At 38.0% G+C, this 57,671-nt stretch carries 49 protein-coding genes, 1 pseudogene and 2 riboswitches (1 of these 52 running past the window's edge); of the genes and pseudogenes, 18 read left to right on the forward strand and 32 right to left on the reverse strand.

Features of this window, described 5'->3' with window-relative positions:
* Nucleotides 1-53: 53 nt before the first annotated feature.
* The 14 genes from fabG to QGM71_RS19095 all read right to left on the reverse strand — a co-directional run bounded on the left by fabG (nt 54) and on the right by QGM71_RS19095 (nt 15,859).
* Nucleotides 54-797: a 3-oxoacyl-ACP reductase FabG gene (fabG, locus tag QGM71_RS19030; protein WP_327609153.1), complete on the reverse strand. Its 744-nt coding sequence runs from the start codon at nt 795-797 to the stop codon at nt 54-56.
* Nucleotides 798-1,712, reverse strand: a complete 915-nt coding sequence (gene phaZ / locus QGM71_RS19035) for an intracellular short-chain-length polyhydroxyalkanoate depolymerase (protein ID WP_327609154.1) — start codon at nt 1,710-1,712, stop codon at nt 798-800.
* A 1-nt stretch (nt 1,713) separates the two neighbouring features.
* Entirely contained in the window at nt 1,714-2,739 is a 1,026-nt protein-coding gene (locus tag QGM71_RS19040) for a 3-oxoacyl-ACP synthase (RefSeq protein WP_327609155.1), read from the reverse strand.
* A gap of 15 nt (nt 2,740-2,754) precedes the next feature.
* Complete coding sequence (locus tag QGM71_RS19045; protein ID WP_327609156.1) at nt 2,755-3,756, reverse strand: branched-chain amino acid ABC transporter permease; 1,002 nt, start codon at nt 3,754-3,756, stop codon at nt 2,755-2,757.
* A gap of 8 nt (nt 3,757-3,764) precedes the next feature.
* Nucleotides 3,765-4,625, reverse strand: coding sequence for a branched-chain amino acid ABC transporter permease (locus tag QGM71_RS19050; protein WP_327609157.1), 861 nt, complete (start codon nt 4,623-4,625; stop codon nt 3,765-3,767).
* 15 nt (nt 4,626-4,640) lie between these two features.
* A complete protein-coding gene (locus QGM71_RS19055; RefSeq protein ID WP_327609158.1) occupies nt 4,641-5,348 on the reverse strand; it encodes an ABC transporter ATP-binding protein in 708 nt (235 codons plus the stop codon).
* Nucleotides 5,332-6,099 carry an ABC transporter ATP-binding protein gene (locus QGM71_RS19060; protein ID WP_327609159.1) on the reverse strand — a complete coding sequence of 256 codons (768 nt, stop codon included), beginning with the start codon at nt 6,097-6,099 and terminating at the stop codon, nt 5,332-5,334. The genes QGM71_RS19055 and QGM71_RS19060 overlap by 17 nt, the downstream gene beginning before the upstream one ends.
* Before the next feature lie 231 nt (nt 6,100-6,330).
* A complete protein-coding gene (locus tag QGM71_RS19065; RefSeq protein WP_327609160.1) occupies nt 6,331-7,560 on the reverse strand; it encodes a substrate-binding domain-containing protein in 1,230 nt (409 codons plus the stop codon).
* Between the two features lie 78 nt (nt 7,561-7,638).
* Nucleotides 7,639-8,637: a 3-oxoacyl-ACP synthase gene (locus tag QGM71_RS19070; protein WP_327609161.1), complete on the reverse strand. Its 999-nt coding sequence runs from the start codon at nt 8,635-8,637 to the stop codon at nt 7,639-7,641.
* Nucleotides 8,634-9,047: a MaoC family dehydratase gene (locus QGM71_RS19075; protein WP_327609162.1), complete on the reverse strand. Its 414-nt coding sequence runs from the start codon at nt 9,045-9,047 to the stop codon at nt 8,634-8,636. Before QGM71_RS19075 ends, QGM71_RS19070 begins: the two co-directional genes overlap by 4 nt.
* A gap of 1 nt (nt 9,048) precedes the next feature.
* Entirely contained in the window at nt 9,049-10,536 is a 1,488-nt protein-coding gene (menE, locus tag QGM71_RS19080) for an o-succinylbenzoate--CoA ligase (RefSeq protein ID WP_327609163.1), read from the reverse strand.
* Nucleotides 10,537-11,103 carry a TetR/AcrR family transcriptional regulator gene (locus QGM71_RS19085; RefSeq protein ID WP_327609203.1) on the reverse strand — a complete coding sequence of 189 codons (567 nt, stop codon included), beginning with the start codon at nt 11,101-11,103 and terminating at the stop codon, nt 10,537-10,539. It abuts the gene before it with no gap.
* Nucleotides 11,104-11,709: 606 nt separating this feature from the next.
* The gene (locus QGM71_RS19090) at nt 11,710-14,961 is read right to left on the reverse strand and encodes a BTAD domain-containing putative transcriptional regulator (RefSeq protein ID WP_327609164.1); all 3,252 of its coding nucleotides are present in this window, start codon (nt 14,959-14,961) and stop codon (nt 11,710-11,712) included.
* A gap of 268 nt (nt 14,962-15,229) precedes the next feature.
* Entirely contained in the window at nt 15,230-15,859 is a 630-nt protein-coding gene (locus tag QGM71_RS19095; RefSeq protein ID WP_327609204.1) for a DUF2179 domain-containing protein, read from the reverse strand.
* A 220-nt stretch (nt 15,860-16,079) separates the two neighbouring features.
* Here QGM71_RS19095 and QGM71_RS19100 point away from each other — a divergent pair, with 220 nt between their 5' ends.
* The gene (locus QGM71_RS19100; RefSeq protein WP_327609165.1) at nt 16,080-16,514 is read left to right on the forward strand and encodes an Hsp20/alpha crystallin family protein; all 435 of its coding nucleotides are present in this window, start codon (nt 16,080-16,082) and stop codon (nt 16,512-16,514) included.
* A gap of 67 nt (nt 16,515-16,581) precedes the next feature.
* Here the strand turns inward: QGM71_RS19100 and QGM71_RS19105 are convergent, their stop codons facing one another.
* Nucleotides 16,582-17,289 (reverse strand): MOSC domain-containing protein, encoded by a 708-nt coding sequence (locus QGM71_RS19105; RefSeq protein WP_327609166.1) that lies wholly within the window; start codon nt 17,287-17,289, stop codon nt 16,582-16,584.
* A 106-nt stretch (nt 17,290-17,395) separates the two neighbouring features.
* Here QGM71_RS19105 and msrA point away from each other — a divergent pair, with 106 nt between their 5' ends.
* From msrA to QGM71_RS19120, 3 genes are all read left to right on the forward strand, one after another.
* On the forward strand, nt 17,396-17,920 hold the full coding sequence (gene msrA / locus QGM71_RS19110; RefSeq protein ID WP_327609167.1) for a peptide-methionine (S)-S-oxide reductase MsrA: 525 nt from the start codon (nt 17,396-17,398) through the stop codon (nt 17,918-17,920).
* Nucleotides 17,921-18,834: 914 nt separating this feature from the next.
* On the forward strand, nt 18,835-20,022 hold the full coding sequence (locus QGM71_RS19115; protein WP_327609168.1) for an MFS transporter: 1,188 nt from the start codon (nt 18,835-18,837) through the stop codon (nt 20,020-20,022).
* Between the two features lie 365 nt (nt 20,023-20,387).
* Nucleotides 20,388-20,825, forward strand: coding sequence for a CHRD domain-containing protein (locus QGM71_RS19120; protein WP_327609169.1), 438 nt, complete (start codon nt 20,388-20,390; stop codon nt 20,823-20,825).
* A gap of 282 nt (nt 20,826-21,107) precedes the next feature.
* On the opposite strand, the gene QGM71_RS19125 is transcribed toward QGM71_RS19120, so the two are convergent.
* Nucleotides 21,108-21,647, reverse strand: coding sequence for a dihydrofolate reductase family protein (locus tag QGM71_RS19125; protein ID WP_327609170.1), 540 nt, complete (start codon nt 21,645-21,647; stop codon nt 21,108-21,110).
* Nucleotides 21,648-21,830: 183 nt separating this feature from the next.
* Here QGM71_RS19125 and QGM71_RS19130 point away from each other — a divergent pair, with 183 nt between their 5' ends.
* Together QGM71_RS19130 and QGM71_RS19135 are read left to right on the forward strand one after the other, a co-directional pair.
* On the forward strand, nt 21,831-22,181 hold the full coding sequence (locus QGM71_RS19130) for an IS110 family transposase (RefSeq protein WP_327609205.1): 351 nt from the start codon (nt 21,831-21,833) through the stop codon (nt 22,179-22,181).
* 101 nt (nt 22,182-22,282) lie between these two features.
* Nucleotides 22,283-22,477, forward strand: coding sequence for a hypothetical protein (locus QGM71_RS19135; RefSeq protein ID WP_327609171.1), 195 nt, complete (start codon nt 22,283-22,285; stop codon nt 22,475-22,477).
* Nucleotides 22,478-22,572: 95 nt separating this feature from the next.
* Here the strand turns inward: QGM71_RS19135 and QGM71_RS19140 are convergent, their stop codons facing one another.
* Nucleotides 22,573-23,640: a serine hydrolase domain-containing protein gene (locus tag QGM71_RS19140; RefSeq protein ID WP_327609172.1), complete on the reverse strand. Its 1,068-nt coding sequence runs from the start codon at nt 23,638-23,640 to the stop codon at nt 22,573-22,575.
* Nucleotides 23,641-23,854: 214 nt separating this feature from the next.
* On the opposite strand from QGM71_RS19140, the pseudogene QGM71_RS19145 reads away from it, so the two are divergent.
* Nucleotides 23,855-23,941, forward strand: a pseudogene (locus QGM71_RS19145) (MerR family DNA-binding transcriptional regulator); the annotation flags it as partial.
* A gap of 227 nt (nt 23,942-24,168) precedes the next feature.
* On the opposite strand, the gene QGM71_RS19150 reads toward QGM71_RS19145, so the two are convergent.
* Complete coding sequence (locus QGM71_RS19150; protein WP_327609173.1) at nt 24,169-24,891, reverse strand: gamma-glutamyl-gamma-aminobutyrate hydrolase family protein; 723 nt, start codon at nt 24,889-24,891, stop codon at nt 24,169-24,171.
* A gap of 175 nt (nt 24,892-25,066) precedes the next feature.
* Here QGM71_RS19150 and QGM71_RS19155 point away from each other — a divergent pair, with 175 nt between their 5' ends.
* Nucleotides 25,067-26,242, forward strand: coding sequence for an MFS transporter (locus QGM71_RS19155; protein WP_327609174.1), 1,176 nt, complete (start codon nt 25,067-25,069; stop codon nt 26,240-26,242).
* Nucleotides 26,243-26,303: 61 nt separating this feature from the next.
* Here the strand turns inward: QGM71_RS19155 and QGM71_RS19160 are convergent, their stop codons facing one another.
* The 10 genes from QGM71_RS19160 to QGM71_RS19205 form a co-directional block, all read right to left on the reverse strand.
* Nucleotides 26,304-27,608, reverse strand: coding sequence for an NCS2 family permease (locus QGM71_RS19160; RefSeq protein WP_327609175.1), 1,305 nt, complete (start codon nt 27,606-27,608; stop codon nt 26,304-26,306).
* Between the two features lie 859 nt (nt 27,609-28,467).
* A riboswitch (purine riboswitch) is annotated at nt 28,468-28,568 on the reverse strand.
* Nucleotides 28,569-29,131: 563 nt separating this feature from the next.
* Nucleotides 29,132-30,073 carry a hypothetical protein gene (locus tag QGM71_RS19165; RefSeq protein WP_327609176.1) on the reverse strand — a complete coding sequence of 314 codons (942 nt, stop codon included), beginning with the start codon at nt 30,071-30,073 and terminating at the stop codon, nt 29,132-29,134.
* 11 nt (nt 30,074-30,084) lie between these two features.
* Complete coding sequence (locus QGM71_RS19170) at nt 30,085-30,825, reverse strand: hypothetical protein (protein ID WP_327609177.1); 741 nt, start codon at nt 30,823-30,825, stop codon at nt 30,085-30,087.
* Nucleotides 30,826-30,844: 19 nt separating this feature from the next.
* Nucleotides 30,845-31,102 (reverse strand): helix-turn-helix domain-containing protein, encoded by a 258-nt coding sequence (locus tag QGM71_RS19175; protein WP_327609178.1) that lies wholly within the window; start codon nt 31,100-31,102, stop codon nt 30,845-30,847.
* A gap of 1,105 nt (nt 31,103-32,207) precedes the next feature.
* The gene (guaA, locus tag QGM71_RS19180) at nt 32,208-33,743 is read right to left on the reverse strand and encodes a glutamine-hydrolyzing GMP synthase (protein WP_327609179.1); all 1,536 of its coding nucleotides are present in this window, start codon (nt 33,741-33,743) and stop codon (nt 32,208-32,210) included.
* Nucleotides 33,744-33,969: 226 nt separating this feature from the next.
* Nucleotides 33,970-34,071: riboswitch (purine riboswitch) on the reverse strand.
* A gap of 38 nt (nt 34,072-34,109) precedes the next feature.
* On the reverse strand, nt 34,110-36,326 hold the full coding sequence (locus QGM71_RS19185; RefSeq protein WP_327609180.1) for a transglutaminase TgpA family protein: 2,217 nt from the start codon (nt 36,324-36,326) through the stop codon (nt 34,110-34,112).
* Nucleotides 36,323-37,591, reverse strand: coding sequence for a DUF58 domain-containing protein (locus QGM71_RS19190; protein WP_327609181.1), 1,269 nt, complete (start codon nt 37,589-37,591; stop codon nt 36,323-36,325). Before QGM71_RS19190 ends, QGM71_RS19185 begins: the two co-directional genes overlap by 4 nt.
* Complete coding sequence (locus tag QGM71_RS19195) at nt 37,591-38,553, reverse strand: AAA family ATPase (RefSeq protein ID WP_327609182.1); 963 nt, start codon at nt 38,551-38,553, stop codon at nt 37,591-37,593. Before QGM71_RS19195 ends, QGM71_RS19190 begins: the two co-directional genes overlap by 1 nt.
* Nucleotides 38,554-38,965: 412 nt before the next feature.
* The gene (locus tag QGM71_RS19200; RefSeq protein ID WP_327609183.1) at nt 38,966-40,495 is read right to left on the reverse strand and encodes an AbgT family transporter; all 1,530 of its coding nucleotides are present in this window, start codon (nt 40,493-40,495) and stop codon (nt 38,966-38,968) included.
* Nucleotides 40,496-40,668: 173 nt separating this feature from the next.
* Nucleotides 40,669-42,189: an amidase gene (locus QGM71_RS19205; protein ID WP_327609184.1), complete on the reverse strand. Its 1,521-nt coding sequence runs from the start codon at nt 42,187-42,189 to the stop codon at nt 40,669-40,671.
* A 97-nt stretch (nt 42,190-42,286) separates the two neighbouring features.
* Between QGM71_RS19205 and QGM71_RS19210 the strand changes: the two genes are divergently transcribed.
* A complete protein-coding gene (locus tag QGM71_RS19210) occupies nt 42,287-42,616 on the forward strand; it encodes a hypothetical protein (protein ID WP_327609185.1) in 330 nt (109 codons plus the stop codon).
* 101 nt (nt 42,617-42,717) lie between these two features.
* Here QGM71_RS19210 and QGM71_RS19215 read toward each other — a convergent pair whose 3' ends face one another.
* From QGM71_RS19215 to QGM71_RS19225, 3 genes are read right to left on the reverse strand one after another with little or no spacing between them, the layout of a single operon-like run.
* Nucleotides 42,718-43,911: a Ger(x)C family spore germination protein gene (locus QGM71_RS19215; RefSeq protein ID WP_327609186.1), complete on the reverse strand. Its 1,194-nt coding sequence runs from the start codon at nt 43,909-43,911 to the stop codon at nt 42,718-42,720.
* Nucleotides 43,898-45,007 (reverse strand): GerAB/ArcD/ProY family transporter, encoded by a 1,110-nt coding sequence (locus QGM71_RS19220; protein WP_327609187.1) that lies wholly within the window; start codon nt 45,005-45,007, stop codon nt 43,898-43,900. Before QGM71_RS19220 ends, QGM71_RS19215 begins: the two co-directional genes overlap by 14 nt.
* On the reverse strand, nt 45,004-46,554 hold the full coding sequence (locus QGM71_RS19225; protein WP_327609188.1) for a spore germination protein: 1,551 nt from the start codon (nt 46,552-46,554) through the stop codon (nt 45,004-45,006). The genes QGM71_RS19220 and QGM71_RS19225 overlap by 4 nt, the downstream gene beginning before the upstream one ends.
* A 152-nt stretch (nt 46,555-46,706) precedes the next feature.
* Between QGM71_RS19225 and QGM71_RS19230 the strand changes: the two genes are divergently transcribed.
* From QGM71_RS19230 to opp4C, 8 genes are all read left to right on the forward strand, one after another.
* A complete protein-coding gene (locus QGM71_RS19230; RefSeq protein ID WP_327609189.1) occupies nt 46,707-47,729 on the forward strand; it encodes a DUF3231 family protein in 1,023 nt (340 codons plus the stop codon).
* Nucleotides 47,730-47,735: 6 nt separating this feature from the next.
* A complete protein-coding gene (locus QGM71_RS19235) occupies nt 47,736-48,740 on the forward strand; it encodes a DUF3231 family protein (RefSeq protein ID WP_327609190.1) in 1,005 nt (334 codons plus the stop codon).
* A gap of 7 nt (nt 48,741-48,747) precedes the next feature.
* A complete protein-coding gene (locus tag QGM71_RS19240; RefSeq protein ID WP_327609191.1) occupies nt 48,748-49,245 on the forward strand; it encodes a hypothetical protein in 498 nt (165 codons plus the stop codon).
* A 249-nt stretch (nt 49,246-49,494) separates the two neighbouring features.
* On the forward strand, nt 49,495-50,484 hold the full coding sequence (locus QGM71_RS19245) for an ABC transporter ATP-binding protein (RefSeq protein WP_327609192.1): 990 nt from the start codon (nt 49,495-49,497) through the stop codon (nt 50,482-50,484).
* Nucleotides 50,481-51,500, forward strand: a complete 1,020-nt coding sequence (locus QGM71_RS19250; RefSeq protein ID WP_327609193.1) for an ABC transporter ATP-binding protein — start codon at nt 50,481-50,483, stop codon at nt 51,498-51,500. The genes QGM71_RS19245 and QGM71_RS19250 overlap by 4 nt, the downstream gene beginning before the upstream one ends.
* Nucleotides 51,501-51,629: 129 nt before the next feature.
* Nucleotides 51,630-53,450, forward strand: coding sequence for a peptide-binding protein (locus tag QGM71_RS19255; RefSeq protein WP_327609194.1), 1,821 nt, complete (start codon nt 51,630-51,632; stop codon nt 53,448-53,450).
* 180 nt (nt 53,451-53,630) lie between these two features.
* Nucleotides 53,631-54,596 carry an ABC transporter permease gene (locus QGM71_RS19260; protein WP_327609195.1) on the forward strand — a complete coding sequence of 322 codons (966 nt, stop codon included), beginning with the start codon at nt 53,631-53,633 and terminating at the stop codon, nt 54,594-54,596.
* An 11-nt stretch (nt 54,597-54,607) separates the two neighbouring features.
* Nucleotides 54,608-55,513 carry an oligopeptide ABC transporter permease gene (opp4C, locus tag QGM71_RS19265; RefSeq protein WP_327609196.1) on the forward strand — a complete coding sequence of 302 codons (906 nt, stop codon included), beginning with the start codon at nt 54,608-54,610 and terminating at the stop codon, nt 55,511-55,513.
* A 36-nt stretch (nt 55,514-55,549) separates the two neighbouring features.
* On the opposite strand, the gene QGM71_RS19270 is transcribed toward opp4C, so the two are convergent.
* Nucleotides 55,550-56,974 (reverse strand): YfcC family protein, encoded by a 1,425-nt coding sequence (locus tag QGM71_RS19270; protein WP_327609197.1) that lies wholly within the window; start codon nt 56,972-56,974, stop codon nt 55,550-55,552.
* Nucleotides 56,975-57,279: 305 nt separating this feature from the next.
* Between QGM71_RS19270 and QGM71_RS19275 the strand changes: the two genes are divergently transcribed.
* Nucleotides 57,280-57,671, forward strand: partial view of an HAD family hydrolase gene (locus QGM71_RS19275; RefSeq protein ID WP_327609198.1) — the 5' portion only. It continues 397 nt past the right edge of the window; only the first 392 of its 789 coding nucleotides appear in the window; its start codon is at nt 57,280-57,282; its stop codon lies off the right edge, out of view.

The following is a 57,671-nucleotide window of genomic DNA, read 5'->3' on the forward strand; positions in this document are numbered from 1 at the left end:
CTTACCTTTCAAAAAATCCTCACCCAACGATGAATAGTTGGGTAAGGATCTGGTTACATCATTATTCCGCCATCAACGTGCAGCACATGACCATTTACATAATCTGCTTCATCTGAAGATAGAAATAAATAAGCGTTCGCTATATCCTCAGGTTTACCAAGTCGCTGCATTGGAATTTGTGCTTTCATTTTTTCCAGAACATTTTCTGGAACACCTTCTACCATATTTGTTTCTGTAAATCCAGGTACAACTGCATTCACATTAATTCCTTTACGTGCAAGCTCCTTAGCCCACGTCTTTGTCATACCGATTATCCCGGCTTTTGCTGCTGCATAGTTTGTTTGGCCAACATTGCCATATACCCCTGTAACAGACGAAGTACTAATAATCTTCCCTTTCCCTTGGCTAATCATTGAAGGAAGGACTGCTTGCGTACAATTAAACACGCCAGTTAAATTGACATCAATCACTTGTTTAAATTGCTCAGGCTTCATTTTGGATAGCATGGCATCCCTGGTAATTCCTGCATTATTAATTAAAATATCTACATTACCATACTCAGCTACTACCTTGCCTACCATTTCGTCTACGCTTTGGCGATCAGCAACATCCACTTGAATAAATTTACAATTCATACCTTCAGCAGTTAATTGTTCTTCGCTCTCTGCACCTTTTTCCTGATCAAAATCAGCAATAACAACAGTTGCACCTTCTCTTGCAAACGTTCGAGCAGCTTGAAATCCAATTCCATTCGCTGCACCTGTAATAACAGCTACTTTATCTTTTAATCTATTCATCTATACAACCTCCTTACCTATCTCGTTTGAGAAAAATTGTTCCATTACGTTAAGGAGTTGCTCAGGGTCATCAATAAAAGGTGAGTGACCGCAACCATCTAACTCTTTATAGACTGCTTTTTCACCATAATCTTCTATGAGTTCATCAGTCATTTGCCTAGTAACCACCATATCATTTTCTCCCCAAGCAATCATGACAGGTACATTGATATTTTTAATTTTACCTTCACCCTCAACCAGGCCATTATGAACGTCACTTAAATTAAAATAATTCAATGCATGATAACATTCGGCCAGATTCCTTTGGCTAGTCATGTCAGCCAAATACTTTTGGTACTTTTCTTCTTCCGGCTTGTTATTGTTATAAATCACCATATCCCACATTTGTCTAAGAAAATCATAATTCAATGTATCATAGGCTGTTTGAACATTTTTCCTTTTGCCATCTTCAAATATTTCAGCTAATGTTTCGATACGATTATTTATATCTGGAAGTCCATCTTCACCTGTACGGTAATAAGCATATCCCCTTGAAGAAGCTGAGACCAGTAAGAATAATCGATTACAATAGCCTGGATAATCTGCACAGAACTGCTGACCTACCGCTCCACCAAGAGACCACCCCGCAAGAGAAAAGTCCCTCAGCCCAATTGCATCTACTACTAGTTTCAAATCATCAGCAAAATCTTTAATAGATGAAATCGGATGATGGTAACTGGACTCACCGAAACCACGTAAGTCAACAGCATATACTTTATAGTTTGGTGATAACCTTTCTATTGCTACATCCCAGTGCACCGATGATGTCATATTTCCATGCACCAATAAAATAGCATCTTTTCCTCCTTCGCGTTCCCGGTAGGCTATCTCTTCCCCATTAGACAAAGATACTTTTTTCAAATTAATACTTGGCATTTTATAAACCCTCCCTATTCTCGCCCCACTGAATAACATTAGCTCCCCACGCATAACCAATGCCCGCAGAAACAAATACAATAATATCTCCTGCTTTAAGTTTCCCCTGCTGTTCAGCGAGTTCCAATGATAACAGCTGATCTATTTGCCCAATATGTCCATAGTTTTCCAGATATATAGACTTATCATGATCCACGCCCAGCTCATCCAAAATATATAAATGTGCAGATCGCTTCATGTGAAGCATAGCAACATAATCTATATCATCTTTCGTATACCCGCTTTTCTCCAACGCTTTTTCAATACAGGTAATAAAGTTATCCATAGACTTTTGCTCTAAACGCTGTTTCATCCCTGAGGGGTCCAGGACATCTAACTGGTATAGGCCTGCATTTAAGGACTCTGTGGTAATTGGATTTTTTGTACCACCTGTCGTTACAACCACATCCTCAGAAAAAGCACCATCAGTTATTAAATGGGATCCAAGCAGGGCATTTTTCTTATAGTCCTTTTGAAGAATGACCGCCCCCCCACCTGCTCCAAGATTAAACATAAAGCGTGTGCGCGGATTTTGATAATTAATAAAATCAACATTCCGATAGCCACCTGCAAGCAAAACCGTTTTAATCTCTTCATCAGCTGTCATCATATCTTTAGCTATCTTCAAGGCCATAATCGTCGTCCCACAGCGCAAAGCAGTATCAAAAGCCCAGGCGTTTACTGCACCGACCTCGTGTTGAAGTTTTATTCCTGCTGTCCATAACGGATACTCTTTGTGCTCTTCTCCGATATAGATAACCAGATCAATAGCTTTGGGATCTATATTCGCCTTTTCTAAAGCCTTTCTTGCAGCCCGAACACCCATTTCTCCTGTATGATCATCATTAGTTGGTATTCTTTTTTCTTTTATACCCATCTTTTGTTCAACAACTTCTACCGGAATTCCTGCCTGTTCAGCTATTTCATGAGATAACATTCTTTTTTCCGGCAAATATATTCCTGTACTTACGATTCCAACTGATTGCACTATTGATCCCCTCTTTTAACCAGTCTTTTTTAGTTTATTATTAACTTTCATTTTTTTTGGAGTGCGTTTAGTAAACTTAGACTGTATTGTACCTACAATCCCTAAAGGAAAAAATATTACTACCAATATATAAACGATTCCATATAGAATGATCCAACGTTCAAATATCCAATGCACGTTAGATAAATTCGATAGCCAATGATGGGCAACCTCTATTAGTCCAGCACCTATAATTGGTCCTATCAATGTTCCAACCCCGCCAATAATTGTCATTAAGAGTACGTCGATCGTCACATCTGTCGCGAATACACTTGTGTTAACAAATCGAAGGGATAATGCATATAACACACCAGCGAAGCTAGCTACCACGCCTGAGACTATACTAGCAATCACCTTATAGTGTAAGACGTTGTAGCCTAATGATTCGGTCCGACCTTCGTTTTCCCGAATAGATGTTAAAACCTTGCCAAAAGGGGACTGTGTAAAACGCCTAAGGCCAAAGAATATAACAATCAAGGACAACGCACAAAGCATGTATAAGTTTTGTGAATCACGAAGAACTTCTGGTAATGAGAAGGTAAATCCATCATTACCTTTTGTAAGAGATCGCCATTTTTCTGCCGCTACAAGAAACAAACCTGCGAGTGCCAAGGTAAGCATGGCATAAAAGTGACTCTTGAGCCTCAGAGTTAGAACACCTATAATGAAGCTCACTATTGCAGCTATAATAGTCGCAATGACTACTGCAATTAATAAAGAACCTATCGTTGGTTCAAGACGATCCATACTAATGGCCGTTGAATATGCCCCAATCCCAAAAAACATCACATGACCAAATGAGATGATTCCTGTATAGCCAAGTATAATGTCATAACTCATCGCGAAAATGCCGAATATAAATATCTGTATAATAATGAACTGCATACTTCGCCCCGTTACAATAAATGGAACAATAAATAATAGTAAGGAAATGGCTAAATAGATCCAGGTGCTTGTATTCACGTTACGTAAATTCATTGTTCATCTCACTCCTTTACCCTAAACAAGCCTTGTGGTCTGAAAATAAGAACGACGAGCATTAATAACATATTTACTGCAAGCGATAATGCCGGTACATAATATGCCATAAACGCTTGTGCCAATCCAACCAATAATGCTGCAAGCAAGGATCCTGAAAAACTACCCATTCCTCCAATAACGACCACAATGAAAGCTAATATGGAAAATTCCAAGCCCATCTCTGCATAAATCACCCCAGAGTACGGTGCAAATAGTATACCGCTAAGTGATGCTAATGCAGAACCAACCATAAATACAAGCATAAACACAAGCTTGATGTTAATACCAAGTGATTGAACCATCTCATTGTCCATGACACCTGCACGAACAATTAATCCAATTCGGGTACGCTTTAAAATAAATGTTGCAACAAGAAATACGAGTAGCCCTACTGCAATAATAAACAGCCTGTATTTGATTAGAACGATATCTCCTAACAGAAAGCTTCCCTGTAAATACTCAGGTGGGAAAACTGCCTTTTGATCAGGTCCAAAAGCAACCTTTACCATTTCCTGGAGAACAAGCATAAATCCTAAGGTGATTAAAATTTGTTGTATGGTATTTCCATATACAGGTCGGATAATTAACCGTTCTGTAACAAGTCCAAGTAGTAATCCCATAATAATGGCTAAGACAATACCAAGTAAAAAGCTATTAGTCATTTGAAAAATCCAAACACCCGTGTATGCTCCCCATATAAATAACCCACCATGTGCAAAGTTCAATACATGCATTAAGCCGAATATGAGTGTTAATCCTGCAGCAAGGAGGAATATTAACATACCTGTAGCAAGACCATTTATTACTAAACTAAAAATTAATTCCATACAGGATCCCCCCTCCTACGATATACCAAGGTATTTTTTCATTATTGCTTTGTCTTCCTTCAACTCTTCCATTTGACCACTATGAACCATCTGCCCATCATCAATAATATAGAACTGATCACCGATTTTACTTGCCATCATAAAGTTCTGTTCAACAAGCAAAATCGTTGTTTGCTCCTTCATTTGTTGAATAGATTCCGTAACCTTTTCGACTACAATTGGTGCTAGTCCTTTACTTGGCTCATCGATTAGTAATAAATCATTGTCATTTACATAGGCTCTTGCTATAGCAAGCATTTGCTTTTGTCCACCGCTTAATTGTCCACTAGCCTTTTTCCAAAATTTCTTTAAATCCGGAAATAGCTCTAGTACCCATTCCATCCGTTTTGTCGTTTCTTCATCTTCTTTTTTCATTGCAACTCTCATATTCTCCTCAATGGTTAAACCACCGAAAATCCCTTGGTCTTCAGGTACAAATCCAATTCCCTTATTTGCTATTTGGTACGGGTTCATATTACCAATGTCTTCTCCCTTGTAGGTGATAGAGCCTTTAGAAACCTGATTTAGCCCCATAATAGTACGTAATGTAGTCGTTTTACCCGCTCCATTTCTTCCAAGCAGTACGGTAGCCTCCCCCTTCGGAACTTCAAAAGAAATGTCATGTAAAATATGGAACTTTTGTATAAATGCTTCTACCTGATTTAATTTAAGTAAGCTCTGCATCATACTCACCTCCTAAATATGCAGTTTGAACGGCTTCATTATTAACGATTTCCTCTGGTGTTCCTTTTGCCAGCAGTTCACCATGATATAAGACCAATACTTCATCTGACATGTCCATAATCATATTCATTTTGTGCTCAATTAAAATAATGGTTCGATTCTTTTCCTGTTTTATTTTCTTAATAACGTCAATGATTGCAGGAACTTCCTCCAACGACATCCCAGCAGTGGGCTCATCCAACAATAATAACTCCGTATTAAGTGCCAAAAGCATAGCTATTTCCAGCTTTCTTTTTTCTCCATGCGCCAAATTTACCGCTAATTGACTTGCTTTACCCTCAAGGAATACCGTTTTTAATAATTCATGGGCTTTATCCACGAACTCCTTATAGTGAAGAAAATGAGCGAACAGTTGATAACGAACTTTAGCCTCCGATTGTACGGCCAATCGAACATTTTCCAGAACGGTCAAATTAGGAAAAACATTGGTGATTTGAAATGATCTCCCAATTCCCATGCGCGTACGTTCCGTCGTCGAAAGCTTTGTGATCTCATTTCCTTTAAAAAATATGGATCCTTTAGTAGGAGATAACTGACCACTGAGAAGATTGAAAAAAGTTGTTTTACCTGCACCATTCGGCCCGATAATCGAGGTGAATTTTTTCTCTGGTATCTCTATAGATACTCTATCAACAGCTAAATGCCCCCCAAAGGCGATAGTTAAATCCCTTGTTTCTAAAATAGCTTTCATCTTTATCCCCCTTCCTTACAATAGGTAAAGCCCTCACCTTACATAAAGGGCAAGGGCATTTTCTAGATATTTAAAAGTTTTTGTAGTTTTTAGGTCAGACCCCTGGTGTTATTGATTCAAGCAGCGCTGTTTCATTTGTGGGAGTATTCCTCCCGGATTCCGGTTGGAAGCACCGTGAACACCTATTGGATCCCTTTCAACCACTGTTTTTGCGTTATCCACTATCCTAAACTACTGATTCATAATTGGTGGTGCTGTTTCTTCTGGTGTTAATACACGCTCCAGAACTGGAACAGGGTATTCATCCCCTTCTTCTAAGGTAACGGAATACATTTCCTGTAATGCCTGGTGATCCTCTGCACGGAATGTCATCGTACCTTTTGGTGTTTCAAAGCTCATTCCTTCCATCGTTTCGATTAAAAGATCTGTATCTGTATCACCTTCTGTTAATTCAAGCGCATGAATAATGGAGATTGCTGAACTCATTCCACCTGCTGTGAAGAGATCTGGAACTGCACCATCAAATCTTTTTTGGTGTTCTTCTACTAACCAGTCATTTACTTCATTGTCAGGTAAGGTATGGTAATAAAGGGTGAATCCCTTCATGCCAACAAGTGGAGCCATGGAAGGAAGTGTTGCAATATCAGCCACCCCTGTTGTAACCATAATGCCTTGCTCCTGTACTCTCATGTCCACAATTTGGTTCCATGGCGTATTTGCCCCTGCCCAAACAACATACAAGAAATCAGGGTCTGATTCGATAACCTTTTGAATATTAGCTGTGAAGTCTGTAGCAGCTTGATCTGCATATTCCTCAAGAACTAGTTCTGCACCCAATGCCTCTGCTGCTTCGATAAAAGCTTTAGCACCATCATGTCCAAATGAATAGTCTGGTGCAAGAGTTGCAATGGTGACACCTTCACCGGCAACGGCTGCAGCTGCTGCAGCGGCATCCTGAGATGAGTTTCTTGCTGTTCTAAAGACATAATCATTGTACTCAGAACCAGTAATACTATCTGCTGCTGCTGGTTCAACAACCATAATCTTTTCATATTCCTCTGCTAAAGGAGTTACAGCCAATGTATCCCCCGAACTAGATGAACCTACCAGGAAATCCACTTCTTCATCTTCAAGCAGACTTATTGCAGCTTGACGAGCAACGGTAGGATCTGTCTCGGTATCTTTCACAATAAATTCAATCTTCTTACCTGCGACTTCCATTGTGCCATCTGTTGCATAGTCCAATCCCAATTCAAATCCTCGTTGGGTCTGTGCACCATAGCTTTCCAATGCCCCAGTTACTGAAGCAAGCACACCAATTTTAATGGTATCCTTGGTATCCTCGGTATCCTTAGTATCCTCTGAACCACCTGAAGCTTCTTCACTGCCTCCACAAGCTGCTACAATAAGTAAGGTGAACATCATCACAACGATCAAACCAACTTTACTTTTCCATCTCATTATTTTTACCCCCTATAGTTTTCTTCTAACTTAAATACAATAATAAATAGTAACGGTTACAAGGAAGTTACAAATCTATTATGCTAACCAGCGAATTGCTGTAGCTGCCCATGTATAGCCTGTTCCCGCTGAAACAACAACAGCGATGTCACCACTGTTAAGCAAGCCTCTCTCTTCGGCCAAATAAAGGCCATAACAAGGATCTAATGCCGACATATGCCCGTGTTCATTTAAATATATAGCCTGTTTATCTGATAGTCCGAGATTCCCGAGAATTTCAGTAAACATAGATCTCTTAGTATGAAGTGGTAAAAGCATTTTTAAATCTTCAAGACTGGCATCACTTTTTTCTAATGCCTGCTTAATAACCTTGGTAAAATTAGGAATTGATACAGGATCCAATCTCTCCTTCATACGTAACGGATCTGGCACATCAATATAATGTTCCTCCTTTTCAACTACTTCTTTACTTACCGGTTTTACAGAACCACCACCTGGTACAAGCACATCCTGACTGAATGAGCCATCTGTAATGATGGAAGAACTCAGGATTTCACTTTTCGTTGGGTTCTTTGTTACTAATGCAGCCGCCCCCCCATCGGCAAAGTTAAACATAAACCTAGAACGAGGGTTTTCGTAATTAACAATCATAGATTCCTTGGATCCCCCAACCAATAAAATATTCTTCAGATCCTTATCCGAATAAAGCATATCCTTCGCAACCTTTAGTGCAACCGGAAAGGATGAACTAACATTCATTAGTTCGAATGAAAAAGCGTTGATAGTCCCTAGTTCATATTGAATTTTTGAGGATGCAGTCCAAACCTGATAATCCTTGAAAGGACTACCGAAATAAATAACGACATCGATTGCTTTCGGATCGATATTCTCCAATATTCCCCTCCCAGCTGCAACAGCCAGATCAGATGCATGCATACTCTCACGTGCTACTCTTTTTTGCCGGAGTCCAAACTTCTCTATAATCACTTTTTCAGGAATGGATGTTTTCTTTGCCAAATCGGCCGCTGTCTCTATATATTCAGGTTCAAAAATACTAGTTGCCTCTATCCCGATCATCTATCTAACTCCTCCTTTGGTAACTTCATTACCCCTTCACCATCCAAAACGATGTGATCATCCTGATTCCTGCATGTTGTGTGTAAGGTTAGTAATCGTTTCTCTTTATCTATGTCAGTAATTTCTGCTTTTGCTGTAATCGTATTTCCTATATATACCGGTCTTACAAATGATAAGGTTTGAGATACATATACGGACCCTGGCCCTGGTAAATGCATACCCAGTAATCTGGATAAGTAGCTTGCAGTTAATAAACCATGACTGATTCTTTCGCCAAAATATGTTCGTTTAGCGTATTCATAATCCACATGAACAGGATTATAATCACCACTTAATCCTGCAAAGAGAATAAAATCTGTTTCGGTTACTGTTCTTGAAAATTGAGCAGATTGTCCAATTGAAAACTCCACCTTAATTCACCCCTTTACTGAATAAATCCTTTTTGTTAATCTTGCCTGTTGCATTTTTAGGAAGCTCATCCATGATGATTATCCTTTTAGGGACCTTATATTTACCAAGCTTCGTTAAGGCAAATCTCTTAATCTCCGCTTCATGGACTGACCCTTCATTTAAAGAGACAAAGGCAATAGGTACCTCTCCCCACTTATCATCCTCTACACCGATAACAGCAACCTCATTGATTCCCGGAAGTTCTTTAATGACCTGTTCCACCTCTAATGGATAAATATTTTCTCCACCAGAAATAATCATATCTTTCTTCCGGCCGGCTACGTAAATAAATCCTTCGTTATCTTGTCTCACCAAATCACCTGAATATAGCCATCCATCGCGTATGGTTTCCTTTGTTTCTTCAGGAAGACCCCAGTATTCCTTCATAATATTTGGCCCTTTAATTAGTAGTTCGCCAATTTCCCCCTGTTCAACGGCTTCTCCCTTATCATCCACAATGGAAATATCACAAAACAGAACAGGCTTTCCAATGGATCCTACTTTTCTTTTATAATCTTCTTTTGATAACATAAAGATAGTGGGAGATGTTTCTGTCATACCAAAGCCTTGACCAAATGGCAGACCCTGGTCTAGATATGCATTGATTAATTCTTTCGGACATGGTGCACCCCCGTTATAGAACCATCTTACCGAATCGAAATTGGCAGTTTCGAATAAAGAATTTCTTCTGATGGCATCATGTATGGCAGGAACCCCCATGACTATTGTTACTTGATAGTCTTCAATGGCACGTATAGCATTTCCCGGATCGAATTTCCCTGGTATGACAATCGTTCCTCCAGCAAGCAACGTAGGAAATGCAAATAATCCTATCCCACCAATATGAAAAAGCGGTAAGAGAACAATTGATTTATCTGATGACGTTATCTCAATTGCGTATTGATTATTTATGGCATTCCAGAACATATTTTCCTGTGTTAGCACAGCACCCTTAGGCCTTCCCGTTGTTCCAGAGGTATAGCAGATTATAAATGGGTCATTTTTAACATCAATCTCCTCAACCAGCAAAGGTTTATTGGAATAATCCCTCTCAACTCGATCAAACTGGTAAGCGCTTTCAAAGTCGGTGTGATGACAAATTTCTTGGAATAAACTCTCTGTTTCCTCTTCATAGATTATCGTTTTCGCTCCACTATCCTTAATTTGAAACGCTAATTCTGATGTAGTTAGCCGTATATTCAAAGGGACAGCGACTAGTCCTAGCTGAGCAATCGCAAAATAAGCAACCACATATTCTTCACGATTTTGCGATAAAATAGCTACTCGGTCGCCTTTTTCCAGAAAATATGTATGACGTAGGGCAGCTGCCATTTCGTTAATTTTTCGAGATAATTCCTGATAGGTACTTTGACTGGATTTACTAATTACCGCAACTCTAACTGGTGTGATCAAAGCCCGTTTATGAATCCAATAGGCTATATTCTCCAATTATTTCACCTCCTTATCAGCTAATCCGTTAAAGATCAATTCCATTGCTTCATCAAATACATGAGCTGGTACAGACTCCTCTTCCCAATACACCCAACGCATCCCGAGAAATTGCCCAATTCCCATTAAACAGTAGGCAACTGTTTCTGGATTAAGCGGTTTACATTCTTTATCGGAAACTGCCTTCTCAATCGATTGAATGAACCCATTTGCCAGCTTTTCGTAATACCAGCGATATAATTGCTTATCTACTAATACAGACTGTTGGATAATGCTATACAAATTCCGGTGATTAATCACCCAGTCAAAAAAGGCCGAGTATCCAGCACGTTGCTTTTCATTAAATGATGATTTTTCTTCCATGGACAATTTGATATGATGACGCAAGCTGGAGCTTAATTGATAAACCAATTCATCATAAATCGCCTTTTTTGTTGGAAAATAATTGTAGTAAGTCCCTTGAGCTACCCCTGCTTTTACTGTTATTTCTACGATTGACGTATCGAAATAACCCTTCTCACCAATCACTTCTTCTGCCGTATCCAATATTTTCTGTCTAGTCTTCATGCCTTTTTTTGTTAACTGAATCCCCTTTAATTCTGACACATGAATCACCTCTCACTTTTAAATTATATAGAACTTTCTAATAATTATCAAGGCCTTTTTTGATTTTTTTTGCAACTATCTTTTTTTTGGTAGGATTACACTAGGATGGTAGGTTAAGAATGACAAACAGAGATCCTTTAGAGGTGGTGGATTAAATGGAGGAAATAGCGTTTTTTGACAGCAGAGGTAATCAAGGTGGCAGGATTTGAATGAACTATATGAGCTAATTCATGGATATTGGGGCATCCTCCCACCCTAACGCTGCCGCGTATTGAGGAAGGAGCATTCTCGCCCAAATTAGGTCAACTATTGGAGTCACACTTCCACTAGGAAGTTATAGTGCTAACCGTTTTTCGTCTTATGAGACCAGAAGAATTACTTTCAAAGACTTCTACAAAATAAATAACGACTAAGTGGATTTCATTGATCGTGACCTAGCAATGATCTAACTCATACTAAAAATATCAACACATTTTCAACTATAGCCATTGCAAGTTTCTTACTAGGACCAAGGTTTTTCTCATCTAACTATCACTATTAGCTCTTTCATAAAAGCCTGCCTCCTAATCAATACACATCCAACTCTTCCGACCCAATAATCAAATGATACATTTCTCTTGTTGAATCCATTGGTTCAACACCTAACTCTTCTTCCAAAATGTCACAACACTTTTCGTACCACCTGACAGCTTGTGGACGGTTGTTATTCTGATAATAACTATACATGATCAACCGGTAGGCTTCCTCCCACGTATTATCTTTCTCTAAAATCTTTTCACACCAGTCAATACACAAATTAAACTCAAGCAATCGAACAGCTAACTGCGCCCTCTTTTCTGCACCTCGCAAAAATAACAATTGCAGGCGATGCCTCTCCGCTGCGCTCCAACTTAATGTGCGAAAATCTTCCAGGTAGTCACCCCGGTATAGCTTCAATCCTTTTTCAAGTAATTCACCAGAACGCTTTGGCTCTTTTTCTTTTAACCCTCTAGAGATGAAATCTTCAAATATAATTATATCCAGCTCATACCCAGCATGTGGATTCAACTTATATCCACTGCCTTTTCGAAAAACAAAAAACGATTCCTCCCTCGCCTTTCTTTGTGGATCCAATGCCTTTAAAAGTGCATTCAGAGTTACTTTGAACTTCTTTTCAGCAACTGTTTCCTCTTCGTTTGGCCAGAGATAGTGATAGATTTCTTCCTTTAATAATAGCTTGCTTCTATTTGTAACAAAAAGCACAAAAAGTTCCTTCGCTTTTTCTCGTTGCCATTCTTGATGTTCTATCTTTTTTGTTCCTTTCCATACATTTAATTGGCCTAGTGTATGAATAACCAGTGTATAGCCAGGATGCCTTTTTATATTTCCTGCAAAGCCAAGCTCATAAATTAATTGAGCAGTAAATTGAGGAGCGATTTCAAGGTCTTTTGCTTTTAATAACATAGGGGCAATATTTTGCAAATCTGTCGGTCCAAATGCAGTTGGTTTTTTTAGGAAAAAGGAAAATTCCTCTGCTTGAACTTCTTGAAGGAACACTTCCATTTCAAGCTTAAATTTACGCTCATCTCCCTTTTCCAATGAAATATACGCTCCCCAAAACGCAGTAACCATTATTCCATATCGGTCACCGCAGGCAAGCATATCCGCCTGTGCTCCATCAATAACTTTTATTGCTGCATTCATATTTTTGTTATACACTTCTGCTATTCCTATCCCTATTTTGATAAAAGCACTTAGCCAGCGATCATTTACTTTTTCAGTTTCTATTAATCCTTTTTTGGCGTTTTCAATTGCTGTTTCATATGCAAGTCTTTTTCCATATAAAATAGACAAACCCATATAGGGTTCTGCTTTTCCCCTTGAGACATTAATTTCTCCCATTAATTGAAGAGCCGTTTCATAACATTGAATTGCCAGATCCATATCATAATAATCAACTAACTGTATCGCATGCCCCATTCTCATCCAACCACATGCTTCCACAAAAGGTGACTGAATAGATAGACCCAATTGAATTCCATCCGAAGCCAGCTGTTTACTTTCATCCGCGTTACCCATAAACGCTTCAATAATAGATAGTATCAAATCCGTTTCCCTATGCGACTGCGATAAATGCTTCTTATTTTTTTCCTGATTAGTTAACTTTTGTTTCATTAAAAAATCTTTAGCTTTCGCCAATCTTCCTGTACGCAGATAGATTCTTGCTTGTAAGTTACTTTCTTCCATTGGCAAGTCCAGTAATTTTGCACGATTAAACCAATTCTCTGCTTTTACTGCCTGGCCGGCATTCAACAGGTTTTCCGCCATCAGTTGATATAATTGTGACATTTTTTCTTTAGGGGCATTGGCTTTTTCACGCATATGGATAGCTTGATTCACGAACCTTTCCGCTCTGTCAGGTTGAATCGTATCAAGATAGATTCTTGCCTTACCTTCCAACGCAAGTCCTGCAAGGTAATAATAGGATTGATCATCCTCAGATATGATGGCTAATATCTTTTCATAGTTTTTTTCTGCTTGTTCAAATAATGATCTGTAACGCTCAATCTCACCCTGAAAAAAATAAAGCAATGGATATATATTCTTATATTCATTTGGTAAAACCAACAGCATTTCATATAAATTCTGATGTCTACCAGATTGCAATATCTGCAGTCCATGCTTATTTAATAAATAGGCTATCGTGTTATATTCTTTAATTTTTCGATAATGATAAAGGGCTGCCTCTATGTTTCCTTCTCTTTCATAGTAATTTCCGGCTCTCTTATGCAGACCTTCATACTCATTCTTGTAGGTTTTAAATAAACGGTTTTCTAAGAAGGCTTTAAATAATGCATGGTAACGGTAATAATGCCCTTCTCCAGACACAATAAATAAATTTTGCTCAACCAATCCTGCTAGAATTTCTCCTGAGCCATTAATTTGCAGGATATGATCACAACCTACAGGAGATAAAATCTCCATCACGCTGGATTGAAGCAGAAATTGCTGCATAATTAGTGATTGTTTTGACAAAACTTCTGAGGCCAGGTAGTCGAACAAATCCTCCAGTGAGCTCTGTCGATTCTGAATGACTTTCTCAACAGTTGTATCCCCATTTAATTGCTGAGCCAACATGTTAAACGCGATCGTCCATCCTTCCGTTAACTGATAAATCTTATCAATATCCTCATCTTTCACACGTAAGTGATATATATCTTCCAAAATAAAATACATTTCATCGGGTGATAATGACAAATCCGTTTGGGTGATTTCCAGCAATTCTCCTTCCATTTTCAGCTTAGCCATCGCATCCCATTTAGGTTTATTTCTACTTGATATTACGATGTGTAAATTAGAGGGGACGTGATCAACTAAGTATAATACAAACATTTCAATATCATTGGAGTTTATAACATGATGGAAGTCGTCTAAAATTATCACGATTTGACTTTCCAGTTCCATAACTTCATTAATAAAATGTGAGGCAAACGAATAGATTATTTCACTACTTATATAGTTGTCAAGCGTGTCCAATTCTTTCATTATAGACTCACCGAACATAGGATGCTTTTGTCTAATGGATTGTAATAACTTTGTAAGGAAGGGTAGAATGTCATCATCACGGTGAGATATCGAATACCAGCATGATTCCGTATTTACATCATGCATATACAAAGAGAGCGTCGTACTTTTTCCATAACCTGCCCCAGCAATTAATAAGGTTAATGGCTTCTTCTGTATAGCCATAAGTTTTTTGGATAATTTATTACGTCGTACAAACCTGTCTCTTATAGGTGGTGGTGTAAGCTGACTTTGAATAATTGGTATATTTCGCATTTTTGTCCCCCCTCGACAATTAACTATTCCAATTTATAACTATGTGGATTATTAATGGAAAATAAATAAAGTTTAACGCTTTTGTTATTTGTACGGAGTTATAGGAAATTATTACTACTTTAATTATTATACTTATCACTTAAATATGATGGCAGTACTATCATTCTTTAATTTGTAAAGATTCAGTATCTTCTATTCATTTTATACGAAAACTGCGAATAAAACAAAATGAATAGACCATTTGGATCTACTCATTTTTAACTACTAGTTATTCCTTTGTTTCATTAGGGTCGGATTTCTGAACTTCCTTACTATCTGAGACCTGCTGTTCTTCACGTGGGGTCTCTGGTTGTTTTTCAACAGGATTCTTTTTCTTCGGATTCATTAATCTGCCTTTACGCACCTGCTTCACCCAGAATCCGCCATGAATTTGCTTCGGTTCATAGGAGATGATAAATGCTTTAGGATCAATATTCTGGATGGTTTCATAAAGTTTTAATTCATATTTTCTTGGCGTTAATATTTGCATGGACAAACGATCGCCATCCATCCCATATGCAAACCAGCTTGTTACACCATATCCCTTATCCCTTAATTTACGGGTAAATTCAATATCCGGATTAGATGAAATTACATTTACAGTAATATAACCTAATGCAAGCTTCTCTTCTATTTTCGTTCCAATTATAACTCCAGTACCGAAGCCGACTGCATATGCCACTAAATTCTGGATTTGATCCAGGTTGTCTAATACTAAACCGAGACCCAAAACGTAGATGACAACTTCAAACATACTAACAAATGCTGCTATATACCGTCGTCCTTTTAATGTTAGAATCATACGAACAGTCGATAAAGATACATACACAATATTGATCAACAGAATAATTGCAACCATTACAAACGCGTTACTCAGCAAAGCTAACCCTCCTACTTCTTCCTATTAGAATACCTTAATTCTAATTCATATGAAACTATTTATGATGGCATGCACAATGTACATATTGTTTGCACTGCTGCCGGAAACAGTGCATGCGTTCCCTCTTTAGTTATCGTCTCACCACATTGGGATTCTGGGCATATTATATATAAATTAATCCAAACGATGAGGTGAGGTTATGGATCCATTTAAACAAATGAGTGATTGGAAAAAGAATATGGATCACTTTTTCGGTGATAAATTCTGGACTGAATTCGAAGGAACAATTAAACCCACAATTCCCCCAATTAACATGTATAAATCAGACAATGAATTAACCTGTATTGTAAATATGCCTGGTCTAGATGATATGCATAAGATTGATATCTATGTCGATTATGCCACCTTGGAGTTAAAAGGTTCGATCGACATGGAAAATGCAGGAGGAACAGTTGTGCAAGAAGAGATATTACAAGGTGTCTTTGATAGAACCATCTCCCTGCCTTTTCCAGTACGGTCAGATAAAATAAAAGCAACATATAAGAGTGGGCTTATGTACATCCAGCTACACCGGTTAATCTCTGATACAAGCCGAAAGCATAGAGTAAATGTGCATGTACTAGAAGGAGAGTAGCATTATAATTAGGCAACTTTTCTATAATGATAAACGAATCTATAAAAGGCGGCATAATTAAAAAGACTTATTTATTTGGACCGAAAACACGTTTCTCTACATTGGCATCCTGGCCACGCAACCGTTTACCCAGTGTTCGTTTCCAGTTTTCAGCTAAGAGATCGCATGAAGCAAGATCATCTGCCAGACGCAGGTCATCTTTATATACGTGCATTATCTCGTTGCAGGCAGCGATGGACCACTGGGGATATGGGCGGTCTATACATTCCATATCTGCGGGTGCCTGGATATGGCCTTCCTTTAGCACTCGGAAATACCAGCCGGTTCTTCCACTATTTTGAATTCTCAATGCAAAATCCAACACCTGAAAACGGCGAGCTGGCTTCCAACATGGTTGGCGGGGCTGTGAAACCTGGATAATTGCCTCGCCAATTTTATATGTGTCACCGATACATACGGTAAACTCATCCATTTCAAGAACAGCAAAGTTTTCACCCATCGATCCCATACCAATTGAATCAATCTTAAGTTCTTCCTGCCAATTCATATAATGCTTTAACGGATAGGCGAAAATTGCTTTTTCCGGGCCTCCATGATTCTTTTTATCAGCAACTTCATCTCCTGAAAGTCCTGATTGACTTAACCATATTTTTTCATCAAATTCACTTTTAAACATTCCACTTTCCCATGGTCTGTTCATACGATCTGGAGAGTTCTTCTCACCAACTTGATTCACCTTACCCGTAAAAATTTTATGTACATGCGGTTCTTCCATTGTGTCACCTGCTTTTAGTTATGTTATAGTAAATTATTATCTAACGCTATCTTACTAAACATATTATAAATTGTAACTATTTTAGTTGAAGATTGGAGGAAAATAAATGACTGAGCATAAAACAGCAACTTTTGCCGGTGGCTGCTTCTGGTGTATGGTAAAGCCATTTGACCGTTGGGATGGGGTTCATAGCGTTGTTTCCGGATATACCGGCGGACATGTAGAAAATCCTACTTACGAAGATGTTAAGGCTGGTTCTTCTGGTCATTATGAAGCTGTTAAGATAACCTATGATCCAAACAGTATAAGCTATGAAACTATTTTGGAAGTGTTTTGGCGTCAAATTGATCCCACTGATGACGGTGGCCAATTTCACGATCGGGGAGACTCCTATCGAACTGCCGTTTTTTATCATGATGAAAAACAACAGCGTGCTGCTGAAGCTTCCAAAAAGGAATTAGGAGACAGTGGTAAATTTTCTAAACCGATTGTAACGCAAATCCTTCCAGCGGTCAGGTTCTATCCTGCCGAAGAATATCATCAGGATTACTATAAAAAGAATGAAACCCATTATAAAGAAGATCGTGCTAAATCTGGTAGAGATGAATTTGCAGAAAAGATATGGAAATAATATTGGTCTAGTGCATTGAGTATTAACGGGTTTACTTGTGTGAGGTGCAAAAAAGTAAATCACAAGTTAAACACGCTATAATCACATAATTTTCACTAATAAATTCACAGTAAAAAATGGCTTTGGATAATTCTCCAAGCCATTTTTTCTATCTAATATCTGTTATTAAACTAAATGGCACGAAATACCACTCCGTCAAACTTGGAAGTGCATCGGAATACATAACAGTAATTACTTGTAACCTGAAACGGAATAACTTGTCCAGATTTTATTACTTCATTTATGGAATATGCCTCTGGAGGAAAAGGAGGTTCATACTCAGAACGATAAATATTTACTGGGTTATCTGGTTCTAATAGTTTTAATCGTTTTTCTCGGGCTGATCTAATTTTTGTTCCTCATTTTTGGCCAAGCTTATACCAGGGATAGAAAAAGTTACTATAAGACCTATGAGAATAATCGTAATTTTTCTTGTTATTTCAATAACCTTAAGCTTATTCTATCCACTTTATTGAATTATGCTTAATCTTCTTAAGCTAAACATCCTGCATAAATTCAACAGAAAGGTGCTTCTTCCTTCCCCGTTAGTAAAAACACTCCTTATGTCTATAATCCTATTATGTTGGAAATAATCCTTTAACATTACTTTTTTAGAACCATGTGCGATATTATGTTCTGATTAAATTCCTTCTCGTTCTCTTCTTCGCTTGCATGTTCAATGATTGAAAAGTTCGGGTAATAAGGTGGTCTTCAACAGGATAGTATTTTTATTATTAATTGCTTTGATTGAAAACAACTCTAAATATTTTTTAAAAATAAGGAAAGAATACATTTGGCATGATTTAAAAAGCAATTTCCTCGTTTAAATCATCACTACTTTTAGATATAGCCATTGAAAGGCGGTCTTATATACCATGGGTAAGGTAAAAGTTAAACTATGGACACACCAGTATTTAATTATTATATTATTGTCTTTAGTCATGTTCGCTTCTTTTTATATGATTACTGCAGGTTTCCCCATCTTTGTAACAGCCATTAATGATAATCCTGCGATTGCAGGAATAATGACCACAACCTTAATGACAGCATCACTAATTACACGCTTTTTTGCAAGTGTAATTATCCAAAAAGTTAACATGAAATTACTCCTCATTATTTCCCTCATTTATTTTTTGGGCACAATCGGTCTTACTTTTGTAAATCAGTCCATCGGATTTTTAATATTCATTAGAGCACTACAAGGTATTGGTTTTAGTATGCTTACGATGTTGGTCTTTACGATATCAAGTAATATTGTTCCTAAATCTCGATTAGGTGAGGGCATTGTTTTTTTCGCAATGTCTACAAGCGTTGGGACGACAATTGGACCACTAATCGCTATTGCTTATCTTGCAAATTATTCTTTCCAGTCGTTGATGATGTTGACTCTGGGCCTTATGTCTTTTTCACTTGTGTGCAGTTTTTTTACAAAGAATACAGTTAAACAAGAAAAGGAAATTCCACAGACTACCGCTAATGAACCTTTCTATAAGTACATGTTCGATAAGCGCGTCCTTCTTCCGTGTATTTTGGTATCGTTAAATTACATGACAATTGCTGGAACGGTAAACTTTATGGGGGCGTTTGGTAATGAGATCAATGTTGGCGGAAGTATTTCGCAGTTCTTCATCGCACAGGGGATTGCAATGGTATTAGTTCGTACTTTCTCCGGTAAAATTTTTGATCGATTCGGTCACAGAATCCTTATTATTCCAGCTGCTATTTCAGGGGCTGTAGGCTTGATCTTATTAGGCTTCTCTACTAATATGGTGATGGTTCTCGTTTCCGGGGCATTATTCGGAATCGCTTTTGCCATAATCCATCCAATTGGACAAGCTTGGGCATTAACCCTTGTTCCACCCGAGAAAAAAGCAACAGCCAATTCAATGCTGCTTATTTTTATTGATTTTGGTTTGGCCATTGGATCAATTGGGCTTGGATTCTTAGCAAAATTTGCAGGATATGGCATGACCTTTAGCTATTCTGCTGCTTTAATGATTATTATTTTGTTGCTGTATCTAATCGGGAGCAAAAAAACAGCAGCATTTGAAGCGAATAAGTAAAAGCATTCTGAACGAAGCATAGATAGGAATGTACCATTGTCAACATTGACTTTTGGACAGCCCCTACTTGATTAAAGTACCAAGTAAATTAGTAATCAATCACTCTTTTTCATCTAATTCAGAAAATTCCTCATTATCACACCATTTAACTTCAACATTAACGACCATATCCTCCCTTATAATTGCTCCATTCCCTCCACCTCTTGAAGTTCTAGGATCAGCTTCGGCTTCTGCCCTTAAGATAAAAAAATCGTCTGTTACTTGAATTTTATAATCTCTTCATTTGCCTCCTTTTTAGCACGTAATCCTCTTACCTATACAAAGTTATTTCGATTTACATACCCTATATTAAGGAGGTGAAATTTATGGAGAGATTTATCGCTAAGTTAAGAGGGGTAAACGAAGTACCTCCAGTAAGGACAGATGCTTTTGGAGTAGCTAAATTTCTCGCTAATAAGGATTGCACAAAAATTAAATTTGAGCTAGAAGTCAACAATATTAGAAATTTTATTCAAGCGCATATTCACTTTGGAGCCCGTGATGAAAATGGACCCGTTCTCGTCTTCCTTTTCGGGGCTGACCTAGCGACTTTAGAAGATCAAAATGGGATAACCACTCGCAGAGGAGTAGTTACAGGAATTATTACAGATAAGGACATCGTTCCTAATGACGCAGGTGTAAAAAATGTCAATGACTTACTCATACTAATGCGAAAAGAATTGACGTATGTAAATGCTCATACCGAACAAAATCCTGGTGGGGAAATTAGAGGGCAAATCATTCCCCTACGCAAAAGATACTAAGTGTCTATTGTGCCTGTTCCCCTCCTCCTAATGGGGGACAGACACTAGATGTGTATTTAGATAAAGTTTGATTATTTGTAAAAAATTGCGATGTTTATAAAAAAGATTGATCAAAATATCAATCATTTATTTATAGAAATGCTGTGAAATGAAGGTTTTCCCAACAGTCATTACGTTCCACCCCACTGATTAGTATATATATCATAATACCAATTCTTACATTCAACTATAGTTCAAAAAGACCGCCATATTGACGATCTTCTTATTGTGTTAAAGCACCGTTTAGTTCAACAAGCATAGATTTTTAACCGTATAATGTAGCTCTACAAACTGATTGAATTTTCTAGTACCCTTTAATGATAGGTCTAGTTGATAATCACCTTCTCTAAATAATGGAATTCCCTTTCCGATTACAGTTGGGGCAACTGTTAGAATAATTTCATCAACTAACTTTTCCTCTACAAAAGATTGTAGCAATTCTCCCCCACCCACAATCCAAATATTTTTTCCCTCTTGGTTTTTAAGTTGGTCTGTAAAACTAGCTATATCTTCATTAATAAAACTTACATCTTCGTTATCCTTAATAGAAGACCTTGTAAAAACATAGCATTCCTTGTTTTTATACGGGAAATCTCCAGTTTCGTGTTTAATTATCCAATCATAAGTTTTTTTGCCAATCAAAACTGTATCAACAGTATCATAAAACTCTGAATAACCATTATCCCCTTCGCCTTCGGAATTAAATAGCCAATCTAAAGACTCATCTTTTGTTGCTATGTATCCGTCCAAACTCGTTGCAATAAACAATACTAACTTTCTCATAATTATAACCATTCCTTTCGCTTCGCTCAGGCACAAAACACACTTACTCGTTTATTGTTGGGCAATCAGTCAATGCTGTGCTATCCCTATATATCTTAGAAAGGAGCTATTCCCTATGGGTCTAAAATTGTTTATCCCATTTGTTGTGGAATCGATGTCCACAAAACCTTTGTTGTTGCGTGTATTGCTTCTACGAACAATAAAGGGGTTACTATTTACAAACGCCGTCGCTTTTCTACCTTCACAAAAGGGCTAAGAGAGCTGTCACAATGGCTTTGTGAAAATGACTGTAAAGATGTTTGTATGGAATCTACCGGGAAATACTGGATTTCCGTGTTTAATGTTTTAGAGGATTCCTGCAACATCACTTTAGCGCATCCTAAATATGTTAAAGCTATACGCGGTAAAAAGACGGATAAGAAGGATGCTAAATGGAATGCTGATTTATTCAAACATGATCTTGTAGCTAGAAGCTTTATGCCTCCACTATCTATTCGACAGTTGCATGATCTGATGCGTTATCGGTTTAACTGACTAATTTTACATCCAGCGAGAAAAATCGATTTCAAAACAGTTTAACCGTTTCTAATATCCAGATTGCATCTGTTGTATCAGATACCTTTGGTAAAAGTTCTATGAAGATCATTGACAAGGTACTAGAAGATCCAACAGATACCGATTTTGATATAGAAACACTCATTCACGGTTCGATGAAAGATAAGATTCCTGATTTAGAGCTTGCTATTGATGGTTTTATCAGGAGTATTGACGGAATGGTTTCAAGAAACATGGTTCTATCATTCCCATTCTCGGTTGTAAAGTTAAGATAAATAATATAAGTTACCTTCTGTTTTTCATGCTAGCAGCACTTATAACAGAACTTGTCGAGCGGCACCCTTTAGTTGCATAAGAAATCGCATTTATTTCATTTAATTTTTGCCAATTGGTTTATTACTTTTATTAACATAAATCTGACACCTTTTCTTTCATAAGAAAAGTCATTAAAAGTACCAATTAAATAGGTATCCATCTTAGGATGATAAAACAAATAGGCTCCTGTGGCACCTGCATGTCCCCAAACATTAAATATTTTTGGCATGAGTAGTGGAACTGTTTTAAACAGCATAATGCCATAACCATATTCAATTCCTACACCATACTTCGCTTTATCATTCATCATTTTCTCAAGCGTTTCCTTTTTCACCAATTGATAGGATACTAACGCTTTCATAAACTTCAACATATCTTCTCCAGTAGATACTACTCCACCGCCTGCATAGTCGAGACCTGCATATCCTTTGTGATTTGTTATATTGTTTTTATTAACATAAAAGTCTGCTAAATGTTGGGTATCTTTGTCTAATGGATTAGAATAGTGTAGCACAGATGAATTCACCATACCAAGGGGCTGATAAATATGTTGTTTCATAGCTACATGAAATGGTAGACCTGTTATTTTTTCTATGATTAACCCTAAAAGATGATAGTTTGTATCGGTATATTTAAAGCCGTTACCTGGAGGAAAATGAGGTTTTTGCTGTTTTTTTGCCCAAGTTATTGCCTCTTCTGGGCTTATAGTAAAGTTTGGATCATTCAGAAGTTTTTCTAGTAATGGACGGAAATTATCATACAAACCAGACGTTTGATTTAGTAGATGTTTAATTTTAATTTCATTCGTATAATCTTTACCTTTATAAACATGAAGGTGTTTGACTAATTCTCGATCTAAATATTTGGTTATACCGTCCTCGAATGATATTTGATCGTTTTCGTATAAAATACTAATCAAAACGGACGTGAATATTTTTCCTACACTTGCCATATATGCTGGCTGTTTTGGATTCATTGACCCTTCTGCGATATGTAAATGGATACCTTTCTTTTCTGAATGAACAAGTAAAAATGCACTCTTTACCTTTTTGTCTTTTTGCACTTGTTTTCTGAATGATTTTTCAATTGAACGGATTACCTTTTCACTTTGTTTTGTTTGCACAGACACCCCTCCATTATTTGATACTAATTTTATTCTATTTACTGCTCGTTAGCTTAATAATATATTTTTATTTTAACATTAAAATCCACATTATTACTTAGAAAATTCCAGATTATTCAAAAGGTTAAATATCCATTGTTATATTTCAATTATATTAGATGACGTTACGTCACCTACAATCTTTATTTTCAGGAGGAATCAAATGAAATGATGGATAATAGGACAGGTATCTAAACAGCGAAATATCTCTGTTCGAACACTTCGTTATTATGATCAGATAAATCTCCTCACACCAAGTTTTTAGGTTTAATTTTTATAAATAAGTTTGATTATTTCAGCAATCCTTATTCCATTAAACTCCCCGTTAGTAGTGTAATCTTTCACAAACTCTGTATTTATTTTAACATAAATACCCATATTCCCTTATATGAATTTACTAAATATTACAACTCACACTTAAGTTCACAATAAAAATACACACGAGATTTCTCTTATGAAAACCCGTGTGCTTTTATATGCACGTTTACTTTAGTTCTTTCTATTCTCTTTACATGCTTCAATAAACCCTTTATAAATCTTCAACGAGGCTTCATCTCCTGAACCAACCATTCCTTCAGGATGCCATTGCACACCAAGTACAAAGGCATGCTCGTTACTCTCTACAGCCTCAATTACCCCATCACTGGCTTTTCCTCCTACTTGAAAAGAGTTAGGGACACGTCGGTTTGCTTGATGATGCAAACTATTTACGCGGATCTTTTCTGATCCTGTTAACTGATGAAGTAAAGAACCCTGTGTAACGTTCACAAAATGCGATCCGTAATCAATCGGCGCCTTTTGCCTATGTTGAAGCAATTGTCCGTCAACTTGAGCATAAATATCCTGATACATATCTCCACCCGCAGCAATATTTAGCGTTTGGCAGCCACGACAGACACCCAAAATCGGTTTACCCATTTCGAGTAATTTTTTCATTAATAGAATCTCGAATGTATCCCGTTCGGGAATTATCGTTCCAAGATTCGGATGCGGCTCTTCGCCGAAAAGTGTTGGATCAATATCATACCCTCCAGTAGCATATAACCCGTCAATTTGAACCGCAATTTGTTCGATATCTTCATCTTTTAGAAGATAGGGCAGGACAATAGGCATTCCTCCTGCTTGGCTGATTGCTTTTACATTATTATTAGTTACCTTGTAATATGATCTATCGACTTCCATTGAAGAAGTAAGTCCAATTACTGGTTTCATATTCAATCTCCCCCTTCAGATAATCAGTATACTTTTCTTAAGTTTAATTGCCCCTGGAACTTCTGTCTACTACAATTAATGCTTCCTAAGTTAACCTCGAGTCCATACAAACAACTCGAAAAATGATATAGTTATTTAATATAACTTAAGGACACCTAGATAGGGGACGAACAAATTGTCAAAAAGTAATTCATTAACACCATTAAAAATGCTGTTATTCAGCTTTCATGCAACAAACACGATTATTCTAAGCTACTTGCCATTATACTTGAAATATAAAGGTCTGAACGGGACGGAAATTGGTTGGGTTTTAGCCATCGGTCCTCTCGCTTCTATATTTGCACAGCCGTTTTGGGGGTATATGAGTGATAAATATAAAACCGTAAAAACTATGATTCAAATCTGTATCATTGGACTTCTAGTCTTTAGTGTAATATTTTTCCAAATGGATACATTAATTGCAATTCTTGTTATGGGTGCCATTTTTTATTTCTTTGTTACGCCTATTGGCGCCCTAGGGGATAGCCTGGCACAACGGCGGGCAGATGACTTAGGTGTGTCTTTTGGGGCAATACGGATGTGGGGTTCTGTCGGTTTCGCAACTTCTTCCTTAATTATAGGAGAAGTGCTGACCAGAGTCGGGATTCAATATATGATTATTCCATTTTTATTCTTCGGATTTATCGCCCTGCTGGTAACCTTCAAGCTTACTGATGTAAAGGTAGAATCAGAACCAGTTAAACTGAGTGATGTTACAGCAATTATTAAAAATAAACCATTTGTTATTTTTCTGTTGTTCATTATGTTCCTTACTATTACCCACCGGGCAAATGATAGCTTTATGGGATTATATATCACACAGCTTGGTGGTAGTGAAGGACTAGTTGGGTTGGCATGGTTTGTAGGTGTTTTAACAGAGGCCCTTGTATTTGCAACTGCAGGCTTCTGGTTTAAGAAATACCACCCATTAGTGTTTATTATTGTCGCAGGAATCATTTACAGCATCCGTTGGTTTCTATACGCGGCGGTGGATAACCCGATGCACATTATCGGCCTTCAATTCATGCATGGATTAACATTTGGCGTATTTTATTTAGCAGCATTTAACTATGTATCCCGGCTAATACCAAAATTACTGCAGTCTACTGGTCACCTTATTTTTTTCGCAACATTTTTTGGATTATCAGGAATCATCGGCTCTCTCGCGGGTGGTGCGCTAATTGATACAGCTGGTGGAGCAACCTTGTACTTCGGAATGGGAAGCCTTGCATTAGTAGGAACGATATTACTGACTATTTATCATATATTGCCATATGGAAAAGAAGTATTTGTTCATAGAAAATCAAAATAAATAAAAGAACTCCATCTTAAAAGGCTGATGCAGATGCATCAGCCTTTTTTAAATCTATAAATTAACTCAAAAACACAAAATACAATACAAAGATTACAAACATGCCGTACATGATCGGATGAATCTCTTTCCTTCGACCTTTTAAAATCATTGTAATTGGGTAGAAAATAAATCCAATTGCAATACCTGTTGCAATACTATACGTTAATGGCATCATGACAATGGTTAAAAATGCTGGTACAGCAATTTCGAATTGATCCCAGTCAATGTTTTTCAATGCGGACGACATCAGTACACCTACAATAACTAATGCAGGTGCAGTTACTTCAGCTGTCACTACACTTAATAACGGTGAGAAAAATAATGCCAGGAGGAAAAACCCTGCTGCCACTACTGCCGTAAACCCAGAACGCCCACCTGCTCCAACACCCGCTGTAGACTCTACGTAAGATGTTGTTGTTGATGTACCAACTGTTGCACCAACTACAGTTGCAGCAGAATCTGCGAATAATGCTTTTCTTGCACGTGGTAATTTATTATCCTTCATCAGCCCTGCTTGTGTAGCCACTGCCACTAAAGTTCCAGCTGTGTCAAAGAAATCAACAAATAGGAAGGTTAAAATAACGACAAGCATTTGCATGGTGAAAATATCTCCAAAGTGAAGGAATGCCTGACCAAAGGTAGGTGCCATACTTGGAACTTCCCCTACAACTCCACCAAGACCTTGAGGCGGATCGATTAACCCCACAATTATCCCCACTACTGCAGTAATAATCATTCCGTAAAAAATACCGCCTTTAATACCTATTGTCAGTAAAACTACCGAGATAATAATACCAAATACAGCCAACAATACAGTAGCCGATGTTAAATCACCAAGAGCTATAAGTGTTGCGTCATTTCCAACAATTATTCCAGCATTTTGAAAACCAATAAATGCGATAAACAGACCGATACCAGCTCCAACAGCCAGTTTTAAATTAGCTGGGATAGCATTAATAATTGTTTCACGAATCCCAGTTAACGTCAAAATGATAAAAATAACACCAGAAGCTAAAACACCAGATAGTGCTGTTTCCCAAGGGATACCATAACCAATAACAACTGTAAATGCAAAAAATGCGTTCAATCCCATACCTGGTGCAAGTACGACCGGGTACTTCGCAATAACTCCCATTAATAAGGAACCGACAGCTGCCGCAATCGCTGTTGCCGCAAATACAGCTTCCTGATCCATTCCTGCCTCACCCAATACAGATGGATTAACGAAAAGAATATATGCCATTGCTAGGAATGTTGTCATTCCAGCCATGAATTCTGTTTTATAGTTTGTACCTAATTCTTCAAAGCGAAAATACTTTTTCATCACTTTCTCTCCTTTGTTTTTACTAGGGATATTTCCTAAAAGAGTGGGACTGTACCTGTACCTGCGATTACTCGGTACAAAAGCATAGCGGCATTTCAATGAAGCATTTTTGCGATTACTCGCCCCACTAAAAATAGCTGTTATTTTGACACAAAACCTATAAAAGACGACGTAACTCTGAAATAGATTGTTAGTTGCCACTACGGAAAATACACTACGCTGGTGTTTTGCTTGTTATAATATTTATCTATTGTTTTAGTGAATAAATACGCGCTATTTGTGATTGTTGATTGGAACGTAGGACAGTCAACCCCTGTGGAAAGCATCAACTGAAGACCCGCAGTAAAGCTTCGGCCGTATTACATCACACGAAGAAAATGCGGATGTATTTTTAGGGCGTCTTGCATTTCCACAGATAGAAGATTAGAAAACCTTCATCAGCGTAGGCAGAATACGTAGACTCCTCGAAAATAAAATCAATTTTCTTCGTGCGAGGGATTTTCGCTGAAGCATTCCTTATCCTATGGGAACAGCACGTGTCCGAAGACCCCGGAAGAAGCGTTCTTTGCTTCTGAGGAGGCTGAGGCCGTGCCCATGGAAAGCAGCGGTCCGTAGCGGAAATCAACATTGCTATTATGTCGCAGTTTATATCAACTGCGAGAATTAAAGGCAACAAAACTGGTGAAAAGAGCCGCCAGCTAAATTCGATGCTTCATTTACCGGACTTTTTGAATTATCTTCTAAAACAAAAAAGAGCCCTTGATCACTTAGACCAAAAGCGCTACCTTAACTATGCAGGAAAAGTAATTAAGAGAAGAGAAGAGAAGCCATTTACTAGACAGCAAACGTGCTACCATTACCTGAATTACTTTATCTGCGTAGTCAGACCATTTACGGCGGTCTGGTAGAAACTTTGGGCCATATCCCCTAAATTATACGCAATTCTATTTAAAATATACTATTATAATAATCCCAAATGGCTAGTATGTCAATAAAATACGAACAATATTATTAAATCCTTTAATATTGTTCGTATTAAGTTGCTTATTTAAGTCAATAGCTCTCTTACTCCCACTCAAAGATTGCAGGTGACTCTAAAACACTGTTATATCCTGACTCCCAATGCTGATTTTTATCAAAGAAAATTTGCTTTAAAATACTTTTCTCCATATATTAAAATTACCACAATGAATAACACCGTGGTAGGGGTAAAATTATATACTTTCTTATCTTTTTTCAAAAAAGCACTCAAAAAATGAGTGCCTTATTGATTGGAAATAGATTTTTACCTTGTTTCGCTGAACAAACAAGCAGAATTTAGTTACAGTTAGTACCATAATACTTGCTTAACATAGTTATTATATTTATAAGTCTAGTTCCTCTATTACATTTTTTATATGAAATGGAATTAATCAAACCTAAAGTAGGTTATCTTTATCACAAATCAGCCGATTTTGTGACATTTTTTACGAATCATAGATATCATTTACTTTTTTAATTTTCATAACAATGAAAGCGAACAATTATTCTGCTGTTTTTGCAATAATTGATTGTGCAAAATCTTTTGCACCTTGTAACAACTTACGACTGTATGCCTTTTTATTACTAGGGTCTTGTTCTGACTTAAACCAACTTCTATTTTTACTAAAAACATCACTAATCTGGTTAGACGAAGAGGGTAATCCTAAAATATCAGTCATTAAGCATTGAACATCTACTACCGAGAAATTTTCCCCCTTACCTTCCATTGTAACAATATAAAGAGTAAGTAACATTTGTTCTTTGAATGTTTTTTGCCTTTTTATTTCTGGATAATTTTTAAGATTTAAATCATCTGCACTAAGAGATGAATATATAGAGGTTTGTTTATTACGTTTCTTCCTCTGACTTGTAGTTTTTGGTTTCTCTTCACTATCTTCTTTTGGTTGATAGTTTTCAACGTATCGCAAACCTTCATCAGTTAACACATATTGTTTTGGAATAGCCTTTTCTGCATTTGAATCATCCATTATAAAACCTTTTTGCGCTAATTGTTTCAGTAATTCACTGTTATTAGAATATTTTGTTCTCCTAGCATCAGTGTAATATTGCTTAACATTTTCTGATGAAAAAGATTTTATTCCATCTTTCTTTTCATAATAATAAGCCGCAATCAATGCAAAATCTTGATCTGACAATTTTCCGAAATTATTTAAGAATGACACTAAGCTTGTCCGTGATAAGTCCTTAGTAGGAGAAATGCTATGTAGCTCCTCTTTACTTTCAGGTTCTAAAAGCGCAGTAGGTTGATTAACTGCTTCAATATATGGTGTTGCTTGAACGTCTCCACGAGTACGTACAATAGCGTCAACGGCAGCAGGAAGTAACGAGTTCAAGAAGATATTCCTTTCGCGTTCTATTGTTTCAGCAGACCCTTCTGCCTCAAATTCAATTTCACCAATCTTAAATTTCACACGATTCTCCACTTCGTCACTCCTTATACTGGTAAACCAGCTTTATTAAATAATTCCTCGAGCATTACACGATAATTAAGCTTTATATCATCAATATCTTTTTTTCCTGCCGTATAAGTAATATTGTGAGCAGAAAAATTTCCGACTTTTCGAAATGTATCAAACTCATTCTTTATACGAGATAACTTTAAAGTATTATTATTCTTCGCATTTTTAACTATTCCATCTAACATTATATATCCTGAACCAGAATTATTTTTTATATCATCATCTATGTTAAGGTGTTGATATGAAAGCACAAGTACTACTTCAAAAAGTCTCCTCATAAGAACTGCACAAGCATCGTAACAATTATGAGCATATGAGTGATTTATCTGTTGTATCAACTTGTCTAAATACTTTCTTTTTCCACAAAACTTTGATTCTTCTAATAACTCACTAGAAGATTCAATGGTTTCTGTATCACTCCATGCACCGTTTAGATTTTTCATCAACTCCTGCAACTTAGTTGGGATAAAACTAAATTTATTGTTATAACTTTTTTCTGATAGAAAAACTTTATCTTTTCCCTTTAATAATTTATCTCTAAGCCGGGAGGAGTTTGGAGCATTATAACCGCATTGCTTCATCAGATTTGATATCAGTGACATTGTAAAAAGAGTCTCACCTGTTTCTTTATAATGATAGAAACAAAGAAGCTTTGCACGCTCTACCTCAGTACAAGTATTCAGTTGTGTTAACTTAATAAAATCCAATAACTGCATCTAATTTTTAACATCCTTTTTATGCTTTTAATTTTTCTAATGCTTTGACAGCTTTTCCTGTGAGAGTATATTTACCTCGAGGACTATTTTGAGTAATGTAGCAATTATCTTTAAGTTCCGCAATAATTGCATTGACTTTGACTTTGCTAAGTTTTAATATATCAGCTATCTCCTGTTGAGACAACTTGACAACATTTTTATCATTAAGTGATATTTGGCGTTCTGCCATACAAGCCAAAACTCTATATTTATCGTTTCCGAAGTATTCTATATTCACTGCGACACCTCTTTACCATATCAGTTTAAATATTATACCATTATAAATAATTTTTCAACATATAATTATCCTTGCAGATTTGTTTAAAATTGTAAAGAATAAGTTGCTTACAATATAAGCAGAAATAAACTTCATATTAAAAACGAGGAAAACAATCTCAGCATTACGGCCAAAAATATCAATAAGTGTCCGCTTTTTTTCATCTAGTTGAGTTTTCACCAGATATGTCATTTGTTAGATAGTAATGACATTAAGCTCCTCAAACATAAGTTGAGGAGTTTATTTAATTGGACAGGCTCTCACTTCCAAAAAAATTAATATTAAATAAGCCGTTATTTTGAAAACTAAGGAAATGTTAGATTTGATTAAAACATCGGAAAACTGATTCTAAAGTGTTTTTAAAATTTTGATAAAACCAATTTTGCATATACTTAAATGCTCGAAATCAAAAAATCTGTTTCATTGATAGATCAATAGCATTCAATTAAAAAAGACTCCCATTCGTGAACGTCTTAAGTCTGTGAATATTGGATTTTTGGAAGTGTATTTTTTAAGATATAAACAAATCTGATTAAGTACAGATATTGCACTGTGATTGCACTTTTTATTTTATTTAATAGGTTTTATATGTTTTGATATTGTCCCAATTTCCCTGATTGTACTGTATATTTGCTTATATGCAGTACAATCAAAACGGAGTGGGAGTAAAAACTTTTCTCATTCCACCTTTATCAATATCCGTCGTGAATCAGCATAAATAATGTTATATTTCATCTTCTACCATTCCAAATCTTAGTCACAACTAAAAAAACTCACTTTTGGCGGAGATAGCCTTCAAAGGTCGCTTAGGTGCACTGATAAATTTATTAATGCTTTATCTCACTTTCAAATAACTAATGTACAAAAAACCCTGATAAATAATGACTTCAAAATAAGTGAGATTATAAAAAAGAGATATTGCTTTTACACAATATCCCTCATTTTTCTCCGTTTCCTTTGGCGGAATTTTGGCGGAGAACCAATTCATTTTTAATTGTTTTATCCATTTTACGTACCATCGAAATGCAGTCAAATCAACGTTTTCACTTCAAATGCTCTTAGTGAATTATTCCCACTCAATCGTTGCAGGCGGCTTACTTGTAATATCATACACGACGCGGTTAATATGCTGTACATCATTGACGATTCGCGTTGAAATTTTTTCTAGAACATCCCATGGAATCCGGGCCCAATCAGATGTCATTCCATCAATGGAAGTTACTGCACGAATACCAATCGTATAATCATACGTACGGGCATCTCCCATTACGCCAACACTTCTGATATTAGGAAGTACCGTGAAATACTGCCAAATATCACGATCCAATCCAGCAGACGCAATTTCCTCACGCAGGATCGCATCAGATTCACGAACGATTGTTAGTTTCTCTTCTGTTACTTCACCCAATACACGAATTGCCAGTCCTGGCCCTGGGAATGGCTGACGCCAAACAACATGTTCAGGTAGTCCTAATTGTGAACCAAGCTCACGTACTTCATCTTTGAAAAGCGTATTCAATGGTTCAATTAACTCAAACTGCATGTTTTCCGGTAATCCACCAACATTATGATGGGATTTTATAGTCTGGGCTGTTTCTGTACCACTTTCAATAATGTCGGTGTAAAGTGTACCCTGTGCAAGGAAATCCATATGTTTCAGTTTTGCTGCTTCATCGTCAAATACATATATAAATTCATTTCCGATGATTTTACGTTTCTGTTCCGGATCATCGACACCTGCAAGCTTGGTTAAGAACCGATCCTTAGCATCTACTTTTATGATGTTCATGTTGAAATCATCAGCAAAGACTTTCATTACATCATCCGCTTCATTCTTTCGAAGTAAGCCATGATCTACAAATATACATGTCAGCTGATCACCGATTGCTTTGTGAATTAGAGCGGCTACTACAGAAGAGTCCACGCCTCCACTTAATGCACAAAGAACATTACGATCTCCAACTTTTTCTTGAAGTTTCTCTACTTCCATGTCGATGAAGTTTTCAATAGTCCATTCCCCATCACTGTTACATACATCAAACACAAATTGTTTTAATAAATGATTCCCGTACTCTGAGTGACGAACTTCTGGATGAAATTGTACCCCGTATAGCTTTTTGTCCGGGTTACTCATTGCTGCAATTGGTGTTGATGGGCTTGTTGCATCCACTTGAAATGATACTGGTGTATCCATAACTTTATCCCCGTGACTCATCCATACTGTTTGGTTAGTAGGCGCATCTTTAAATAGAATCGGATCATCTATAAGGTCAATCAGCGCTTTCCCATATTCCCGGTTTTTTGCTTTCTCTACTTTTCCTCCGTAGTGTAAGGCCATCAGCTGCATACCATAGCAAATACCCAGGATTGGAATGCCCAATTCGAAAATTTCTTTATCACAACGGAAGCTATTTTCGTCATAAACGCTATGCGGGCCCCCTGATAAAATAATGCCTTTTGGCTTCATGCGCTTAATTGCTTCTGCGGTTAATTTATGTGAATGCAGCTCACTATAAACACCAAGCTCTCTGATTCGGCGTGTGATTAATTGATTGTATTGGCTACCAAAGTCTAATACTAAAATCATTTCATTGTTTTCCATGTTTACGCTCCTATCTACTTTTGCACAAATTTGAGTGCAGTGTCCCCGATTTCATGTGGGTGTCGATCGTTTCACGCGCTAGGTCGATTGTTTCACGCACTGCACCATGCTTGTTGACAACTTACTCCTTAGAATTCACTATTTCTATTAAAAAAAACCTGAATTCCATCTTTTTGCAACTATAAAAAGCTACAAAAAGGCAGAAATCCAGGTCAGAAAAATAACCATCCAGATATTCCGCCTTCATAGTCAGAGCATTTACGGTGCTCCGGTAGAAACTTTCGATCCATATTATCGAGGATATACGAACGGCATCACTATAATTTTATTAATATCTTCTTATTCTACTAACCTTACACAGGCAGGTCAACCCATAATTCGTTTAATTAAATCTTTCCATAATTGCGTAAGTTCCTGCGTTTTCCTATCACTTGCTTCGTTCTTATATAATATCTGCTCGAAATGAGCTGTTAGCTGACCCATTTCATTTGTTGCATAACGAGCATCAATACGTTTAGAGAATTCTCGTAACGTCTGATCCGGTTCCTTCTTAAACCCATAATGACTTAACACTTTTATTAAATGATGATACGCTTCCTGGTATGTTTTAGCATCCCGTTTATTTTTTAGCTTCATTTCCAGTGCTGCTGTCTGCAAGCGAAGTCTCATTTTATAGACTACGAATGCTAACAATGCTAAAAGGGCAATCCCAGCAGGTACATACCACCATTTAAAATTAAATGAATCCGTGTCCGTACCAGCCATTACAGTTTCAGCTTCTTCTTCCTCTAACAGTTCCTCGGGCTGTTCCGGTCCTTCGACGTCCTGCGGTGATTCTAATATATCATCCTGTTCCTCTGACGTGGCCGTCTCCGAGTTCTCTTCCTCTACATGAAAGTCCGATAAGTTGGTGAAGCCCTGTGTTGGTTCAAAAGGTACCCAGCCTATCTCTGGAAAATAAACCTCAACCCATGAATGGGCATTTGCATTTGTTACTTCATATACATCAAAAGAGGTTTCTGATTCTCCACCAGCGATGTCATGGGCAATCATCTCTCCACTAGTGAAGCCCTTTACCCACCTTGCCGGTATATCAAGTGTCCGGAGCATAACGACCATGGATGTAGAATAATTATCACAATAACCTACTTTAGAATCGAATAAAAATTGATCGACATAATCTTCATCTCCTGATGGAACAGGTACATCTGTTGTCTCGTATTCGTATCCATTTTGTCCGAAATATCGTTCAATTGCACGTGCTTTATCATAACGATTATCATAGGCAACAGTAAGCTCTTCCGATAACTCACCAATCCTGTCCGGCAAAGTTGATGGAAGCTGTGTATGTTGCTCCACTATTTCTTCCGGATCATCTCCATTTACCTCTTTCAGTTGATTAATCGGGAAGGAAGGATGCTCATAAGCGAGCGTGTAGCTTTCCATGCTTGTCACTTCATTATTAACCTGTGTTTGAATTGCCTCCGTAATGTAGTCCAGCAAGTAGGTTCCACCAGCTGCATACACCTGATCAATTCCATAAGGATATAACAGCTTTTCGATCGCTGTAGTATTTTCATTAAACCTAAGCATGGTTTCAAGTCTTTTAGTTTCTACCCGATCTGTAAAAGTTTCTAAGGCAATAGAGCCATCGGATTGCAGCTGATAATCAGGCTTAGCAGATGCCTCCCAGCCCTTTCCTGTATAAACATCCTTTGTTTCAATTCGCCAATAGTGTTCCGCTGCTACTGTTGCCTCAAAAACAGGTGTATAATCCTGAACGAATGAACCACCTAATCTGGAATCATCTTCTCCATAGCCAACCTTACGCACATTTCCTATACCTGAACCTCCCGCATTTCCAGCGGTACTTGTAATAAACGGAACCGGATCTGGCCATTGGGGTTCGAACTTAGGTGCAGCAAAGCCGACTAGAGAAGCAAATAAGACAATTGTAACAAGCGGAAGGATCCAAACTGGCGTTTTCTTTATCCAGGTAAATTGAATTGTTTCTTTGTCCAATTCTTTCATAAAATTAGCAATTCCCAGTGCTATAAAGGAAATGATAAATGCTCTCATAATGGAAATAGCACTGTCGTAAATAGTAAACGTATCAAGAACTGCCAGGTAAATGAACGTAAGTAAGACAAAAAGAAATATACGTTTCATTACAACAAACCAGTAATGTAGTAAATAGCTCATTAACCAGATCAGCAGTAAAAATAAAACACTGCGAAATAAAGGCGTTAGATTATACCATTGCTGACTAAATAGAGCTTGAATATTATAGGAGGTCTCTATAAAAAGTTGATCAAACCACAAACTGGTCATAAAGGCTGGTTCAAGAAATAAACCATTTAAAATAAACAGTAAAGCAAACCCCTTTAGTAAAAATGAAAGCCACCATTTCATCTGCATCATCGAGATAAAAAAGCAAAACAATGTATAGATGAGGAAGACAGTTAGACTACTTGTGTCCGTAATATCCTTAATAGGATAGAGCCATTCCAAGAAAAGAAAAAAACCACAAATATACAAAATAGAAGTGTACAGGTATGAACTATTATGATTTAAGCGATTCATATCATATTCACCTCTATTGGGTTTTTCATTAGCTGTTTCTCCGTAAGTAAATGAACACTCACACCCTCAAACTGAAGTTTTTGCATTGTGAGATAGTCCGTTTGAGATATTAATTTGGAAGATTGAACATAGATAACCACCACACGCTTTGTACGCTGCTTCATTTTTTGAATGGTCTCTTTAAATGAGTTCGTTATACGAGTCGTTATTATCATTACAATATTACTGCTTTCAAGCTTCATTACTTCCTCTTTTAACTTGTTGGAAAATACCTGACTTCCATTCGGCTGTATTCTTGTTAAATGTTGCCTTATCCAATCCTGCTGCTGGTAGTCATTTTGCTCTGGGAAATGAATTGAAGTTTCTCCAATGGAAAGCAGCCCAACGTTTGTTGATTGCCTTCGGATTTCCCGAATTAGAGAAATAGTTACTTCTACTGATGCTTCAAATGCTAAATAATTTATACCCTCATAATAGCAGCTATCCAGGATCAATAAGATATCGGTACTTTTTTCCTGTTCAAATTCTTTTGTCATTACCTCATTTTTCCTTGCCGTTTGCTTCCAATCGATCCATGAAAATTTATCTCCGGGCGCATATTCTCTGACTCCTGATGCGACATTTGTATTTTTTAAATTAAATGTATAGGAAGCAGCGGAACCCTGCTCGAAGTTGCTGAGTTGTTCAGTCATGTGAATAGCACGTGCTTTTGGATAGGCTACGAGTTTGTCAGAAATATTGAAAACATGTTCCTTTTTAACAAACCCAAATACATCACCAGTTCTTATCCGGACTTTTTGAAGCGTGTGTTCTCCTCTTGGCACTTGTTCTATCTTGTACGTAATCTCAAACACACGGCGAAAGGAGGGGAATACAATTTCTTTTATACTTCGATCGACCTTTAACTTGTTTGGTCGGTCCATGTACTGATATTTGTCGTTTCTGTTATCAATCTTCTTTAAAGTGGTCGGGAATATTTCCTCACATATGCAATAATACAACGGAAAGGGAACAGACCGCCGTACCTGTAAGGTAACAGTAATCCCATCGCCCGCACGAATAACGTGATGAGAAAGTTTTCTCGTAACCTTCCAATTCTTCATCGGGTAAAGGAGTAAGGAAATATGATAGAGAAAAATTGGCAAAAAACTAAAAAACAGAAACCAACTGGTAAAACCACCCTGAAACATTGCGAATGAAAAGAGGAGTAGAAATAAAAAGAGAATAAAGACAAAATTCCCTATAAATTGTACTGTGCCCTTCATTAACTAAATTCCTTCCGAATAGGGATATGGGTAGTTTTAACAATAGATGCTATAATTTGTTCACTCGTAAGACCTTCATATTTAGCTTCAGAAGTTAAAATAATCCGGTGGGATAACACAAATGGCGCCAGGAACTTTACATCATCAGGTAGCACATAATCTCTGCCGTAAATATACGCGTATGCTTTTGCAGCTTTCATTAAAGCAATTGAACCCCTTGGACTTACTCCAAGAAAGATCGACGTATGGGATCTCGTGTTGCTTACTAGATTTATAATGTAGTGCTGGACATTTTTATCAATATAAACTTCTTTCACTTCATTTTGAATGTCTACTAGTTCGTTTCTTGACATTACTGCTTCTATTGTTTCAATTGGGTGATTTCTTGAAGTACGCTCCAATAAATCCAACTCATTTGCAAAGGACGGGTAGCCCATCTTAAGTTTTATAATAAATCGATCTAGCTGAGCCTCCGGTAACGGGTAGGTTCCTTCATATTCAATTGGATTTTGGGTTGCCATAACAAAAAAGGGCTGTTTAAGTGGAATTGTATTGCCATCTACAGTTACGTTTTTCTCTTCCATTCCTTCTAGAAGTGATGACTGTGTCTTAGGAGAAGTACGATTAATTTCATCAGCTAGTATAATATTCCCTAAAATGGGTCCTCCACGAAATTCAAATTCCATTTCTTTTGGGTTATAAATGGAGATACCTGTTACATCTGATGGCAATAAGTCGGGAGTAAATTGGATTCTTCTAAAATCACAATCTAATGATTTTGCCAAGGTTCGAACCAGCATCGTTTTCCCAACACCCGGAACATCCTCCAAGAGGACATGGCCTTGTGCCAATAAAGCAACTAAGCTTAATGTGGCAACATCCTCCTTCCCTATAATTACTTTATTTATATTGGTTATTACTTTTGCTACCTTTTCATTATAAACCGTTGTTTCCTGCATCATAAATCTAACCCCTCTCTGCTGAACACATTACTGCTATAGATACTATAACTATACTAAAAAAGACCTATGAAGTAAAAGCATTCTTGCAGTTTAATACATGAACATTATTAACAGTTAAAGAGATTTCTATACTAATTAGAAGCCGATGTTCCTGCTTCTCGGTTAATATCATCATCCAACTCAATATGGAAGCCGAAATTAAAGTAAGAGAACCTTTTTACTGTTTTCTTTCCGCGTTTGGGTCTTCATTGCCTCATTTTACTTAACAAAAACAAAAAAATAGCAGGAAAATTTACCTGCTATTTCTATTCTGAATTTCAATGATAATCCTTAAATGGTTTGGATTATTTTTTGCTTGCACCCCAAAAGGGAACCGGTTATCCATATTGGTGATGCATTTATAGTAGTATTATTAATTATTGTATAAAATTGGTGACCCAGGTCCCAGATCTATACCTAATAACATCCAACCAACTAAGATAATTGTCCACCCAACCAAGAAGTAGATTGTGTAAGGGAACATAACGGAAATAAGTGTTCCAATACCCATGTTTTTATTATACTTTTGAGCAAAGGCAATTATAATTGCAAAGTAAGTCATTAGTGGTGTAATAATATTTGTTGTAGAATCCGCAACACGATATGCCATTTGAGTTAACTCTGGTGAATAACCCAGTTGCATCATGATTGGAACAAATACTGGAGCCATCATCGCCCATTTAGCCGAAGCACTACCAATAAATAAATTGATAAATGCAGCAATAAGGATAAACATTAAGATCAATGGAATTCCAGAAAGGTTAATACTATCAAGGAATTCAGCGCCGAATACCCCGATAACCAGTCCCATATTCGATTCTGCAAAATATGCCACAAACTGACCTGCTGTAAATGCTAGAACAATAAACATTCCCATGGAAGCCATTGTATCTGACATTTGATTCGCGACATCTTTATCATTACGAATTACTTTTGTAACTATTCCATAAACAAGACCAGGAATTAAGAACAAAATCGTAATAATCGGTACTAAAGAGCTCATGAAAGGCGACTGGATAATTGCTCCACCTTCACCACGCATTGGCGCGTTTTCCGGTACAATTAAAAGTGCCACTAAAATTACTGAAACTGCGATGGAAACTCCAGACCAGATAAGTCCTTTTTTCTCGATTGCATTAAGTCCCTCTAATTTTTCACGGAACTCACCTTTATACTCGCCTAAACGAGGTTCTACAACACGTTCTGTAACCCATGCACCTATAAATGTTAGTACAAAGACAGAAACGATAATAAAGTAATAATTCATTGCGATATTCATATCCGCTGCATATGCTGGATCAATAATACTAGCTGCAGCTATTGTCATTTCACCCAACATTGCATCTGTTGCAGACAAGAAGAGGTTCGCACTAAATCCTGCCGAAACCCCAGCAAATGCCGCTGCCAGTCCAGCTAACGGGTGACGTCCCAATGCAGCAAATATAACTGCTCCAAGTGGCGGTAGAACTACATATCCCGCATCAGAAGCAACACTTGACATAATACCTGCAAAAACCAAGCCCGCAGTAATCAGGCGGTTTGGTACAGACAAAACAAAACCACGCAACGTTGCACTAATAAGTCCTGTTCTTTCTGCTACACCAATACCAAGCATTGTTACGAGCACAACTCCAAGTGGTGCGAAACCGATGAAGTTATCTGTCATACTAGTGAATATATACTGAATACCTTCTGCACTCAGTAAGTTATTAACCTCTACCATTTCCCCTTCATTACCAGGATGCTCAACACTTATCCCAAAGGAAGAAATGATTGCTGATAATGCTAAAACTGCTAAAGCTAATATTGCGAACAATGTGACAGGATGAGGTAATTTGTTACCTACTGTTTCTATCCCATCCAAAAAGCGTTGAAATACGCCTTTCTTCTTCATCTTTTCCATCTATTCTTCCCCTCTCGTTGCCAAATCGATAATATTCAGATAATAGAATGCAGATAATTCCGTTGCAAAATCCATTATATAGGTGAAGGAGTAATATTAAAACACTAAATCAATAAGTAAAAATAATGAAAGTTTTCACAAGGTTTGCCCTTGGAAGTCAATTCCATTTTAAACTACTTGATAGAATCCTTAACTTTATTTACCATAAATGGATTACTTCTTATATCAACCCAAAGGTCACTTAATTCCATTTGATGTGCAAGCTGCAATAATTCCATCTCTCCCCCTTTGGGTGCCATAACTTGTACACCTATTGGCATTCCATTATTCGATAAATGTAAGGGTACAGACATCGCAGGCTGTCCAGTCAAATTTGCAAGCTGGGTAAATGGTGTGTACGTTAAGCTTGGTAAGAACATGTCATAAATTAAAGCCTGCTGCTCGCTTTTATTAATTTCTGTAATTTTGCGGCGTAATTGTTCCTGGTCTTCCCTGGAATGGGTTAGCTCCCCAACCTGTGGTGCTGTATAGGCTGTAGCAGGTGTTATATAAAAATCATACGTCTGATGAAAGGCTGCCATTTGCGCAGCTGCTTCATCCCAGGATGCGATGCTGGATGAAAAGGCTGCTGCTGAAACAGACTTCCCAGCCTCATTCAGTAACCATGTTTCAATCTCTACATCATCAGAGGTGATTGCTCTACCAATAGCTTGCTCCAATTTACTGACTAGGGTAGAGATCTCACCACTATTCATTATGTAATAGTTTTCCATAAGCTGGATACCATCGACTCCGTTATCTTTTTCTTCAACGATGAATCCTTCTTTTTCTAACCATTTTACTGTTTTTTCTACAGCTTCCTTTGCATCTGCTGAAACCGGTGTTCCTACAGGCGACTCAGTGGTGTATGCTACTCTTCGTTTCTTTTTGAGTGGATACACCATTTCTGCTTTATAACTTCCTGGATAAAGTGGGGTCTGAAATGCAGCTTCAGGCTGTACAGTCTGAAGGATGTCCAGCATGGAAGCACTATCCCGGACAGTTTTACTTAATACAAAGTCAATCGATGCACCATGCCATTGGCGACCTGCACCCGGACCTACTGGCGTGCGACCACGTGTTGGCTTAAGTCCAAACAAGCCACTAAAAGATGCAGGTATACGAATGGATCCTCCACCGTCACTCGCTCCTGCCAGTGGGACAATCCCAGAAGCAATTGCTGCTGCAGCCCCTCCACTGGATCCCCCTGGCGAATAATCAGGATTCCATGGGTTTCTTGTTGGACCATACAGTTCGGGCTCCGATATATTTTTAAGTCCAAATTCAGGTGTGTTGGTGTGTCCTATAAATCGGAAGCCAGCTTCACGAATTTTTTTTACAAGATTAGAGTCCTGATCGGCAATAGTCGATTTTAATAACTTAGACCCGGATGTAAGTGACTCCCCCTTTAGCGCCTGTGATATATTCTTCAATAATATGGGGACGCCGGCGAAAGGCTGGTCGGTATTAAACATGTTAGTAGCCTCATCAAAAACTTTATCTTTTCGGTGATGTGTAACAGCATTTAATGAAGGATTGACTTTCTCCATTTGTTCAAAACTTAATGTAAGCAATTCTTCCGATTTTACTTCTTTATTGCGAATCAGCTCCGACATATCTGTTGCATCTAGTTTCTGGTATGTTTGCAAATCCATAATTGCACCTCTTTTATAAGTATTATCTCTCTTCTAGTCTATCATTGACTGTGAAGGAACCCAAAAAAGTTGACCAAGCTCTTCGGCTGTCTCCCGTTTGGCGGGTGCTGTCTCCCGTTTGGCGGGTGCTGTCTCCCGTTTGAGGGTAGCTGTCTCCCGTGTTGGAGCCGCGCTCTCCCGTTTGGCAGGTGCTGTCTCCCGTGTTGGAGCCGCGCTCTCCCGTTTGGCAGGTGCTCTGTCCCGTTTGGGGGGTGCTGTCTCCCGTTTGGCGGGTGCTGTCTCCCGTTTGAGGGGTGCTGTCTCCCGTGTTGGAGCCGCGCTCTCCCGTTTGGCAGGTGCTGTCTCCCGACTTACGGGCTTCCCATTCTTATTTCCTCTCATTATCATATTCCTCATTTTTCCATGGGGGATCTCCATACTCATGTAATTTCTTGTTAATTTTATAAAAAAGATAGGGAATTAAAAAAGCTAATATCGTGCAGAAAATAGTTACTCCATCAGGTATTCTTTCCATAATTTGTTCCCACATTATTGATCACCATTTTGATTGCTATTAATATTATCTGTAGCACCTGGTTTTTCAATCTTCACATCTGCTGAAACGTTAATCGTACTTTGTGAAAAATAATTCGCACCCTGATCCCAGTCGCCCTCTATTGTTTGCCACATATCATAATGGCGTTGGTATAGGAGGTCACTGATACCCAGTACATCAACTTTTAATTCACCTTGTACTTTTTCTATTGTTTGTTGAGCTAGTTCCTCAACTTTCTTTGCAGCTGCTTCTTCAATTTTTGTGAAGTAGTTTCTGTCTAAGACACTCTTATTTCCAAACGTTTCTGCAATCTTCCCTTCTAACTCCATTTTCACCGAGATTTTCAGGTTTTCCTTGTCTTTACCTTCCACTTTAATATTACTTTTTATATCTGCAAGCTCTATCGTTATCAAATCTCCACCTACCTCAACTTTTATCGTTCCTCCTTTAATCTTTTCTATTATAAAACCTAATCCTTTGGTTTCATCGTTGTTTAATATCTCCAACATTTGATTATTTTTTCCTTGAAAAACTCCCACTCCTTCGTACTTGATATTATCACCAGCAACAAAAACGCTTGGAATAACATAGCTTCGATTACTCAAAAGGTATTCCTGTACCTCACCAATATGGATTGGTTCGATAGATCCTCCAGTTTTATAGCTGTTTTCCATAACTGACTTAATATACATAGCAGGAAGATCTTCATTATCTGGTTTTATATAGAGAACTTCCTTTGCTTCTCCTTTAGAAATTGATAATTTCACACTTCTTCGCATCTCATGATCTCGGAGAAAAACATCCATAATACTGGCAAATAGATCGGGTTCCTCCACTACTTCCTCTGAAATGATAATAACCTTTAAATGTGGGTAATAAGCCTCTCTGCTTGCTAACTTGGACATTTCACGACTAATATCAAATACACTTTCCCCGCTTACTGATAAGTTCATAAAGGGCTCCTGGTTACCTCCACCACTTTGTGTAGAAGCACTCATCCCAGCTGGCACAACAAATTGAGTTGTTAACATTATTTTATATTCTCCATTATCTAGTTTCTCTACTAAATCAATAGCCGACCCTACCGCAAAACCACGTTCTTCGATTTCCATTCTATCCCAACAGGAAGTAAGTGGCATAAGTAACCCCAACGTAAGAAGCAAGCAAATTCCTCTACTTTTTCCCATTTTTCTTCCCCCCTTTGATTTTAGAAATGATAAGAAGAACGATCGTAACGATCACAGTTACAATAAGGCTATAATAACCAACAAATGCACCTAATGTTACAACTTCATTGAAGTTCTTAGGGAACATACCGATAAAATAAACGAGCGGTGATAAAACAAATAATATTTTCGCCTTTTTTACATTGAATAAGGAATTCAGCGCAAAAACAGCAACATCAAGACCCATTGCCGTTGTATTAAAAATAGCCATGATCCAAATGGTTAAGAACACCGAATCAAATCTTTCAAAAAAACCACCTGGTATTTCTATTTCCTTTGCTAACTCAATCGTAGGGTATATGAGATTTGCTGTAGATAGATTTCCAAACACACCGAGACATACAATAAAAAACAACAGATATAAACCTACAGCCATCGACATACCGATGGCGGCCATTCGAGGTGCTCCTGCAGGCTGTTTTACGAGTGCTGTATAAAACAGCACTATGCCAAACCCTATGTAAGAAAGCGAACTAACTTGTAGCCCTTGCAAATGTCCACTAAAGCTTGTTTTAAAAACGGGAAGTAGATTTTCTGTGTTAAACCATCCTAAAGAAAAAACAATAACTAACACGGCAATAATAACAATGATCGGAAAGAACATCATATTTAAACGAAACAAGCCTGCCCTTGACCCTGAAACCGCATAGACAACTACTAGCAGAAAAGTCAATGCGATTACCTCCACTGGCGTTTCGTCAAACAAATATTCCTTAGCAATTTCTGCTATCACACGCATTACATAGGCACTCAAAATGATTCCTTGGACGGATAAAAGGAATGTAAGCACAACTGCCACAGGTTTTGTGACTAGGGACGATGCATATGTAAGAAATTGTTGATTGGGAAAGCTTGCAGCCAATTTTGCCACCATCCAAGTAATAAAAACAAAAATTGTCCCCCCGATTACTATTGAAATCCAACCATCAGAAGAGGTAGTTGCCCCCGCTAGTTCTCTTGGCATGGAAAGGATGCCTACTCCAATTACGATAGAGGGCACAGCAATCATGATTTCTTTATCACTTATCTTTTCATCCGCATAATCAAACCACTTCAAGATGATCGCCCTCCTTTGTTTGCCGACCTTTTATCCTTTGTTTGCATATATCGAGGTCTTTTTGTCAACATAGGGACAGGCGCACGTAAAATCAAATCCTTCCAATCTTCCAAAAAGCCAGGTGCAAAAGGTGTAGAATATGGAACACCGATACTTTTTAGATTTACAATGTGGATATTAATCATAATGTAGACAAGGACAATTCCATATAGACCTAAAACTGCAGCGGCAACCATAAAACCAAACCGGATCATGCGAAACGAAATGGCAATACTATACGATGGAGTTGTGAAGGAAGCAATTGCAGTAAGTGCAACAATAATAACCATTACGGGGCTTACAACACCAGCAGTCACAGCTGCCTCCCCAATTACTATACCACCAACAATTCCGACCGTTTGACCAATGGATCTTGGTAATCTGGCTCCCGCCTCACGCAGGAGTTCCATCGTTATCCCCATTAATATCGCTTCAATAAAAGCTGGAAAAGGTACCCCTTCCCTTGTTGCAGCAATAGAGAATGCGAGTTCCGAAGGGATCATTCCCTGATGATAAGAAACGAGTGCAATGTATAATGAAGGGGCAAACATTGCAATAAAAGCAGCAAGATACCGTAACAATCTTAGCAACGAACCAATGGACCATCGTTCATAATAATCTTCAGGCGATTGCAACATATTCCCCAACGTTATAGGCGCTATCAAAACGAATGGCGTTCCATCAAGTATGATTGCAACTTTCCCCTGCAATACAGCTGCAGCAACCTTATCCGGTCTTTCCGTATTTTCCATTTGCGGAAATGGAGACAAGAAATTATCTTCAATCCATTGTTCAATATACCCTGATTCTGGGGCATCATCCATATCAATTGTAGCGAGCCTTCTATTAACTTCATTTAATATATCTGGATGGATGATGCCATCTACATAGGTCAAAATTAAACTTTTCTTCGACCTTCGCCCCACTTCATATGTCTTAAAGCGTAAGTTTGGATCTCTTATCTGCCGGCGTATAAGAACCATATTTGTTCGTAAATTTTCAACAAAACCTTCTCGTGAACCCCGTATTAATGACTCTGATTGTGGTTCCTCTATTGATCGGCTATCCCAACCCTTTGTAGCCATAATTAAAACGTTATCTATTCCGTCTAAATAAAACACCGAACTTCCTGATAATAACTTTATTGTCAATTCATCTAAAGATTTTCCTTCTTCAATTGAGCTAATTGATAAGAGGCCCTTTTGTACTTCATTAAATAGATCGGTTTCACTTGTAGGCAAATCCTGTTTCCTTCCAAATATCAGAAGATTCTTAAGGATGTTGTTATGTAGCATATCTTTATCGGTTAATCCATCTATATAAGCAATTGCACACTTGTTGTTCCCAATAGTAAATTCGTGAATTACTAAATCACTTGGTTCATTCAGCATCTTTTTTAAATTATCTATGTTTCTATTAAGGTTTTTAAATAGCTCAACAGGAAAATTCTCTACATTATTATTGACTTTCTGTTCCTTATTTCTATTAAACAATGATCGCTTTACCAAGTCATCACCCTCAATTTACGGTAGGTCATCCTCCTTTTCTTTCCCACATTTCATTATATTTATACAAATTAATAAACGCTGTTAGCCATCCGTATAATAATCAGATATTCTGACAAACTAAATAAAACATGCACTCCAGGAGGAATAATGATATGGAATCGAATAATAAAGCAGTTTTAACTTCATCAGAACTGGCTAATATTTGGGGAGGCTACATGAATGCCAGTCTAAATGTTGCAGTACTTTCCTATTACAAAGAAATTGTAGAGGATGAGGAAATCCTTCCAGTTGTAAACTATGCTTTCAACTTTTCTCAGGATCAAGTGAATAAACTCTCTACTATCCTAAAAAATGAAAATCACCCAGTCCCACATGGGTTTACTAATGAGGATGTTAATTTAAATGCTCCGAAACTTTATACGGATATTTATCTTCTGCAGAATTCCCTGACCCTCGGCACCTTAGGATTAAATGCTTGTGCAATGGCTATAGGGTCCAGTACCAGGGAGGATATTTACACCTATTTTTCCAATGCCCTTCAGGAGTTTAATGAGCTACATCGTATGGCTAGAGCGGTTGCCTTATCAAAAGGAGTTTATACACGCCCGCCTTCCATCCCAACAACTGAAGAAGTAGATTACGTCAAAAAACAAAACTTTCTGTCAGGCTGGTTTGGTGATCGCAGACCATTACTGGCCGTTGAAATCTCCCATCTTTTTTCCAATATAGGAAGGAATACATTAGGTGCTGCAACGTTAACAGGCTTCACTCAAGTAACACAATCGAAAGAGGTAAAGTCATACCTGAAGCGAGGGATAGAAATTGCCAAAAAACACGTAACTATTTTTAGTGAAGTGCTAGAGGATAGTAATGTTTCCGTTCCAATGGGTTCGGATGCTATGGTTACAGATTCACATGGAATATCTCCATTTTCAGATAAATTGATCATGTTTCATACTACAGGGATGATATCTCAAGGTATTGGATTCTATGGTTTTGCTATTTCTACAAGCAGCAGAAGAGATTTATCAGCTCACTATGCACGCCTAAGTGCCGAGATTGTCTTATACTCTGAAGATGGGATTAACATTATGATCGATAATGAATGGTTAGAGGAACCCCCGCGAATGATTGACCGGGATGAGTTAGCAAATACTTATAAGCGAAAGGAATAAAAACGTATGAAAAATTTCGATCATATTGAACTAACATCAGCAGATATTTCTACACTTTGGACTGCCTATCAAAGTGATACATTAGCCATCTGTGGTTTAAAGTTTTTTTTAACCCATGTTGAAGATGAAGAAATCGAATCACTACTAGCTGACGCACTGGTACAAACGGAACAGCAAGTTGAAGCATTAACAAACTTCTTTAACAAGGGAGGGTATCCTGTCCCCAAAGGATTTTCCGGGCAGGATGTCGATTTAAGTGCGCCTCGACTTTTTTCGGATAAACTCTATCTTGAATATATTTTAAATATGACTATTTTTACGCTTACTACGTATTCCATGTCTTTATCTGTTGCTGAACGAAAGGATGTAATTGATTACTTCTCTGAAAGTTTAAAAACAGCAAATGATCTTCATAAAAAATCAAAAGAGTTAGCTAAGGAGAAGGGGGTTTATATACGTACACCACAGATACCAAAGCCAAAACAAGTTGATTTCGTGAAAAAACAAAGCTTTTTAGCAGGTTGGTTTGCCGATAAAAGACCATTAATTGGTGTTGAAATAACCAATCTGGTGTTTAACGCAAAGCGAAATGCATTAGGTCAAGCGATTATTACTGGATTTAGTCAAGTAGCAAAATCGAAAGAAGTGAGAAGTTTTTTTGAAAAGGGTCAAGATATATCTGGAAAACACGTAGAAGTATTTGCTTCTATTTTACATGCGGAAAACTTGCATAATGGAGCATTATTAATGACATCTGAGGTAACGGATTCAACTGTTTCCCCTTTTTCGGATAAATTTATGATGACTCTAGTTACTATGCTTATAGCATCTGGCATAGGGCAATATGGTGTATCCATGGCAGCAAGTCCCAGACATGATATAGGTGCCCATTATACTCGTTTAATAGCAGAAACAGCCAAATATTCCAATGAAGGTGCAAACATTCTGATTGATAATGGATGGATGGAACAACCTCCGATGGCAGCAGATCGAAAAGAATTAGCGAAATAGGTTTGATATGGAAAATATAATAAATAAAAAAAGTAAAAAATTAGAAGTTCTGCTATGGAGTATTGCTTTACCTGGATTTGGTCAATTACTAAATCAAAAATATATTAAAGGAATTTTATTAGTTGGATTAGAATTTTTAATCAATGTTATGGGCAATTTTAACAGTATTATTGTATTAAGTTTTAATGGACAAATCGAAGAAGCAATTCAACAAACAAATTACCTGTGGCTTATGTTTTATCCTTGTTTATATTTCTTCGCTATATGGGATGCCTATAAGGATGCCGGTGGAGGGAGGAAACCATTTGCCTATTTACCACTTGTATTTTCGGCCTATTTTGTAACAGTAGGCTTAATTTTTTCGCCCGTTTTCACCCTGTTCGGATACTTAATCGGCCCCATGTGGTTACCCATACTGTTTTTACCGATTGGGTTAAGTGTCGGTGCATTAGTAAGATGGATTTTATTAAAAATGTATACGAAGGAAGCTAGACCTGCTTCCTGACGCCGCTCTCGGGATAATTTTTAACTCGAGGGCATTTTTGTCTTTACTTGTTGAGGCAAATAGTTATCTTCTCTTCTTGATGTGTACTGCAATTTACTTCTAAATTCCTTCTACTAAGCCAAAATTACTAATATATGTGAATATAATACAACTACTAAACATAGTATATACGAACATATTCAATTACATCTTTCGTGAGCTTATACATATTTTTCGGATCTAACATCTCTTTTCGAATGGAGTGTTCGTATGAATAATGAACCAGTATTAGATGTCGAGCAACTGAAAACATATTTTTATTTAGATGAGGATCAAGTAGCTAAGGCTGTAGATAATATCTCATTTTCTATTTACCCCGGAGAGACGGTTGCCCTTGTTGGGGAATCAGGCAGTGGAAAAAGCATAAGCGCTCTGTCTGTTATGCAGCTTATTAACAAACCTGGCCGTATAGTTGAAGGTAAAATTTCAATAAATGGAGAGGATATACTTCAATTATCGGCAAAACAGATGACCAGAATCCGTGGAAATGACATAGCAATGATTTTTCAAGAACCAATGACAGCGTTAAACCCAGTATTTACGATCGGGAATCAAATAACAGAGATTCTTAAGAAACACAAAAATATGAAAAAGGACGATGCTCGTAATAAAGCTATTAATCTACTAAAAACGGTTGGTATTCCAAGGGCAGAGGAAATTATGACCGAGTATCCACATCAGCTGTCCGGAGGAATGAGACAGCGGGTAATGATAGCGATGGCAATTTCCTGTGATCCACTATTGCTTATTGCAGATGAACCAACTACAGCACTCGATGTAACTATACAAGCACAAATTCTCGATTTGATGGCTGAGATGAAGCAGCGTTTTCAAATGGCTCTATTGCTTATCACGCATGACGTCGGGGTGGTTTCCGAATATGCTGATCGCGTTATGGTGATGTATGGGGGACAAATTGTTGAGCAAGCACCCACAAAGAAACTACTGAGAGACACAAAGCACCCTTACACAAAAGGCTTACTGGAGAGTATACCAAATATTAATGAGGACGTGGAAAGATTAGGGACAATTAAAGGAACTGTTCCTCCTGCATATGATTTTCCCAGCGGCTGCCGCTTTTCTTCCCGTTGTCCTTTTGTCATGGATAAATGTATGCAAGCAAACCCAGAGCTGAAAAAAATCGATACAGATCATTTTGTCCGCTGTTATTTATATGAGAATGGAGGCCCTTCTGAATGACTATATTAGATCAAAAAAGCAACCATGACCAAGAGACTCTCGTAGATATCAAAAACATAAAAAAGTACTTCCCAATCAAGGGTGGAGTCTTAAAACGTACCATTGGACATTTAAAAGCTGTCGATGATGTTTCATTAACTATTCAAAAGGGAGAAACTCTCGGTATTGTTGGCGAATCAGGATCAGGAAAATCAACCTTAGGCCGCGTCATACTTCGCCTGCTTGATCCAACTGAAGGGAACATACATTTCAACGGTGCCGATATCTCCAAACTGACTCGAAGAAAATTCCGACCCTACAGACGGGATATGCAAATCGTATTCCAGGATCCTTTTGCTTCATTAAATTCCAAGATGAGCGTAGCCGAGCTAGTTGAGGAACCTTTACTCATCCAAGCTGACCTTTCTAAGTCCGAAAGAAAAAAGAAGGCAATCGAGATCATTGAAAAAGTAGGGCTACGAGCAGAAGATCGACTTAAATACCCTCATGAGTTCTCAGGAGGACAGCGGCAACGTATCAGTATAGCTAGAGCATTAATTATTGAGCCCAAATTTGTCATTTGTGATGAGCCAGTTTCAGCGCTTGATGTTTCCATTCAAGCTCAAGTGCTAAATTTGATGAAGGATTTGCAGGATGATCTTGGGTTAACTTATTTATTTATTGCGCATGACTTGGGTGTTGTCAAGCACATCAGTGATCGTGTTGCTGTGATGTATTTAGGAAGAATTGTTGAAATAGCACCTAAAAAAGCAATCTATGAAAACGCACTTCACCCATATACGAAAGCACTTCTTACCTCTATACCTGTAATTGACACTGGAAAGTCAAACGAGCAAAAAGTAGAAAAAATTAAGTTGAGTGGAGATTTGCCAAGTCCTGCGAATCCACCGTCAGGATGTACATTCCGCACACGTTGTCCATTAGCTCATGACCGTTGTTCAATAGTACGTCCAGAATTAACAGAGATGGAGAAAGGCCATTTCGTTGCTTGTCATTTGTACACAGAAGAGCAGTAGCTTACAAAGTTGTTTCAAAACTTACTTTGGCAACTTTTTGAATATACACTTACACGAATTTCAGGGGGTGATTGATGCAAACTTTTTCATGGCATTTAGTACTTATTAATTTATAAAGGGGGAAAAAATTTGTTTAAAAAGTATAAGCACGGTATAGCTCTTCTTGTTTTGTTGTTTTTTCTAAGTATTGTAATGGTAGCTTGTAATAGTGATGACCCTGAACCAGCAGACCCAGAGGAAACGGAAGATCCGGCTGAAGAAACAGATAATGGTGAAGAAGAGGAAGAAGATCCGGTTGCTGAAGGTCCACAACCTGGTGGAACTTTGACAGGAGCCATGTATTCCGCACCAGCTGGCATGTTTAACCCTATCTTTTATGAAGAGGCATATGAAGCTAACGTGCTTGACTTCACCCATGAAGGCCTAATCAGTCAAAATGAAAACCTGGAGTTTATTCCTAATTTGGCGAAGGATTGGGAAACGAATGATGATCAAACATCAATTACCCTTTTCCTTGAGGAAGGTGTCAAATGGCATGATGGAGAAGAATTTACAGCTGACGATGTTGTTTTCACCTATAGAGCTATAGCAGATCCAGACTATGTTTCGTCAGGTGGAATCCGCACAGCCTATGTGCTGCCATTGTTGGGCTATGAAGAATATAACTCAGGAGAAACAGATGAATTTCAAGGGGTGGTAGCAGAGGATGATTATACGGTTACATTCCACTTTGCAGAGCCGAATATAAATCCGTTGTATTACGCCAGTTTTACAATCATACCTGAACATGTATTTGCAGACATACCTATAACGGAAATGCCAGAAGCAGCAGAATCACGCGATGCTGGTGCTGTTATTGGAACCGGTCCATTTAAATTCACAGAGATGATTGAACGGGAACAATATGTGTTAGAGCGAAACGACGATTATTGGCAGGGTGCACCGTATCTAGACAAAATTGTCTGGAAAGTAATCGCACAATCTATAATGACAGGATTACTTGAATCAGGTGAGCTTGACTTCATCGCAGATCCTGGTGGAATACCACCTGCAGACTATGAGACAGTGGAAGCCTTTGGTAATATCGAAATAATTGAGCAGGCAGACTTTGGTTATCAGCTGCTTGGATTTAAGCATAACCATCGAACTACAGAAGATGTAGAAGGTGGCGTTCTCGAGCCGGATAACTGGGTTCCAAACGAAAAACTTGATAATCCAGAAATAAGGCAGGCAATATCTTATGCTGTTAACCGGGAAGGTATAGTCGATGGACTTCTTTATGGCCGTGGGCAACCGATTAACTCACCAATTGCTGTTCAGTTTTGGGCATATGATGAAAATGCCGCAACGAACTATAACTACGACCCTGAGAAAGCTGAAGCTATGCTGGATGATTTAGGATATGTGGATGTAACCGGCGATGGATTCCGTGAAGATGCAGACGGAAATGAGTGGGTACTGAACATGGATTACCCAACCGGAAATGAGTTGCGCGAACGCTCTGCACCACTAATTGAACAACAGCTTGAAGAAGTAGGAATCAACGTTAATTTACGTCAGCCAAAAGAAATGACAGCCTATGTGGAAGAGCTGACAAATGACAATACGGACTGGGATCTATACTTAATCGGTTGGAGCTTAGGAAGTGCTGATCCAGACCCGACAGGTTTATGGGGAACAAAGGCAGCATATAACTTCTCCAGATGGAACAACCCTGAATCAGAAGAATTAATGCAAAAAGCATTAAAGGCACCCGAAGCATTTGAACAAGATTTCCGTGCTGAAGTATATGCGGATTGGCAAGGCGTATTTTCTGAAGACCTCCCTGCATTACTCTTATATGCACAAAACAGCCTTTGGGCTTACAATGAGCGATTGAACGGTGTCGATCCACTACCGTACTCCATGTATAACGATGCACACCTATGGTGGGTAGATGATTTAGATTAAACCCTAACAGGAAAGCGCTATTTAAATAGTAAACCGTGTATTTCGCAGTCACTTATAACCCACGAATGATAGGTGATGATACTTTTATAGTTACTTACTGTGAAATACCGCTAAATTACCAAGAAAAAAGTAGTTGAGAGTATGCCAAGGCATGCTCTCCTCCTTCATAGGGGGCTGGTTATGTACAAATATATCATTAGAAGAATAATAATATTTATTCCCATGTTGCTATTGTTATCCATTATCGTTTTCGGATTAGCTAAAGCTGCTCCTGGAGACCCTTTCACCGGAAGAATATTAGACCCTACTGTTGATCCCGAGGTCTATAATGAGCAAAGGGAAGCTCTTGGGTTAAATAACCCTATTCCAGTTCAATATTTCCATTGGGTAACCTCCATGGCTCAGGGAGACTTCGGTGATTCCATGTATTACAGAGGACGAGATGTGCAAAGTCTTATAAATGAGCGAATAATTAACACTATTTACCTTGGTTTGTTTGCTCTTGCTATCACCCTGGTTGTTGCTATTCCAATTGGTATCTATTCCGCTCGAAAGCCATATTCTGCATTGGATTATGGGGCTACGACATTCGGGTTTTTAGGTTTAGCGATCCCCAACTTCTTCTTTGGACTTATTGCAATCTATTTTTTAGCAATCAAGCTCGGCTGGTTCCCAGCACAAGGGACAGTTTCTTCCACTGACATAGCAGGCTTCGGTGAATTTTTAGATCGTATCCATCATATGGTTTTACCAGGAATTACATTAGGACTTGCAGGAACAGCAACGTACATGCGGTATATGCGTTCTGAAGTTCTTGATGTACTTGGAAGTGACTATATACGTACTGCAAAGGCAAAAGGTATGAGTGAAAGAAATGTATTGTACAAGCATACATTGCGTAATGCTGTTATCCCAATTATTACATTGATGGGATTTGAATTCGGCGCACTATTGAGCGGAGCAATTATTACAGAGCAGGTCTTTAATTATCCTGGACTCGGAACGCTTTTCATCAACTCTGTTACCAACCGGGATTACCCTGTGATTATGGCTATTACACTTCTTCTGGGAGTGGCCATCCTAATTGGTAATTTATTGGCGGATATATTTTATAGTGTTGTAGATCCGAGGATACGCTATGATTGAGGTGATAGAAGATGCTACCTAACCAAAATGATACACAAAACCCGCTGGTATCAAAGAGAAAGCACAAAAGTCCATTTCAATTAGCTCGTGGTCGATTCCTGAAAAATAAATTAGCCATAGCTGGAATTATCGTATTAACTTTTGTTGTTCTGGCAGCTGTATTTGCACCATTATTAACAGAGCACGATCCGCGAAGAGGGGATCTGTTATTAATAGAAAAGGCACCTTCAAGTGAACATATCCTTGGAACAGACAGTTCAGGCAGGGATAACTTTTCCCGGCTGCTGTACGGGGCAAGAATATCACTGACCGTTGGATTCAGTGCCATGTTATTCACATTAATTATCGGTATTGTAACTGGTGCAGTAGCAGGCTATTACGGTGGTAAAACAGATAATATTATAATGCGAATAGCTGATTTAGTCCTAGCCCTCCCGTTTCTAGTGCTAGCCCTTACCATCATTGCTATCCTTGGGAAGGTTACCATAACCATATTTGTAACGGTAATCGCCATAACCTCTTGGCCTACCTTAACCCGGATAGTCAGGGGCACCTTTCTTTCGCTAAGGGAGCAGGAATTCGTTCTTGGGGCAAGGGCAATTGGGGCAAGTGATTTCAGAATCATTTTTAAGCATTTCATCCCTAATGCCATAGGTCCAATCATCGTTAACGCAACATTAATGATGGCAACAATGATCATTATTGAATCTGCATTAAGCTTCATTGGTTTTGGTATTCCACAGCCGAATCCAACCTGGGGTAATATGATTTCAGAAGCACAAAATATACGGATATTACGTGATCACCCTGGGGCCTGGATCCCACCAGGAATAGGAATACTTGTAACAGTTCTTGCGATTAACTTCATTGGTGATGGATTACGCGATGCATTTGATCCGAAGAGTAACAGGAGATAGCGTGGGGGAACCGTCCCCTCGCATCCCCCATCGCTTTTAGAACGGCCCCCATTCAATCAAAACACCAACGGTTAATGTTACAATTGCAATGACGAACCAAATAAGGAATAGCGGGAATACCCATTTCACCCATTTAGTCCATGAAACATTGGCCACTGCTAGACTTGCCATTAGAATACCGGACGTTGGAAAAATGAGATTAGTCAAACCGTCACCAAACTGATATGCCTGTACAGCTACCTGTCTGGTAACTCCAATCATATCAGCCAATGGAGATAGCATCGGCATTGCTATCATTGCCTGCCCACTGCCGGAATTTACTAAGAAATTTAGTAATCCATTAGATAAAAACATCCCTATTGCGGCAAATACTGGCGAGAGATTTTCCAATGGTATGGACAGGCCATACACAATGGAATCAAGTGTTTTTCCGTCTTCCAATATAACAATAACCGCCCTTGCCAGCCCTACCACTAGAGCACCGTAAACCAGTTTTTTTGTGCCCTCCATGAACGTGAGAGCAAGTGTATTATACCGCATTCCTGCAATAATACCTGCGCCAATAGCAATAATTAAGAAAAACGCAGCCATGTTGTTAATCGTCCATCCTAATTGCGACGATGCATAAACAAAGTAACCTAAACATAATGCTACAAAAATCAGCACCAGTTTATGTCTTATGGTAAAAGGAGTATCTAGCTGATTCTCTTCATCATCGCTATACTCATACACTCCTATTATACTCTTTGAAGGGTCCGCCATGATTTTCTTCGCATACCGCCAAATGTACCAAATGGTTATAGATAATATGATAACAAATACAATAAACCGGAAGCCGGCACCTGATAGTAGCGGAAGCTCTGCAATATCCTGTGCAATCCCCACTGTATATGGGTTCATAAACCCTACGCTAAAACCTACAAAGTTAGCTCCAAATGTAATTGCCACAGCAATAATTGGGTCAAGCTTAAGTGTTCTCGCTATTATGACACCAATAGCAACAAATGCGATGACAGCATTGGCAACCGCTCCAACCGCTCCGGCTAAAGCAAAAATCGTCGAAACAATAGCAATCAACCAAAACTCATTTCCACGTGTTATGGTTACTGCACGGTTTATCACACCCCGCAATGCTCCGGAACGTTCTATAATTTCAAACATTCCCCCGGTAAACAATACAAGGAAAATAATATCAGCTGACTGTACCATCCCCATTTGAATCGAATTAAATATATCCATCAAGCCGAGTGCTGGACCTTCTGTCTGTTGATAGGTATCAGGAACCACCCGTTCTACCCCATCAACCATTTCCCTATCAAAAGCGCCTGAAGGCACTAAATATGTAGCAATAAACCCCAGTATCAATACCAAAAATAAAATTACATATGTATCTGGCATTTCCCATCTTTTTTTCTGGATATGATTCATATCCTCTTCACCGTTTCTTCTTGTTTCATTCATAAATACAAAACCTCCTGGTTTACTATGGAATTGCCACAATAAAGAACTGCGTAACTAAAAATGATAAATTGTGATTTCCTTAAAAATTCAAAAATTAAATATGGTTTAATATTATATCATTACTTTAATTAAATTCAAAAAGTTATCTATATCGACAAAATACCGTCTAAAGACGGTGGAGTTAGATCACGCATTTGTATGTTAAGTTATTAAAAATTAATCTAAACATTACAATTAGTTAATCCTGCCTTTACATTCAGATGATACGCTATAACTGATTAAAGAAAAGAGGAGGAAAAATAAAAATGGATACGCGTGCTATATTTATTGATATGGATGGAACATTGCTAACTACTTCGAATGAAATCTCCCGACGTAATACTGAAGCAATTTGCATGATAATGAATCAAGGAATCAAAGTTTTTCTTGCAACTGGACGGCAATATGAAATTACAGCCCCTTACCATAAGGCGCTTGGGTTGCAAACTCCAATGATTTGTTTAAACGGAGCTTCCATTCACGATGGAAGAACAGGAAAAGCAATTCAGATTAAAACAGTCATGTTGGATGAGCAAAAATTCCAGCATGCTACTAGCGACTATCCTTGCAACATTCTTGTACACACCGCTACCGGGCTTTATTGCAAGCGGATGAGTACTGAAATAGATGAATGGACAAGACGAGGCCGAATCCCGCC

It is taken from the genome of Virgibacillus tibetensis (genome assembly GCF_036026595.1).
GTDB classification, from domain to species: domain Bacteria; phylum Bacillota; class Bacilli; order Bacillales; family Amphibacillaceae; genus Virgibacillus_P; species Virgibacillus_P tibetensis.

Bases quoted from the DNA above. Each gene is read 5' to 3' on its own strand.
- QGM71_RS19245 (WP_327609192.1), top strand. From the start codon at position 49,495: ATGAATAATGAACCAGTATTAGATGTCGAGCAACTGAAAACATATTTT.
- QGM71_RS19190 (WP_327609181.1), bottom strand. From the start codon at position 37,591: ATGAAGGGCACAGTACAATTTATAGGGAATTTTGTCTTTATTCTCTTT.
- QGM71_RS19095 (WP_327609204.1), bottom strand. From the start codon at position 15,859: ATGGTTGCAATTATTCTGTTGATCAATATTGTGTATGTATCTTTATCG.
- QGM71_RS19105 (WP_327609166.1), bottom strand. From the start codon at position 17,289: ATGGAAGAACCGCATGTACATAAAATTTTTACGGGTAAGGTGAATCAA.
- opp4C (WP_327609196.1), top strand. From the start codon at position 54,608: ATGCTACCTAACCAAAATGATACACAAAACCCGCTGGTATCAAAGAGA.
- guaA (WP_327609179.1), bottom strand. From the start codon at position 33,743: ATGGAAAACAATGAAATGATTTTAGTATTAGACTTTGGTAGCCAATAC.
- QGM71_RS19090 (WP_327609164.1), bottom strand. From the start codon at position 14,961: ATGCGAAATATACCAATTATTCAAAGTCAGCTTACACCACCACCTATA.
- QGM71_RS19120 (WP_327609169.1), top strand. From the start codon at position 20,388: ATGGAGAGATTTATCGCTAAGTTAAGAGGGGTAAACGAAGTACCTCCA.
- QGM71_RS19065 (WP_327609160.1), bottom strand. From the start codon at position 7,560: ATGAGATGGAAAAGTAAAGTTGGTTTGATCGTTGTGATGATGTTCACC.
- QGM71_RS19170 (WP_327609177.1), bottom strand. From the start codon at position 30,825: ATGCAGTTATTGGATTTTATTAAGTTAACACAACTGAATACTTGTACT.
- QGM71_RS19240 (WP_327609191.1), top strand. From the start codon at position 48,748: ATGGAAAATATAATAAATAAAAAAAGTAAAAAATTAGAAGTTCTGCTA.
- QGM71_RS19195 (WP_327609182.1), bottom strand. From the start codon at position 38,553: ATGATGCAGGAAACAACGGTTTATAATGAAAAGGTAGCAAAAGTAATA.
- QGM71_RS19070 (WP_327609161.1), bottom strand. From the start codon at position 8,637: ATGATCGGGATAGAGGCAACTAGTATTTTTGAACCTGAATATATAGAG.
- QGM71_RS19160 (WP_327609175.1), bottom strand. From the start codon at position 27,608: ATGAAAAAGTATTTTCGCTTTGAAGAATTAGGTACAAACTATAAAACA.
- QGM71_RS19250 (WP_327609193.1), top strand. From the start codon at position 50,481: ATGACTATATTAGATCAAAAAAGCAACCATGACCAAGAGACTCTCGTA.
- QGM71_RS19135 (WP_327609171.1), top strand. From the start codon at position 22,283: ATGAAGATCATTGACAAGGTACTAGAAGATCCAACAGATACCGATTTT.
- QGM71_RS19230 (WP_327609189.1), top strand. From the start codon at position 46,707: ATGGAATCGAATAATAAAGCAGTTTTAACTTCATCAGAACTGGCTAAT.
- QGM71_RS19055 (WP_327609158.1), bottom strand. From the start codon at position 5,348: ATGCAGAGCTTACTTAAATTAAATCAGGTAGAAGCATTTATACAAAAG.
- msrA (WP_327609167.1), top strand. From the start codon at position 17,396: ATGACTGAGCATAAAACAGCAACTTTTGCCGGTGGCTGCTTCTGGTGT.
- QGM71_RS19235 (WP_327609190.1), top strand. From the start codon at position 47,736: ATGAAAAATTTCGATCATATTGAACTAACATCAGCAGATATTTCTACA.
- QGM71_RS19050 (WP_327609157.1), bottom strand. From the start codon at position 4,625: ATGGAATTAATTTTTAGTTTAGTAATAAATGGTCTTGCTACAGGTATG.
- QGM71_RS19270 (WP_327609197.1), bottom strand. From the start codon at position 56,974: ATGAATGAAACAAGAAGAAACGGTGAAGAGGATATGAATCATATCCAG.
- QGM71_RS19060 (WP_327609159.1), bottom strand. From the start codon at position 6,099: ATGAAAGCTATTTTAGAAACAAGGGATTTAACTATCGCCTTTGGGGGG.
- QGM71_RS19045 (WP_327609156.1), bottom strand. From the start codon at position 3,756: ATGAATTTACGTAACGTGAATACAAGCACCTGGATCTATTTAGCCATT.
- QGM71_RS19115 (WP_327609168.1), top strand. From the start codon at position 18,835: ATGGGTAAGGTAAAAGTTAAACTATGGACACACCAGTATTTAATTATT.
- phaZ (WP_327609154.1), bottom strand. From the start codon at position 1,712: ATGCCAAGTATTAATTTGAAAAAAGTATCTTTGTCTAATGGGGAAGAG.
- QGM71_RS19125 (WP_327609170.1), bottom strand. From the start codon at position 21,647: ATGAGAAAGTTAGTATTGTTTATTGCAACGAGTTTGGACGGATACATA.
- QGM71_RS19260 (WP_327609195.1), top strand. From the start codon at position 53,631: ATGTACAAATATATCATTAGAAGAATAATAATATTTATTCCCATGTTG.
- QGM71_RS19200 (WP_327609183.1), bottom strand. From the start codon at position 40,495: ATGGAAAAGATGAAGAAGAAAGGCGTATTTCAACGCTTTTTGGATGGG.
- fabG (WP_327609153.1), bottom strand. From the start codon at position 797: ATGAATAGATTAAAAGATAAAGTAGCTGTTATTACAGGTGCAGCGAAT.
- QGM71_RS19085 (WP_327609203.1), bottom strand. From the start codon at position 11,103: ATGAAGACTAGACAGAAAATATTGGATACGGCAGAAGAAGTGATTGGT.
- QGM71_RS19215 (WP_327609186.1), bottom strand. From the start codon at position 43,911: ATGGGAAAAAGTAGAGGAATTTGCTTGCTTCTTACGTTGGGGTTACTT.
- QGM71_RS19185 (WP_327609180.1), bottom strand. From the start codon at position 36,326: ATGAATCGCTTAAATCATAATAGTTCATACCTGTACACTTCTATTTTG.
- QGM71_RS19205 (WP_327609184.1), bottom strand. From the start codon at position 42,189: ATGGATTTGCAAACATACCAGAAACTAGATGCAACAGATATGTCGGAG.
- QGM71_RS19150 (WP_327609173.1), bottom strand. From the start codon at position 24,891: ATGAAACCAGTAATTGGACTTACTTCTTCAATGGAAGTCGATAGATCA.
- QGM71_RS19100 (WP_327609165.1), top strand. From the start codon at position 16,080: ATGGATCCATTTAAACAAATGAGTGATTGGAAAAAGAATATGGATCAC.